At 67.9% G+C, this 56,169-nt stretch carries 55 protein-coding genes, 2 tRNA genes and 1 riboswitch (1 of these 58 only partly in view); of the genes, 30 read left to right on the top strand and 27 right to left on the bottom strand.

What is annotated here, in order from left to right; all coding sequences use genetic code 11:
• On the bottom strand, positions 1-337 hold the 5' end (the start) of the coding sequence (locus EJ105_RS16010) for a glutamine synthetase family protein (RefSeq protein WP_029555330.1). Its footprint begins 1,067 nt before the window's first position; only the first 337 of its 1,404 coding nucleotides appear in the window; its start codon is at positions 335-337; its stop codon lies beyond the left edge, outside the window.
• 264 nt (positions 338-601) lie between these two features.
• Complete coding sequence (locus EJ105_RS16005; RefSeq protein WP_250167140.1) at positions 602-1,468, bottom strand: DUF3108 domain-containing protein; 867 nt, start codon at positions 1,466-1,468, stop codon at positions 602-604.
• Positions 1,469-1,789: 321 nt separating this feature from the next.
• Here EJ105_RS16005 and infC point away from each other — a divergent pair, with 321 nt between their 5' ends.
• The gene (gene infC, locus EJ105_RS16000) at positions 1,790-2,314 is read left to right on the top strand and encodes a translation initiation factor IF-3 (protein ID WP_024280411.1); all 525 of its coding nucleotides are present in this window, start codon (positions 1,790-1,792) and stop codon (positions 2,312-2,314) included.
• A 122-nt stretch (positions 2,315-2,436) separates the two neighbouring features.
• On the opposite strand, the gene EJ105_RS15995 is transcribed toward infC, so the two are convergent.
• Positions 2,437-3,102: a BA14K family protein gene (locus EJ105_RS15995; RefSeq protein ID WP_250167139.1), complete on the bottom strand. Its 666-nt coding sequence runs from the start codon at positions 3,100-3,102 to the stop codon at positions 2,437-2,439.
• A 250-nt stretch (positions 3,103-3,352) separates the two neighbouring features.
• Here EJ105_RS15995 and EJ105_RS15990 point away from each other — a divergent pair, with 250 nt between their 5' ends.
• From EJ105_RS15990 to yidC, 8 genes are all read left to right on the top strand, one after another.
• Positions 3,353-3,931: a BA14K family protein gene (locus tag EJ105_RS15990; protein ID WP_250167138.1), complete on the top strand. Its 579-nt coding sequence runs from the start codon at positions 3,353-3,355 to the stop codon at positions 3,929-3,931.
• 255 nt (positions 3,932-4,186) lie between these two features.
• The gene (gene rpmI, locus EJ105_RS15985) at positions 4,187-4,387 is read left to right on the top strand and encodes a 50S ribosomal protein L35 (RefSeq protein ID WP_024280413.1); all 201 of its coding nucleotides are present in this window, start codon (positions 4,187-4,189) and stop codon (positions 4,385-4,387) included.
• A gap of 28 nt (positions 4,388-4,415) precedes the next feature.
• Positions 4,416-4,778, top strand: coding sequence for a 50S ribosomal protein L20 (gene rplT, locus EJ105_RS15980; protein ID WP_024280414.1), 363 nt, complete (start codon positions 4,416-4,418; stop codon positions 4,776-4,778).
• A gap of 200 nt (positions 4,779-4,978) precedes the next feature.
• A complete protein-coding gene (gene pheS, locus EJ105_RS15975) occupies positions 4,979-6,091 on the top strand; it encodes a phenylalanine--tRNA ligase subunit alpha (RefSeq protein ID WP_029555333.1) in 1,113 nt (370 codons plus the stop codon).
• Positions 6,092-6,103: 12 nt separating this feature from the next.
• A complete protein-coding gene (pheT, locus tag EJ105_RS15970) occupies positions 6,104-8,533 on the top strand; it encodes a phenylalanine--tRNA ligase subunit beta (RefSeq protein ID WP_250167137.1) in 2,430 nt (809 codons plus the stop codon).
• A gap of 234 nt (positions 8,534-8,767) precedes the next feature.
• Complete coding sequence (rpmH, locus tag EJ105_RS15965) at positions 8,768-8,902, top strand: 50S ribosomal protein L34 (RefSeq protein WP_024280417.1); 135 nt, start codon at positions 8,768-8,770, stop codon at positions 8,900-8,902.
• A gap of 44 nt (positions 8,903-8,946) precedes the next feature.
• Positions 8,947-9,516, top strand: a complete 570-nt coding sequence (gene rnpA / locus EJ105_RS15960) for a ribonuclease P protein component (protein ID WP_250167136.1) — start codon at positions 8,947-8,949, stop codon at positions 9,514-9,516.
• Positions 9,509-11,350, top strand: coding sequence for a membrane protein insertase YidC (gene yidC, locus EJ105_RS15955; protein WP_250167135.1), 1,842 nt, complete (start codon positions 9,509-9,511; stop codon positions 11,348-11,350). Before rnpA ends, yidC begins: the two co-directional genes overlap by 8 nt.
• Positions 11,351-11,423: 73 nt before the next feature.
• On the opposite strand, the gene EJ105_RS15950 is transcribed toward yidC, so the two are convergent.
• A complete protein-coding gene (locus EJ105_RS15950; protein ID WP_250167134.1) occupies positions 11,424-12,425 on the bottom strand; it encodes a LysR family transcriptional regulator in 1,002 nt (333 codons plus the stop codon).
• Between the two features lie 94 nt (positions 12,426-12,519).
• Between EJ105_RS15950 and EJ105_RS15945 the strand changes: the two genes are divergently transcribed.
• The 8 genes from EJ105_RS15945 (at position 12,520) to rpe (ending at position 22,089) form a co-directional block, all read left to right on the top strand.
• Positions 12,520-13,986: a form I ribulose bisphosphate carboxylase large subunit gene (locus EJ105_RS15945; RefSeq protein WP_029555337.1), complete on the top strand. Its 1,467-nt coding sequence runs from the start codon at positions 12,520-12,522 to the stop codon at positions 13,984-13,986.
• Between the two features lie 11 nt (positions 13,987-13,997).
• On the top strand, positions 13,998-14,399 hold the full coding sequence (locus EJ105_RS15940; protein WP_024280422.1) for a ribulose bisphosphate carboxylase small subunit: 402 nt from the start codon (positions 13,998-14,000) through the stop codon (positions 14,397-14,399).
• A 71-nt stretch (positions 14,400-14,470) separates the two neighbouring features.
• Complete coding sequence (gene cbbX / locus EJ105_RS15935; RefSeq protein ID WP_024280423.1) at positions 14,471-15,424, top strand: CbbX protein; 954 nt, start codon at positions 14,471-14,473, stop codon at positions 15,422-15,424.
• A gap of 90 nt (positions 15,425-15,514) precedes the next feature.
• Positions 15,515-16,609, top strand: a complete 1,095-nt coding sequence (locus EJ105_RS15930) for a class 1 fructose-bisphosphatase (protein WP_250167133.1) — start codon at positions 15,515-15,517, stop codon at positions 16,607-16,609.
• Between the two features lie 35 nt (positions 16,610-16,644).
• The gene (locus EJ105_RS15925) at positions 16,645-17,520 is read left to right on the top strand and encodes a phosphoribulokinase (protein ID WP_024280424.1); all 876 of its coding nucleotides are present in this window, start codon (positions 16,645-16,647) and stop codon (positions 17,518-17,520) included.
• A 255-nt stretch (positions 17,521-17,775) separates the two neighbouring features.
• The gene (gene tkt / locus EJ105_RS15920; protein ID WP_284145487.1) at positions 17,776-19,839 is read left to right on the top strand and encodes a transketolase; all 2,064 of its coding nucleotides are present in this window, start codon (positions 17,776-17,778) and stop codon (positions 19,837-19,839) included.
• Positions 19,840-20,057: 218 nt separating this feature from the next.
• Entirely contained in the window at positions 20,058-21,122 is a 1,065-nt protein-coding gene (fba, locus tag EJ105_RS15915) for a class II fructose-bisphosphate aldolase (protein WP_250167132.1), read from the top strand.
• A 274-nt stretch (positions 21,123-21,396) separates the two neighbouring features.
• A complete protein-coding gene (gene rpe / locus EJ105_RS15910; protein ID WP_250167131.1) occupies positions 21,397-22,089 on the top strand; it encodes a ribulose-phosphate 3-epimerase in 693 nt (230 codons plus the stop codon).
• 69 nt (positions 22,090-22,158) lie between these two features.
• Here rpe and cysW read toward each other — a convergent pair whose 3' ends face one another.
• The 3 genes from cysW to EJ105_RS15895 all read right to left on the bottom strand — a co-directional run bounded on the left by cysW (position 22,159) and on the right by EJ105_RS15895 (position 24,439).
• Positions 22,159-23,031 carry a sulfate ABC transporter permease subunit CysW gene (cysW, locus tag EJ105_RS15905; RefSeq protein WP_250167130.1) on the bottom strand — a complete coding sequence of 291 codons (873 nt, stop codon included), beginning with the start codon at positions 23,029-23,031 and terminating at the stop codon, positions 22,159-22,161.
• Entirely contained in the window at positions 23,031-23,897 is an 867-nt protein-coding gene (cysT, locus tag EJ105_RS15900; protein ID WP_081837430.1) for a sulfate ABC transporter permease subunit CysT, read from the bottom strand. Before cysT ends, cysW begins: the two co-directional genes overlap by 1 nt.
• Before the next feature lie 188 nt (positions 23,898-24,085).
• Positions 24,086-24,439, bottom strand: coding sequence for a hypothetical protein (locus tag EJ105_RS15895; protein ID WP_024280430.1), 354 nt, complete (start codon positions 24,437-24,439; stop codon positions 24,086-24,088).
• 244 nt (positions 24,440-24,683) lie between these two features.
• Between EJ105_RS15895 and EJ105_RS15890 the strand changes: the two genes are divergently transcribed.
• On the top strand, positions 24,684-25,718 hold the full coding sequence (locus EJ105_RS15890; protein ID WP_029555345.1) for an aspartate-semialdehyde dehydrogenase: 1,035 nt from the start codon (positions 24,684-24,686) through the stop codon (positions 25,716-25,718).
• Between the two features lie 63 nt (positions 25,719-25,781).
• Here EJ105_RS15890 and EJ105_RS15885 read toward each other — a convergent pair whose 3' ends face one another.
• Positions 25,782-26,669, bottom strand: a complete 888-nt coding sequence (locus tag EJ105_RS15885) for a DMT family transporter (RefSeq protein ID WP_029555346.1) — start codon at positions 26,667-26,669, stop codon at positions 25,782-25,784.
• Between the two features lie 195 nt (positions 26,670-26,864).
• Between EJ105_RS15885 and EJ105_RS15880 the strand changes: the two genes are divergently transcribed.
• The 6 genes from EJ105_RS15880 (at position 26,865) to EJ105_RS15855 (ending at position 30,983) form a co-directional block, all read left to right on the top strand.
• A complete protein-coding gene (locus EJ105_RS15880) occupies positions 26,865-27,077 on the top strand; it encodes a Trm112 family protein (RefSeq protein ID WP_024280433.1) in 213 nt (70 codons plus the stop codon).
• A 61-nt stretch (positions 27,078-27,138) separates the two neighbouring features.
• Positions 27,139-27,238, top strand: a riboswitch (TPP riboswitch).
• 69 nt (positions 27,239-27,307) lie between these two features.
• Positions 27,308-28,447, top strand: coding sequence for a glycine oxidase ThiO (gene thiO, locus EJ105_RS15875; RefSeq protein WP_250167129.1), 1,140 nt, complete (start codon positions 27,308-27,310; stop codon positions 28,445-28,447).
• 5 nt (positions 28,448-28,452) lie between these two features.
• Positions 28,453-28,659 (top strand): sulfur carrier protein ThiS, encoded by a 207-nt coding sequence (gene thiS, locus EJ105_RS15870; RefSeq protein WP_250167128.1) that lies wholly within the window; start codon positions 28,453-28,455, stop codon positions 28,657-28,659.
• A gap of 53 nt (positions 28,660-28,712) precedes the next feature.
• Complete coding sequence (thiG, locus tag EJ105_RS15865; protein ID WP_250167127.1) at positions 28,713-29,504, top strand: thiazole synthase; 792 nt, start codon at positions 28,713-28,715, stop codon at positions 29,502-29,504.
• On the top strand, positions 29,501-30,139 hold the full coding sequence (locus tag EJ105_RS15860; protein ID WP_347881325.1) for a thiamine phosphate synthase: 639 nt from the start codon (positions 29,501-29,503) through the stop codon (positions 30,137-30,139). The genes thiG and EJ105_RS15860 overlap by 4 nt, the downstream gene beginning before the upstream one ends.
• 91 nt (positions 30,140-30,230) lie before the next feature.
• Complete coding sequence (locus tag EJ105_RS15855) at positions 30,231-30,983, top strand: carbonic anhydrase (RefSeq protein WP_250167125.1); 753 nt, start codon at positions 30,231-30,233, stop codon at positions 30,981-30,983.
• Positions 30,984-31,093: 110 nt separating this feature from the next.
• Here EJ105_RS15855 and EJ105_RS15850 read toward each other — a convergent pair whose 3' ends face one another.
• The 5 genes from EJ105_RS15850 to EJ105_RS15830 all read right to left on the bottom strand — a co-directional run bounded on the left by EJ105_RS15850 (position 31,094) and on the right by EJ105_RS15830 (position 36,926).
• The gene (locus tag EJ105_RS15850; RefSeq protein WP_024280438.1) at positions 31,094-31,498 is read right to left on the bottom strand and encodes an EF-hand domain-containing protein; all 405 of its coding nucleotides are present in this window, start codon (positions 31,496-31,498) and stop codon (positions 31,094-31,096) included.
• Between the two features lie 155 nt (positions 31,499-31,653).
• Entirely contained in the window at positions 31,654-33,381 is a 1,728-nt protein-coding gene (gene rpsA, locus EJ105_RS15845; protein WP_024280439.1) for a 30S ribosomal protein S1, read from the bottom strand.
• 345 nt (positions 33,382-33,726) lie between these two features.
• Entirely contained in the window at positions 33,727-34,251 is a 525-nt protein-coding gene (locus EJ105_RS15840) for a universal stress protein (RefSeq protein WP_250167124.1), read from the bottom strand.
• A gap of 102 nt (positions 34,252-34,353) precedes the next feature.
• Complete coding sequence (locus tag EJ105_RS15835; RefSeq protein ID WP_029555352.1) at positions 34,354-35,904, bottom strand: M48 family metalloprotease; 1,551 nt, start codon at positions 35,902-35,904, stop codon at positions 34,354-34,356.
• Positions 35,905-35,924: 20 nt separating this feature from the next.
• The gene (locus EJ105_RS15830; protein ID WP_250167123.1) at positions 35,925-36,926 is read right to left on the bottom strand and encodes a hypothetical protein; all 1,002 of its coding nucleotides are present in this window, start codon (positions 36,924-36,926) and stop codon (positions 35,925-35,927) included.
• A 106-nt stretch (positions 36,927-37,032) separates the two neighbouring features.
• Between EJ105_RS15830 and EJ105_RS15825 the strand changes: the two genes are divergently transcribed.
• Positions 37,033-37,109, top strand: a tRNA-Arg gene (locus EJ105_RS15825).
• 371 nt (positions 37,110-37,480) lie between these two features.
• Here EJ105_RS15825 and EJ105_RS15820 read toward each other — a convergent pair.
• The 8 genes from EJ105_RS15820 to hisB all read right to left on the bottom strand — a co-directional run bounded on the left by EJ105_RS15820 (position 37,481) and on the right by hisB (position 43,845).
• Positions 37,481-38,827: a carbohydrate porin gene (locus EJ105_RS15820; protein WP_250167122.1), complete on the bottom strand. Its 1,347-nt coding sequence runs from the start codon at positions 38,825-38,827 to the stop codon at positions 37,481-37,483.
• 276 nt (positions 38,828-39,103) lie between these two features.
• On the bottom strand, positions 39,104-40,075 hold the full coding sequence (gene coaA / locus EJ105_RS15815; RefSeq protein WP_024280444.1) for a type I pantothenate kinase: 972 nt from the start codon (positions 40,073-40,075) through the stop codon (positions 39,104-39,106).
• A 16-nt stretch (positions 40,076-40,091) separates the two neighbouring features.
• Positions 40,092-40,418, bottom strand: a complete 327-nt coding sequence (locus tag EJ105_RS15810) for a phosphoribosyl-ATP diphosphatase (RefSeq protein WP_029555356.1) — start codon at positions 40,416-40,418, stop codon at positions 40,092-40,094.
• Between the two features lie 135 nt (positions 40,419-40,553).
• Complete coding sequence (gene hisF / locus EJ105_RS15805; RefSeq protein ID WP_024280446.1) at positions 40,554-41,327, bottom strand: imidazole glycerol phosphate synthase subunit HisF; 774 nt, start codon at positions 41,325-41,327, stop codon at positions 40,554-40,556.
• A gap of 7 nt (positions 41,328-41,334) precedes the next feature.
• The gene (gene hisA / locus EJ105_RS15800; RefSeq protein ID WP_081762729.1) at positions 41,335-42,072 is read right to left on the bottom strand and encodes a 1-(5-phosphoribosyl)-5-[(5-phosphoribosylamino)methylideneamino]imidazole-4-carboxamide isomerase; all 738 of its coding nucleotides are present in this window, start codon (positions 42,070-42,072) and stop codon (positions 41,335-41,337) included.
• The gene (hisH, locus tag EJ105_RS15795) at positions 42,060-42,659 is read right to left on the bottom strand and encodes an imidazole glycerol phosphate synthase subunit HisH (protein ID WP_250167210.1); all 600 of its coding nucleotides are present in this window, start codon (positions 42,657-42,659) and stop codon (positions 42,060-42,062) included. The genes hisA and hisH overlap by 13 nt, the downstream gene beginning before the upstream one ends.
• Positions 42,660-42,719: 60 nt before the next feature.
• Positions 42,720-43,205 carry a DUF2628 domain-containing protein gene (locus EJ105_RS15790; RefSeq protein WP_051678757.1) on the bottom strand — a complete coding sequence of 162 codons (486 nt, stop codon included), beginning with the start codon at positions 43,203-43,205 and terminating at the stop codon, positions 42,720-42,722.
• A 46-nt stretch (positions 43,206-43,251) separates the two neighbouring features.
• Positions 43,252-43,845, bottom strand: a complete 594-nt coding sequence (hisB, locus tag EJ105_RS15785; protein ID WP_024280450.1) for an imidazoleglycerol-phosphate dehydratase HisB — start codon at positions 43,843-43,845, stop codon at positions 43,252-43,254.
• A gap of 168 nt (positions 43,846-44,013) precedes the next feature.
• Between hisB and EJ105_RS15780 the strand changes: the two genes are divergently transcribed.
• From EJ105_RS15780 to hslU, 3 genes are read left to right on the top strand one after another with little or no spacing between them, the layout of a single operon-like run.
• On the top strand, positions 44,014-44,805 hold the full coding sequence (locus tag EJ105_RS15780) for an alpha/beta fold hydrolase (protein WP_250167121.1): 792 nt from the start codon (positions 44,014-44,016) through the stop codon (positions 44,803-44,805).
• 60 nt (positions 44,806-44,865) lie between these two features.
• Positions 44,866-45,411, top strand: a complete 546-nt coding sequence (hslV, locus tag EJ105_RS15775; protein WP_024280452.1) for an ATP-dependent protease subunit HslV — start codon at positions 44,866-44,868, stop codon at positions 45,409-45,411.
• Between the two features lie 36 nt (positions 45,412-45,447).
• Positions 45,448-46,755, top strand: coding sequence for an ATP-dependent protease ATPase subunit HslU (gene hslU, locus EJ105_RS15770; RefSeq protein ID WP_029555361.1), 1,308 nt, complete (start codon positions 45,448-45,450; stop codon positions 46,753-46,755).
• Positions 46,756-46,762: 7 nt separating this feature from the next.
• Here hslU and EJ105_RS15765 read toward each other — a convergent pair whose 3' ends face one another.
• Together EJ105_RS15765 and EJ105_RS15760 are read right to left on the bottom strand one after the other, a co-directional pair.
• Positions 46,763-48,148 carry a sigma-54-dependent transcriptional regulator gene (locus EJ105_RS15765; RefSeq protein ID WP_250167120.1) on the bottom strand — a complete coding sequence of 462 codons (1,386 nt, stop codon included), beginning with the start codon at positions 48,146-48,148 and terminating at the stop codon, positions 46,763-46,765.
• 128 nt (positions 48,149-48,276) lie between these two features.
• Positions 48,277-50,154: a hypothetical protein gene (locus EJ105_RS15760; protein WP_156026232.1), complete on the bottom strand. Its 1,878-nt coding sequence runs from the start codon at positions 50,152-50,154 to the stop codon at positions 48,277-48,279.
• Between the two features lie 261 nt (positions 50,155-50,415).
• Here EJ105_RS15760 and aptA point away from each other — a divergent pair, with 261 nt between their 5' ends.
• Positions 50,416-51,771, top strand: a complete 1,356-nt coding sequence (gene aptA / locus EJ105_RS15755) for an omega-aminotransferase AptA (protein ID WP_250167119.1) — start codon at positions 50,416-50,418, stop codon at positions 51,769-51,771.
• Between the two features lie 250 nt (positions 51,772-52,021).
• Here the strand turns inward: aptA and EJ105_RS15750 are convergent, their stop codons facing one another.
• Together EJ105_RS15750 and EJ105_RS15745 are read right to left on the bottom strand one after the other, a co-directional pair.
• Positions 52,022-52,177: a DUF3309 family protein gene (locus EJ105_RS15750; RefSeq protein WP_197023048.1), complete on the bottom strand. Its 156-nt coding sequence runs from the start codon at positions 52,175-52,177 to the stop codon at positions 52,022-52,024.
• Between the two features lie 238 nt (positions 52,178-52,415).
• Positions 52,416-54,317: an aminopeptidase P family protein gene (locus EJ105_RS15745; protein ID WP_250167118.1), complete on the bottom strand. Its 1,902-nt coding sequence runs from the start codon at positions 54,315-54,317 to the stop codon at positions 52,416-52,418.
• Between the two features lie 130 nt (positions 54,318-54,447).
• Here EJ105_RS15745 and EJ105_RS15740 point away from each other — a divergent pair.
• Positions 54,448-54,522, top strand: a tRNA-Gly gene (locus EJ105_RS15740).
• 84 nt (positions 54,523-54,606) lie between these two features.
• Here EJ105_RS15740 and EJ105_RS15735 read toward each other — a convergent pair.
• Entirely contained in the window at positions 54,607-55,815 is a 1,209-nt protein-coding gene (locus EJ105_RS15735) for a site-specific integrase (protein WP_250167117.1), read from the bottom strand.
• 203 nt (positions 55,816-56,018) lie between these two features.
• Positions 56,019-56,162, bottom strand: coding sequence for an integrase core domain-containing protein (locus EJ105_RS15730; RefSeq protein ID WP_431192970.1), 144 nt, complete (start codon positions 56,160-56,162; stop codon positions 56,019-56,021).
• Positions 56,163-56,169 lie beyond the last annotated feature (7 nt).

Genomic DNA, 56,169 nt, shown 5'->3' with positions numbered 1-56,169 from the left:
GGTCCTGCGCCCACGGCACCGAGCACAAGGTGGCGAGGTCCGGCTCCAGCACGAGGTCGCTGTCGGCGATCACCGAATCGACCAGCCCTTCGTAGTCGGGATACTCGCCGGAAATGGTCTGGAAGAAGACCGATAGCGGCAGGTTCATCACGGGCGAGGAGAAGAACTTGGAGGCAGGCATGATCTTGCCGCGGGCGACGCCGGCCAGATCGGGAACGGTGCATTCGATCTCGGTGATGCCCCGGCTGGCCATCCAGGCCTTGGCTTCCGTCAGCGATGTCACACCCCGCGGGGCCGTTGCCTGAGCCTTCTGCGCACCCTTGCTGCGTTTCGACATGATGTCCTCGGGCGTGAACCGCTCACGCCCGATCAGGGAACACCTGCGCCGCCGTCAGTGTCAACGCGACGCGGTAGCGGCAAGGCTCACGTTCGGGAAAGATGCAGGAGCGGCGGCGATGTTCCGGTCCGGGACAGGCGCGTGGGCCGCCTCGGAACAGCCATCGAACGAATCACGATCGAATCGCAGCGCCGGCCATGTTCCCGCTTCTCCCCCTACGAGATGTTGGGCCTCGGCCTCAGCGGTAGCGGATTCGGGGGCCGCTCAGCGCGGCGCGTTCACCGGCACCGTGCCGGCCTTCGCCTCGGTCTCCAGCGAGGTGGCTTCCAGCAGGGCAGTGCCGATCATGGTCGCGACGGACACCCTGAACGGCGCCATCAGGCGCGTGCCGGCGATGGGCACCAGCCAGACGTAGATATCCTTGTTCTCTGCCATGTACTTGACCGTGTAGCGGGTGGGCCGGTGGCCGGCGACCGGCTGGTAGCGCACGGAACACACCACGGCCGAGCCAGCGTATCCCGCCACCTTCACCGTCTCGGTGCGCTGATAGGTCAGGACGAGGTCGTAACGCTGGCGGCCATCGAACACGGGGACCGATCGGGCGCAGGCCGCGGCGGACACCATGTCGCCGGTTCCAGGCACATAGACGAAGGCGCCGCTCATGGGGTCGAGAATGTTCTGCAGCACCGCCTGCTCGATGGGGACGCGGTCGGCGGCCGGCTTGAACGGCGGCTCCACCTCCATCTCCTTCACCGCCCCGGAGGCCATGGCGAGGCGCGCGGTCTCTGCCTTGCCATCGGCCTCGGCGTTGAGCGCATAGACCTTCGGCACCAGCTTGCCGCCGGAGATGGTACCGCGCGAGGCGGCGACGCCCTTGCCGGACGACACGGCACGCAGCACGCCCGTGACGCGGGCGGAGCCGGAAATCTCGTAGGTCTGGTCCCCGGCCTCGACCTTGATGGACCCGCGGCCAAGCTCGACCCCGCCCACGGAGAGCACATATTTGGCATTGAACTGTCCGTCCGCACGGGCGGGACCGGCAAGGCCAGCGGCAAGGAAAAGGCCGGCCATGGCGACACCGGCGCGGCGCCGGAAACGGGGCAAAGGAGCGGTCATCGGGGGCGTCGTCATTGCAGAATCCGGAAGGAGACGTCCGGGGGGCCGGCGGACCCGTGTCCCAGAGGCATGCACAGGGAAGGCGGCTGAACTGTGGCCCATCGCCGGACCGGCTGGCAGCCCCGCCGGACCGCCCGCGGGCGGAACCCGCCGGCAGCCGCCTCGGCAATGCCGCGCGAATCCGCATGGGTCATTGACTTTACGGCGGTTTGTCACGATCTTTCCAGCCTACCCTGAGAGGCGGGTTGCGCAGACGACGGCAAGGACCGGCGCCGCGGCCTGTCTACCTCGGGGGATCGTGTTGATTGCCAAGGAGCTGAAGCCATTCGCCGCCCTATGAGACCCGTCGCGCCGGAGAAGGATGGACCGCGCGTCAATGAGGAAATCCGCATCCGCGAAGTCCAGCTGATCGACCAGGACGGTCAGAACCGCGGCGTGGTAGCAATCCGCGATGCGCTGACATTGGCGCAGGAAGCCGGGCTTGATCTCGTGGAGATCTCCCCCAATTCCGCGCCCCCCGTCTGCAAGATCCTCGATTACGGCCGCTTCAAGTACCAGAACCAGAAGAAGGCCAGCGAGGCGCGCAAGAAGCAGAAGGTGGTCGAGGTCAAGGAGATCAAGCTCCGTCCCGGCATCGACGATCACGACTACGACGTGAAGATGCGGGCGATGCAGCGCTTCTTCGAGGAAGGCGACAAGGTGAAGGTCACCCTGCGCTTCCGCGGTCGCGAGATGGCGCACCAGGACATCGGCTACAAGCTGCTGCAGAAGCTCAAGGAAGAAGTTTCGACCGTCGCCAAGGTCGAGGCCGAGCCCATGCTCGAAGGCCGGCAGATGATTATGATTCTCGCCCCGCGTTGATGCGGGATCGGGGGCATTAAAGAAAAAGCCCGGCGCAGCGCGCCGGGCTTTTCTCGTTTAGGCACCGGGTTTGCGGCCCTTGGGCCGTCGGGATCGCGGCCGACAGTGCGGCCGCGCTTCCCTCACGGACAGGGGTGCTGGTACCCGTCGTAGCCGGTGTAGGTACCGGTCGCCGGGTTGTACGAGCGGAACCGCGACATGCAGTAGGCCACCGCATCGTTGGTGTAGACCGGCTCCGCATTGGCCGCCGCCACCGCGCCCAGCGCCAGACCGCTGGCGACGCCGAGTGCGATCCACGCGCCGGTATTGTTGTAGTAGCCCCAACCCCAGCCGGGACGATACCAGCCCCAGCCCGGACGCCACGGCCCCGGACCCCACGCGCCCGGCGGCGGGCGCCAGCCCGGATGACCCCAGCCCGGACCACCGGGACCCCAACCGGGACGGCCGGGACCCCAGCCGGGACGGCCCGGTCCCCAACCGCCGGCGTAAGCGGGACGACCGACATAGCCGGGACGGCCCACGTAACCCGGGCGCCCCACGAAGCCGGGACGGCCGACGTAACCGGGACGACCCACGTAACCGGGGCGGCCCACGAAGCCGGGGCGGCCGACATAACCCCGACCACCATAGCCGACGCGAGGCCCGCCCATGCGCACGGCGCCCACGCGCGGGCCACCGCCGCCGCGCCAGGCCACCTGTTCCACGGTGCCCACATTGGCCATCGCGGGATTGGCAAGGCCAAGGCGCAGCGCTTGTGCATTCGCGACGGGAACCGAAAGCGAAAGCATGCCTCCCGCGACAGCCGCCGCGGCAAACAATGCCACCCTTCTTGTGCCGAACATGATCTTCACTCCCTCAACACTTTCTATCTTCAGCGGCCTTTGTGTCGAATGTTTCGCGGACGTAGCGGAACTTGCGGCTGGAAAGCGGCGAACTGGTGCATTTCCACGCACATCTGCCGTCGACGATCACGCATGCGTGACGGAAGGCATCCCTCCGTCCTCTGGGGCGTTGACCTGACATCACAAGGAGTTCGGTATGCCCCATCTGTTACGCAAGACCTTCCGGCGGATCACCGTCGGCCTCACCTCCGCGGCCCTCGTCGCTTCCAGCGTCGGTGTGGCCGCCGTGGCGACGGCACCGGCCGCTTCTGCCCAGGCGTTGCGGGCCGGTGCCGCATCGATGAACGTTCAGGCCGCCGCACCGGACGAAGTCCAGGCGCGACGCGGTGGACCCCACCGGGGCCCGGTTGTGCGTGGCCCCGGGCGCGGTCCGGGACACGCCGTGCGCGGCCCGGTTCGGGGGCCTGGTTATGGTCGGCCTGGCTATGGTCGGCCCGGTTACGGCCGGCCCGGCTGGCATGGCCCCCAGCCCGGCTATCACGCCCGCTGGGGACGGCCCTATTGGCGCAACGGCGGCTGGTACTATCGCAACAACAACGGCGCGTGGATCGCGGCCGGCATCGCGGGCCTCGCGATCGGTGCGGCGGCCGGCGCGGCAGCGGCGAATTCCGGCGGCAATGACGCGGTGTCCTACTGCGCCCAGCGATTCCGCTCCTACAACCCCGCCACCGGCACCTACACCGGCTATGACGGGCTTCAGCACCCCTGCCCCTGAGGCGATAGGCATGTGATAGAGAAGGTCGCCGCCCAGCGCGGCGGCCTTTTTCATGCGCGGCCGGCCTTTCAGGGCTCCCCTCCCCCCGCTTGGGCGGCCTGGCCCTTGCCTTTATGCTCCCGCTCCTGTAACGACTGCCGCCTTCGAACTCGCCGGCGATTAAGGGCTGCCGCGCGGGTTCATACCGCTCAACAGCAACAAGAGGCTGAGCGTCCACCGCCCTCGCGGGCGAGGACCCATGCCACGGAGAGCCAAATGCCCAAGATGAAGACCAAGTCGGGAGCGAAGAAACGCTTCCGTCTGACGGGTACGGGAAAAGTGATCGCGGGTCAGGCCGGCAAGCGCCATGGCATGATCAAGCGGACCAACAACCAGATCCGCAACCAGCGCGGCACGACCATCCTCGCCGAGTGCGACGGCAAGGTCATCCGCAAGTCGTTCCTGCCGAACGGCTGACGCCACTGCGATCTGAAGGAGCTTTTCCATGGCCCGCGTGAAACGTGGCGTTACCTCACACGCCAAGCACAAGAAGGTCTACAAAGCCGCAAAGGGCTTTTACGGCCGCCGCAAGAATACCATCCGCGCTGCGAAGTCGGCCGTCGAACGGTCGATGCAGTATGCCTACCGCGATCGCAAGGTGAAGAAGCGCAACTTCCGCGCGCTCTGGATCCAGCGCATCAACGCCGGTGTGCGCGCGCTCGATCTCGACCTGACCTATTCGCGATTTATCGATGGTCTCGGCAAGGCCGGGATCGAGGTCGATCGCAAGGTGCTCTCGGATATCGCCATCCACGAGCCCGACGCGTTCAAGGCCCTGGTGGAGAAGGCCAAGGCCGCTCTCGTCTGAGAGGCGGCCCTCGCCTGAAACGCGGCCCTTGCCGGATCGGCGACAGCGCAGCGCTTTCTCCTCCCGTCTTTTCCGAGACCTTCAAAAGCCCCGTGCGGATCATCCGTCCGGGGCTTTTGCCATTGGGCGCGGCCCGTCTATAAGCGGCGCGACCCGACGCCGGCCCCTCCGCCGGCCTTTTCGTTTTCCGGGATAGGCCCATGTCCGCGACACCATCCGCCACCGATCCGAGCGCCCTCGAAGACCTTCAGGAGAGCCTCTCCGCCGCCATCCTGCGCGCGCAGGACGAGGCCGGCCTTGAGGAGGTGCGCATCGCCGCCCTCGGCAAGAAGGGATCGGTCTCCGAACTGCTGAAGTCGCTGGGCGGCATGAGCCCGGACGAGCGCAAGGTGATGGGCCCCGCCATCAATGGCCTGCGCGACGCGGTGCAGGGCCTCCTCTCCCACCGCCGCGCGGCGCTGAAGAGTGCTGCTCTGGAGGCGCGCCTCGCCACCGAGCGGGTGGACGTGACCCTGCCCGTGCGCGAGGCCGCCGCCGAGACCGGCCGCGTCCACCCCATCGCGCAGGTGACCGAGGAACTGGTCGCCATCTTCGCCGACATGGGCTTCTCGGTGGCCGAAGGGCCGGACATCGAGGACGACTTCCACAACTTCACCGCGCTGAACTTCCCCGCCGGCCATCCGGCCCGCGAGATGCACGACACCTTCTTCCTGCCCCCCGGCGCGGACGGCGAGCGCAAGGTGCTGCGCACCCACACCTCGCCCGTGCAGGTGCGGACCATGCAGGCGAAGAAGCCGCCCATCCGCGTCATCTGCCCCGGCCGCACCTATCGCTGCGATTCGGATCAGACCCACACGCCCATGTTCCATCAGGTGGAAGGGCTGGTGATCGACAAGGGCGCGCACCTCGGCCACCTCAAGTGGGTGCTGGAGGAGTTCTGCAAGTCCTTCTTCGAGGTGGAGGGCGTGAAGATGCGCTTCCGCCCCTCCTTCTTCCCCTTCACCGAGCCCAGCATGGAAGTGGACATCCAGTGCGACCGCTCCCGCCCTGGCGAGATTCGTTTCGGCGAGGGCTCGGACTGGCTGGAAATCCTCGGCTGCGGGATGGTGCATCCCAACGTGCTGAGGAATTGCGGCATCGACCCGGACGAGTACCAGGGCTTCGCCTGGGGCATGGGCATCGATCGCATCGCCATGCTCAAGTACGGCATGAGCGACCTTCGCGCCTTCTTCGAGGCCGACGTGCGCTGGCTCTCCCACTACGGCTTCCGCCCGCTGGACTTCCCCACCCTCGCCGGCGGCCTGAGCGCGTAAGGAGCAGGACCCATGAAATTCACCTACTCCTGGCTCAAGGATCACCTCGAGCCCACCGCCAGCTTCGACCAGATCGTGGAGCGCCTCTCCCTCATCGGCCTTGAGGTCGAGGGCGTGGAGGACAAGGCCAAGCAGCTCGCGCCCTTCGTGGTGGGCGAGGTGCTCACCGCCGAGAAGCACCCGAACGCCGACAAGCTGCGCGTCTGCACCGTCTCCATCGGCGATGGAAAGGGGGGACCGGGCGACCCCATCCAGGTGGTGTGCGGCGCGCCGAATGCGCGGGCGGGGCTGAAGACCGTCTTCGCCGCGCCGGGCACGGTCATCCCCACGTCGGGGCTGGAACTGAAGATCGGCAAGATCCGCGACGTGGAAAGCCGCGGCATGCTCTGCTCGGCCCGCGAGATGGGGCTTTCCGAGGAGCATGACGGCATCCTGGAGCTGCCGGAGGACGCCCCCGTGGGTGCGCCCTTCGCGGAGGTGCTGGGGCTGAACGACCCGGTGATCGAGATCGCCGTGACGCCCAACCGCGCCGACTGCCTGGGTGTCTCCGGCGTTGCCCGCGACCTCGCCGCCGCCGATCTCGGCGAGCTGATGGCGCCGCGGGTGAAGCCTGTCGAGGGCACGTTCCCCGCCCCGCTGAAGGTGACGCTGGAGTTCGGCGAGACCTCGCCGCTCTGCCCGGCCTTTGCCCTTCGGGTGGTGAAGGGCGTGAAGAACGGCCCCTCCCCCCAGTGGCTACAGGACCGCCTGCGCGCCATCGGCCTGCGCCCCATCAACGCGCTGGTGGACGTCACCAATTTCATGACGTTCGACCGCAACCGCCCGCTCCACGTGTTCGACCTGAAGAACGTGACGGGCAACCTCGTGGTGCGCCGGGCCAAGGGCAGCGAGACGCTGCTGGCGCTCGACGGCAAGAGCTACACGCTCGACGAGAGCATGTGCGTCATCGCCGACGACAGGGGCGTGGAGAGCCTCGCCGGCATCATGGGCGGCGAAGACTCGGGCTGCGACGAGAACACCACCGACGTGGTGGTCGAATCGGCGCTCTGGGATGCCATCAACATCGCCCAGACCGGCCGCAAGCTCGGCATCAATTCCGATGCCCGCTTCCGCTTCGAGCGTGGTATCGACCCCGCTTTCACCCTGCCGGGCCTCGACCTCGCCACCCACCTCATCCTTGAGCTTTGCGGCGGCGAGCCGTCCGAGATGGTGCTGGCCGGCGCCATCCCCGATACCGCCCGTACCGTCGCCTTCCCCCTCACCGAGGTGAAGCGGCTGACCGGGCTGGAAGCCTCCGAGGACGAGATTCGCGGCGTGCTGGAGAAGCTCGGCTTCGCCGTCTCCGGCGCGGCGCCGGTGCTTGAGGTGGTGCCGCCGTCCTGGCGCGGCGACATCGAGGGCAAGGCGGACCTCGTGGAAGAAGTGGTGCGCATCCTCGGCCTCGAGCGCGTGCCCTCCACCGAGCTGCCGCGCGGGGCGGATGCCCGCAAGGCGGTGCTGACCACCCTCCAGCTGCGCAGCCGCAAGGCCCGCCGCTCGCTGGCGGCGCGCGGCATGGTGGAAGCGGTCACCTGGTCCTTCGTGTCCAAGGAGGCCGCGAGGCTGTTCGGCGGCGGCGCGGACGCCCTTGCTCTGTCCAATCCCATCGCCTCCGACCTCTCGGACATGCGCCCGAGCCTCCTGCCCGGCCTCATCCGGTCAGCCGGTGCCAATGCGGCGCGCGGCGCGGGCGACGTGGCCCTGTTCGAGGTGGGACAGGTCTTCCTCGGCGACGGCCCCGGCGACCAGCGCCAGGCCGCCTCCGGCGTCCGCCGTGGCACGGCCAAGCCCTCGGGCGGCGGCCGCCACTGGGCGGGCAATGCGGCGGCGGTGGATGCCTTCGACGCCAAGGCGGATGCGCTCGCCGCGCTTGCCGCCTGTGGCGCTCCGGTGGCGAATCTGCAGGTCACCACCGATGCCCCCGGCTGGTACCACCCCGGCCGCTCCGGCACGCTGCGCCTCGGCTCCAACGCCATGGCCCATTTCGGCGAGATCCATCCCGCCGTGCTGGAGGCCCTCGACGTGACGGGGCCGCTGGTCGCCTTCGAGATCGTGCTCGACAAGATCCCGGAGCCCAAGGCCAAGGCGACGCGGGTGAAGCCGAATCTCGACCTCTCGCCCTTCCAGGCGGTGAAGCGCGACTTCGCCTTCCTCGTGGGCCGGGACGTCGCGGCGGCGGACATCCTCAAGGCGGCGCAGGGGGCGGACAAGAAGCTCGTCACCGGCGTCGGCGTGTTCGACCTCTACGAGGGCAAGGGCATAGATCCCGACAAGAAGTCGGTGGCCGTGGAAGTCACGCTCCAGCCGCGCGAGCGCACGCTCACCGACAAGGAGATCGACGAGGTCGCCGGCCGGATCGTCGCGGAAGTGGCGAAGAAGACGGGCGCCACGCTGCGCGCCTGACGAGAAGCGCCGGCGGCGCGTGTTGTCCCCATGCTTTGGATTGACGCGCGCCGCCGCTGCCCCTATAAGCCGAGCCCGAACTCAGGCGGCTGCGGCGGCCGGAGCCCAGCCTTCATTGCCGCGTGATCCTTAGGGATCGGGCCGCAAGCCGGGCAGCAGCGAACCATCGCCGTCGCAGCGCCGCTGCTGGGGTCCGATCCGCAAGACGGCCTCAAGACATCTGGAGATTTGACCGTGAAGCGCACCTATCAACCCAGCAAGCTCGTGCGCAAGCGCCGCCACGGCTTCCGTGCGCGCATGGAGACCCGCAACGGCCGCAAGATCATTGCCGCCCGCCGCGCCCACGGCCGCAAGCGCCTGTCCGCCTGAGGGTGGACCCTCGCGGAGCTGCCCGACTTCGGGAGCCGTCCAACGTGGAACGCCCCTCGGACTTCAATCCGGATCGTCTCCGCCGGCTGGACCGTCTCAAGAAACGCCGTGATTTCCTCGCTGCGGCCAAGGCCGAGCGTGCCGGCGTCGCCTCCTTCCTCATGCAGGGCCGCGATCGCGGCGATGGGGCAGGTGTGCGCGTCGGCTTCACCGTGACCAAGAAGACCGGCAATTCCGTCGTGCGAAATCGCATCCGCCGCCGCCTCCGCGAGGCCGTGCGGCAGGTGCTGCCGGATGCCGGGCGACCCGGCTTCGATTATGTGCTGGTGGCCCGCGAGGCCTCGCTGCGCACCCCCTTCGACAGCCTCGTGTCCGAGATGGAGCGCGCCGTGCGCAAGCTGCACGCGCCCAAGGCCCCCAAAGAGAGGGCTCCCAAGGACCGGGCTTTCAAGGATACCCTCCCGAAAGACAAGGCGCGGTCCCGACCGGGCGCGCCGCGGGTCTTAAAAGAGTCGCTGCCGGCGTCTAAGGACGCGGCACGCTCCGCTGGCGATGCCGGCTTCAACACTCCCGATTTGACGATGCCGCCGACGGAGACCCTCCGGCATGAGTGAAAACCGCAACATGTTCATCGCCATCGGCCTGTCGATGGCGATCCTCATCGGCTGGCAGTTCTTCTTCGGCATTCCGCAGGCGGAAAAGCAGCGGCAGGCCGCCGAGCAGCAGCGAATCGTCCAGCAGGCGCAGCAGCAGGCCCAGTCCGACGCCACGCCGGCACCGGGTGCCGCTCCGGGAACGACCCCAGCGGGCCTGCCCCAGACGGGCGCGCCGGGCGCCGGCCGGGCGCTGACCCGGGCCGAGGCCATCGCTGCCTCTCCCCGCGCGCCCATCGCCACCCAGCGCCTCAGCGGCTCGATCTCGCTGCGCGGCGCTCGCGCGGACGACCTGCTCCTGACCGAGTATCACGAGACGGTGGACCCCAAGAGCCCGAACATCGTGCTCCTGTCGCCGTCCGGCGGTCCCAATCCCTTCTATGCGGAATTCGGCTGGACCTCGGCCGCCGGCGCCGGCGTCGCCGTGCCCGGCCCGGACACGCTCTGGACCGCCCAGCCCGGCGCCACCCTGACCGAAAAGACCCCCCTCGTCCTCACCTGGGACAACGGGCAGGGCCTGACCTTCCGCAGGACCTTCACCATCGACGACCACTACATGTTCGCGGTGAAGGATGAGGTCGAGAACAAGGGTTCCACCTCGGCCACCCTCTATCCCTACGCCCTCGTCTCGCGGCACGGCGTGCCGCACGTGGCCGGCTTCTACATCCTGCACGAAGGCCTGATCGGCGTCCTCGGCGACAACGGCCTGCAGGAAGTCACCTACGCCAAGATGGACAAGGAGAAGCCGCTCGCCTTCTCCGCCACCGGCGGCTGGCTCGGCATCACCGACAAGTACTGGGCGGCGACCGTCATTCCCGACCAGAGCGTGAAGGTGGACGCCAAGTTCTCCTCCGCCATGATCAACGGCGTTCAGACCTTCCAGACCGACTATCTCGCCCAGCCCCTCACGGTGGAGCCGGGCAGCAAGATCGCCTCCTCCGGCCAGCTCTTCGCTGGCGCCAAGGTGGTTCAGGTGGTGGACGGCTACGCCGAGTCCTACAAGATCGACCGCTTCGACCGGCTGATCGACTGGGGCTGGTTCTATTTCATCACCAAGCCGCTGTTCCTCGTCATCGACTGGATCTATCGCGTCGTCGGCAATTTCGGCGTCGCCATCCTGGTGGTGACGGTGCTGCTGAAGGGCATCTTCTTCCCGCTGGCCAACAAGTCCTACGCCTCCATGGCGAAGATGAAGGCGGTGCAGCCGGAACTCACCTCCATCCGCGAGCGCTACGCCGACGACAAGGTGAAGCAGCAGCAGGCGATGATGGAGCTGTACAAGAAGGAGAAGATCAATCCGGTGGCGGGGTGCCTGCCCATCCTGATCCAGATCCCGGTGTTCTTCGCCCTCTACAAGGTGCTGTTCGTCACCATCGAGATGCGGCATGCGCCGTTCTTCGGCTGGATCCGCGATCTCTCGGCGCCCGACCCGACCACGGTGTTCAACCTTTTCGGGCTCATTCCCTGGGATCCGGGCTCCGTGCCGGTCATCGGCAGCTATCTCCTGCTCGGCGCCTGGCCGCTCATCATGGGCGTGACCATGTGGGTGCAGATGAAGCTGAACCCGGCCCCGCCGGACCCGACCCAGCAGATGATCTTCAACTGGATGCCCATCATCTTCACCTTCATGCTGGCGCACTTCGCCGCCGGCCTGGTGATCTACTGGGCCTGGAACAACACGCTCTCCGTCACCCAGCAGGCCGTCATCATGCGGCGCAATGGGGTGAAGATCGAGCTGTGGGACAACATCAAGGGCGCCCTCGGCTTCGGCAAGAAGTCGGCGGCCAAGGGATAGCCTCCCGTCACCGCCCGAACATCAGGACGCCGCGCCCCGCAAGGAGCGCGGCGTCTTTCGTTTCGGGGCGCGCTCAAACCGGATCGCGGGCTACAGCCTTCGCGGGGGTGCTGCCGGAGACGTGGTCCGGCAGATAGCAGCGGCCCCCCTCCCCGCCCGGCATCTGCGGCAGGAAGCTCGCGCCTTCGCGCTCGAGGAAATCCATCAGCGCCTGTCCGGCCGGCAGCAGACGCTTGTCGCGGGCGCGCACCGCCAGCCATTGGCGCACCACCGGCAGCCCCTCCACCTCCAGCACCCGAAGCCGACCGTCCGCCACCTCCGCCGCCACCGTGTGGGCGGAGATGAATGCGAGGCCGAGGCCGGCCATCACGGACTGCTTGATGGTCTCGTTGGAGCCAATCTCCATGGCGATGGGCGGGTTGGGCGCCCCCGCCTCCTCGAACACCCGCTCCATGAGGATGCGCGTGCCCGATCCCGGCTCGCGCACCAGAAGCGATTCGCGGGTGAGATCGGCCGGGGTGATTCGCTTGCGCCGCTTGAACAGGGGATGGTCCACGGGCGCCACGACGATGTGCGGATGGTCGCCGATCAGCCGCGTCTCCGCCTCCAGCGACGGCGGCGGACGGCCCATGATGGCCACGTCGAAGTCAAGGCTCACAATGCCCCGGATGATGTCTTCGCGGTTGCCGATGATAAGCCGGAGCTCGATCTCCGGCCGGCGACGGCGGAAGGCGGCGAGGGCCATGGGGGCGAAGTATTTGGCCGTGGAGACCACCCCCACCACCACCGAACCGCGCTCGGGGCTCTTCAGCGCCGCTATGGCCCGCTCCGCCTCCGACAAGGCCCGCGCGATGCGCTCCTGAGCGGAAAGAAGCTCCTGTCCAGCGGCGGTCGGTCGCAGACGGCCGTCCACCCGCTCGAACACCGGGACGCCGATGTCCTCCTCCAGCGCCTTCATCTGAGCGGTGACGGCGGGCGGGCTCAAACCCATGTCCTGCGCGGCTTTGGCATAGGAGCCGGAGGCCGCGGCGAGAGCCACGAGGCGGAGCTGTCGAAGGGTCCAGTGGGGCGCCACTTCAGTTTTCCTGAATGCCTACTTCATATCATTTAAATTTACCTGAAATCGGCGCGGGGGCAAGGTCACCTCAACAAACAGGAGGGCCGCCATCATGGGTGCCGACGCCGCCATCGGGCAGATCAAGGACGCCAAGAAGAGGTACGCCGCAGGCGTGCTGAAATATGCCCAGATGGGCTATTGGGATGGCGACTACCAGCCCAAGGACACCGACATCCTCGCGCTGTTCCGCGTCACCCCCCAGGACGGCGTGGACCCGGTCGAGGCCGCCGCGGCCGTTGCCGGCGAAAGCTCCACCGCCACCTGGACCGTGGTGTGGACCGACCGCCTGACCGCCGCCGACATGTACCGCGCCAAGGCCTACAAGGTGGAGCCGGTGCCGGGCCAGCCGGGGCAGTATTTCTGCTGGGTCGCCTATGAGCTCGACCTGTTCGAGGAAGGCTCCATCGCCAACCTCACCGCCTCGATCATCGGCAACGTCTTCTCCTTCAAGCCGCTGAAGGCCTGCCGCCTGGAGGACATGCGTCTCCCCGTCGCCTATGTGAAGACCTTCCGCGGCCCGCCCACCGGTATCGTCGTGGAGCGCGAGCGCCTCGACAAGTTCGGCCGCCCCCTTCTGGGCGCCACCACCAAGCCGAAGCTGGGCCTGTCCGGCAAGAACTACGGCCGCGTGGTTTACGAAGGCCTCAAGGGCGGCCTCGATTTCGTGAAGGACGACGAGAACATCAATTCTCAGCCCTTCATGCACTGGCGTGATCGCTTCCTCTACTGCATGGAGGCCGTCAACAAGGCGCAGGCCGAGACCGGCGAGGTGAAGGGGCACTACCTCAACATTACCGCCGGCACCATGGAAGAGATGTACCGCCGCGCCGACTTCGCCAAGGAGCTGGGCTCCGTGGTGGTGATGGTGGACCTCATCGTCGGCTGGACCGCCATCCAGTCCATCTCCAACTGGTGCCGCGAAAACGACATGCTGCTGCACATGCACCGTGCGGGCCATGGCACCTATACGCGCCAGAAGGGCCACGGCATCTCCTTCCGCGTCATCGCCAAGTGGCTGCGCCTCGCCGGCGTCGACCACCTCCACACCGGCACCGCGGTGGGCAAGCTGGAAGGCGACCCCATGACCGTGCAGGGCTACTACAACGTCTGCCGCGAGGACGTGACCAAGACCGACTACACCCGCGGCATCTTCTTCGATCAGGACTGGGCGGGCCTGCGCAAGGTCATGCCGGTCGCCTCGGGCGGCATCCATGCCGGCCAGATGCACCAGCTCATCGACCTGTTCGGCGAGGACGTGGTGCTCCAGTTCGGCGGCGGCACCATCGGCCATCCCGACGGCATCCAGGCCGGCGCCATCGCCAACCGCGTCGCGCTGGAAACCATGATCCTTGCCCGCAACGAGGGCCGGGACATCAAGAACGAAGGCCCGGAAATCCTGGTCGAGGCCGCCAAGTGGTGCCAGCCGCTGCGCGCCGCCCTCGATACCTGGGGCGAGGTGACCTTCAACTACGCCTCCACCGACACGTCCGACTTCGTGCCCACCGCGTCCGTCGCCTGAGGAGAAGAGACATGCGCATCACCCAAGGCACCTTCTCCTTCCTGCCCGACCTCACGGCGGCCCAGGTCAAGGCCCAGATCCAGTATGCGCTGGACCAGAACTGGGCGGTTTCGGTCGAGTACACGGACGATCCCCATCCCCGGAACACCTATTGGGAGATGTGGGGCCTGCCCATGTTCGACCTGCGCGATGCCGCCGGCGTCTATGGCGAGGTCGAGGCCTGCCGCACCGCCCATCCCGGTAAGTATGTGCGGGTGAACGCCTTCGACTCCAATCGCGGGTGGGAGACGGTGCGCCTCTCCTTCATCGTCCAGCGCCCGGAGAAGGAAGACGGCTTCCGCCTCGACCGCACCGAAGGGCCGGGCCGCACCCAGCGCTATGCACTCCAGCACCGGTCCTACGCGGCCGGCTGATCTGACCACCCATTTCGAGCTTCACCAGCGCGGCCGTTCCCACCGCGCCACTTAACGCCGAGGTTCGAGTCATGCTCGATGTTGCCACATCCGCACCGTCCGCCGCGTTGCCGGCTGAGGCTGCCGAGGGCAGGCTCGACCTCGGCGCTCTCTTCACCGAGAGCGAAGTCCCCGAATTTCTCGCCGAGCTGGACGAGGGCCTGATCGGGCTCAAGCCCGTCAAGCGGCGCATCCGCGAGATCGCCGCCCACCTCGTCATCGGCCGGGCCCGCGAAAAGCTGGGCCTCACCTCCGGCGCGCCGACGCTGCACATGGCGTTCACCGGCAATCCCGGCACCGGCAAGACCACGGTCGCGCTGAAAATGGCGCAGATTCTCCATCGCCTTGGATATGTGCGGCGGGGTCATCTTGTCTCGGTGACGCGGGACGATCTCGTGGGCCAATATATCGGCCACACGGCACCGAAGACCAAAGAGATTCTTAAGAAGGCCATGGGCGGCGTCCTGTTCATAGACGAGGCTTATTATCTTTACCGGCCCGAGAACGAGCGGGATTACGGTCAGGAAGCCATCGAGATTCTGCTCCAGGTGATGGAAAACCAGCGGGACGATCTCGTGGTGATCCTCGCGGGCTACAAGGACCGCATGGATCGCTTCTTCGAGAGCAATCCTGGCTTCCGCTCCCGCATCGCCCACCACATCGACTTCCCGGACTATGAGGACGCAGAGCTGGTGGAGATCGCCAAGACCATGGCGGCCGATGCCGACTACACCTTCAGCCCGGAGGCCGAGGTCGCGATCGAGGAATATGTGGCCAAGCGCCGGCTCCAGCCGAACTTCGCCAACGCGCGCTCGATCCGCAACGCTTTGGACCGCATGCGGCTGCGCCAGTCTCTGCGGCTGTTCGAGAGCGGCGGGCTCGCCGACCGCGCTGCCCTGTCGACCATTTCCGAGGGGGATGTCCGCGCCAGCCGGGTGTTTGCCGGCGGCATCGACGCCCCGGACTACAAACCCCAGACGGAGTGATCCGCTTCGGGGACCGGTAGACGACCAAAAATAAAACCTGTGACGGCCCGCTGAACGGGCCGCGCGGAGGAGCCCTCAGGGAGATCTGCCATGTTGGAGCCGAACGCAGACCATCGGGCCGCAGTTGCCCAGGCTGCAGGTGTCGCAGCCTCGCGTATCACGCTCACCGTCATGCTCGACGAGTGGGCGGGTGCGGATGCCCGCCGCCGTGCCGTCGCTGATACCGTCTGCGCCCTCGCCACCGGTTGCGCGTCGCTGGCCGCAGCCATCGCCGAGGGGCCGCTCGCCGGCGATCTCGCCCGCCCCCTCTCCTCCGGCGAGGCCGGTGAAGGCCAGAAGGCGCTGGACGTCATCTCCAACGACATCGTCATCGGCGCGCTGAAGGCGGCGCCGGTCGCAGCGGTCGCGTCCGAGGAGAACGACGCCCCGGTCCTGCTCGATGCCACCGCGCCGCTGCTCGTCGCCATCGATCCGCTGGACGGCTCGTCCAACATCGACACCGACATCTCGGTCGGCACCATCTTCGCCGTCTTCCCGCGTCCCGAAGGCGCCGACGCGTCCGAACCCTCTGCCTTCCTGCAGAACGGGCGGGACATGCTGGCCGCCGGCTATGTGATCTACGGCCCCCACACCGCGATGATGCTGACGCTCGGCGCCGGCACCTGGCACTTCGCCCTCGACCGCGCCGGCCTCTTCCGCCTAGTCAATGCAGAGGTGAAGGTGAAGGAGGGCGCGGCCGAGTTCGCCATCAACATGTCCAACTACCACCACTGGGACGTGCCGGTGCGTGACTATGTGGATGACTGCCTCGCCGGCAAGAAGGGGCCGCGGGAGCGCGACTTCAACATGCGCTGGGTGGCCTCAATGGTGGCGGACGCGCATCGCATCTTCCAGCGCGGCGGTATCTATCTTTATCCGGGCGATGGCCGGAAGGGCTACACCCACGGCCGCCTGCGCCTGCTCTACGAGGCCTTCCCGGTCGCCTTCCTGATGGAGCAGGCGAGCGGTTCGGCCACCGACGGCCGGGGCGCCATCCTCGACCTTTCCGCCACCGGCCTGCACCAGCGCGTGCCGTTCATCTTCGGCTCCCGCGACGAGGTGGCCCGGGTCTCCCGCTATCACCTGGAGCCGAACGGCCATGGCGAGCGCTCGCCGCTGTTCGCGCGGCGCGGGCTGTTCATCTGAACCGCGCCCCCTGATCTCCGAGATTCGAGCACACCATGTCCATCAAGCACCCCATCATTGTCGTCACCGGTTCGTCGGGCGCGGGAACGACCTCCGTGAAGCGGACCTTCGAGCAGATCTTCTATCGCGAGAAGGTCAAGGCGGCCTTCGTGGAAGGCGACAGCTTCCACCGCTACGACCGCTATGAAATGCGCGAGCTAATGGCCGCCGAGGCGGCCAAGGGCAACAAGCACTTCAGCCACTTCTCGCCCGAGACCAACCGGCTCGACGATCTGGCCCAGCTGTTCAAGGACTATGGGGCGACCGGCTCCGGCCGCTTCCGGCACTATGTCCACGATGCCGGCGAAGCCAAGCTGTACAATACCGAGCCCGGCCGCTTCACCGACTGGGAAGATCTGGAGCAGGGCACCGACATCCTCTTCTACGAGGGTCTGCACGGGGCGGTCGTCACCGACGAACTGAACCTTGCCCAGCATGCCGACCTGAAGATCGGCGTGGTGCCCGTGATCAACCTGGAGTGGATCCAGAAGATCCACCGCGACAAGGCCACCCGCGGCTACACCACCGAGGACGTGACCGACACCATCATGCGGCGCATGCCCGATTACGTGCGCTACATCTGCCCGCAGTTCACCGAGACCGACATCAACTTCCAGCGCGTGCCGACGGTGGACACCTCCAACCCGTTCGTCGCCCGCTGGATCCCGACGCCGGACGAATCCATGGTCGTGATCCGCTTCCGCGACCCGCACGGCATCGATTTCCCCTATCTGCTGTCGATGATCCACAACAGCTTCATGTCGCGGGCGAATTCCATCGTCATCCCAGGCAACAAGCAGGATCTCGCCATGCAGCTCCTGCTGACCCCGCTCATCATGAAGCTGATGGACAGGAAGCGCCGCGCCGGCTGAGCCGGGCGCGAAGCTCCCCTCCCCCGCGCCGGGGGGAGGGTGAGGGGGGAGGGCGGCACGTTCTTGAGCCCCGAAGCCCGGGCGACCTTGGACGCGTGGCTGCTGCCCTCCCCCCACCCTTTCCGGACCGGAGCCGAGCGCTTCTTCCGGCACGAGATGGCGCGCGTTTTGCGTAACTGACAATTGGCAGGCCCTTCCGACCACCCGGCGTCGCCCGGGGTGTTGCGCGGGGTCACGAGCCGGAGGGAGAAAACAATGACCGCCCACGCCGCTGCACTCGCCGCTGCCGACGCTCCGGCGCCCGTTGACCGTTCTCCCGGCGCGCTCGGCTGGCCGGTGACGGCGGCCCTGCGCGCCCTCGCCATGGACGGCGTGGAGCAGGCGAAATCGGGCCATCCCGGCGCGCCCATGGGCATGGCCGAGATCGCCGCCGTGCTCTGGCGCGAGCATCTGCGGCATAATCCGGCAGACCCCTCCTGGCCCGACCGCGACCGCTTCGTGCTCTCCAATGGGCACGGCTCCATGCTGATCTATGCCCTGCTTCACCTCACCGGCTACGATCTGCCCATCGCCGAGCTGAAGCGCTTCCGCCAGCTGCATTCGCGCACCCCCGGCCATCCCGAGCTCGGCATGACGCCGGGCGTGGAGACCACAACCGGCCCGCTCGGCCAGGGCCTTGCCAATGCGGTGGGCATGGCCATCGCCGAGAAGACACTGGCCGCCCAGTTCAACCGGCCGGGCCTCTCCATCGTCGATCACCGCACCTTCGTCTTCCTCGGCGACGGCTGCCTGATGGAGGGCGTGAGCCACGAGGCGTGCTCGCTGGCCGGGCGCCTCGGCCTCGGCAAGCTCGTCGCCTTCTATGACGACAACGGCATCTCCATCGACGGCAAGGTGGAAGAGTGGTTCCCGGACGACACCCCGGCCCGCTTCGCCGCCTATGGCTGGCAGGTGATCCGCAACGTGGACGGCCACGACCCCGCCATGCTGCGCGATGCGGTTGAGGCGGCGCTCTCCGAGACCGGCAAGCCGACGCTGATCTGCTGCAAGACCACCATCGGCCGCGGCGCGCCCACCAAGGAAGGCCACCAGGACACCCACGGCGCCCCGCTCGGCGCCGAGGAGATCGCCCGCACCCGCGCCGCCATGGGCTGGGACCACGCGCCCTTCGAGGTGCCCGAGGACATCTACGCCCTGTGGGATGCCCGCCGCTCCGGCGCGGCCCGCCAGTCGGCCTGGGACGCGCGCATGGAAGCCTATGAGCGCGCCTATCCGGCGGAAGCGGCCGAATTCCGCCGCCGGCTCAAAGGCGACCTCTCCCCCGCCTTCGCCGCGACCTACGCGGCGGCCCTGAAGGCCACCGTGGAGAAGGCCGAGACGGTGGCCACCCGCAAGGCGAGCCAGCTGGCCCTTGCCGCCCTCGCTCCGGCGGTGCCGGAATTCCTGGGCGGCTCGGCGGACCTCGCCCATTCCAACCTGACCACCTTCCCCGGCGCCGTGCCGATCACCCGCGATCCCGCCGGCAACCAGATCTTCTACGGCGTGCGCGAGTTCGGCATGTCGGCGATCGCCAACGGCATCGCGCTGCACGGCGGGTTCATCCCCTTCGTCGCCACCTTCCTCGTGTTCTCGGATTACGCCCGCAACGCCATGCGCATGAGCGCGCTCATGGGCCAGCGGGTCATCTACATCCTCACCCACGATTCCATCGGCCTCGGCGAGGACGGCCCCACCCACCAGCCGGTGGAGCATGTGGAGAGCCTGCGCCTCATCCCCAACCTCGACGTGTGGCGCCCGGCCGACACAGTGGAGACGCTGGCCGCCTGGCACGCAGCCCTGACGCGCACGAATGGCCCGAGCGCCTTCATCCTGTCGCGGCAGAACCTGCCGTGCTGGCCGCGTGACGCGGCGCAGATCGAAGGTATCGAGGCCGGTGCCTACGTGCTGCGCGAGAGCGAGGGCCTCGCCCGCGCCGTGCTCGTCGCCACCGGCTCGGAAGTGAAGCTGGCAGCGGCGGCGGCGGACCTGCTCGACACCGCGGGCATTCCCACCCGCATCGTCTCCATGCCCTGCCGCGAGCGCTTCGAGGCGCTGACCGAGACCGAGCGCGCGGCCCTCTTCCCCAAGGGCGTGCCGGTGGTGGCGGTGGAAGCGGGCGTCACCCGCGGCTGGCGCGGCCTCTCCGGCACCCGCGCCGACGGCATCATCGCCATCGGCATCGACCGCTTCGGCGAATCGGCACCGGAAAAGGACCTGTGGCCGCTGTTCGGCTTTACACCGGAAGCTGTGGCCGACGCGGTGCGCCGCGCAGTAGGGTGAGCGCCAATGAAGGCCTCTCCCCTGCGGGGGACGGCTGGGCGGGGGCGCCACCGGACGAAATGATCGACCCGGCCCGCGCCGGGTCCGCCGGACCGGTGAAGGCGACGGACAGCAGCCAAGCAGCACCGTGAACCCGGTACAGGCCGGGGATGACGGTGCGGACGGAACCATGGCGCGCGCATCGCGGCGCCGACCTGAACTTTGAAGAGGAGAGGACTATGGCCCTCGTTTCCATGCGCCAGCTGCTCGACCATGCGGCGGAGCATTCCTACGGACTGCCGGCCTTCAACGTGAACAACATGGAGCAGGTGAAGGCGATCATGGACGCCGCCCGCGCCACCTCGTCGCCCGTCATCCTTCAGGGCTCGGCCGGCGCCCGCAAATATGCCGGCGAGGCCTTCCTGCGCCATCTCATCGCCGCCGCCGTGGAGGCCTATCCCGAGATTCCGGTGGTGATGCACCAGGACCATGGCGCCTCCCCGGCCGTCTGCATGGGCGCCATCAAGTCCGGCTTCTCCTCGGTGATGATGGACGGCTCCCTGAAGGAAGACGGCAAGACCCCGGCGGACTACGACTACAACGTCTCCGTCACCGCCAAGGTGGTGGAGCTGGCCCATGCGGTGGGCGTGTCGGTGGAAGGCGAACTCGGCTGCCTCGGCTCGCTGGAGACCGGCAAGGGCGAGGCCGAGGACGGCCATGGCGCCGAGGAGGCCCTCGACCATTCCAAGCTGCTCACCGATCCGGACGAGGCGGCCCAGTTCGTGAAGGCGACCCAGTGCGATGCGCTGGCCATCGCCATCGGTACCTCCCACGGTGCCTACAAGTTCACCCGCAAGCCCACCGGCGACATCCTCGCCATCGACCGCATCAAGGCGATACACCAGCGCATCCCCACCACCCATCTGGTGATGCACGGCTCGTCCTCGGTGCCGCAGGAGCTGCTTGAGGAAATCCGCACCTATGGCGGCGACATCAAGGAGACCTACGGCGTGCCGGTGGAGGAGATCCAGGAAGGCATCCGCTACGGCGTGCGCAAGGTGAACATCGACACCGACATCCGCCTCGCCATGACCGCCGCCATCCGCCGCGTCGGCGCCAAGAGCAAGAGCGAGTTCGACCCGCGCAAGTTCATGGCCGCCGCCATGGAAGAGGCGAAGAAGGTCTGCATCGCCCGCTTCGAGGCCTTCGGCTCCGCCGGCAAGGCGGAGAAGATCCGGGCCATCGAGCTGGACGAGATGGCCAAGCGCTATGCGTCCGGCGAGCTGGCGCAGGTGGTGCACTGAGGGGACGGCTGGCGCCTACCCGGCGCCGTGCCTATAGAAGTGCCTGAGGCAGCCATGGCTGCCTCATTCCCCGGACAAGCGACAGCGCAGCTGGAGCGCTGATCCGGGGTCCAGGGAAAGGTCCTGCGCAGCAGGCTCATGTCTGCGAAGGTCATGAAGGGAGCCGCCTTCGGCGCAATATTGCGCTGGGCCCCGGCTCTCCTTCCACTGACGCTCCAGTCGGCCGGGGCACGAGACCGCGCCCCGCCTATCCAGTCGTTAAGGAGAGATCCCCATGGCCCGCGCCTATCCCATCATCGCCCCCTCCATCCTCTCGGCGGACTTCACCCGCCTCGGCGCCGAGGTGGATGCGGTGCTCGAGGGCGGCGCCGAGTGGATCCATTTCGACGTGATGGACAACCATTACGTCCCCAACCTCACCATCGGCCCGCTGATCCTCCAGTCGCTGCGCAAGGCGACCAAGGCGTTCGTGGACGTGCACCTGATGGTGAAGCCGGTGGACGGCATGATCGAGGCGTTCGCAGGCGCCGGCGCCGACCTCATCTCCTTCCACCCCGAAGCGTCCGAGCATGTGGACCGCTCGCTCCAGCTCATCCGCTCCAAGGGCGTGAAGGCCGGCCTGGTGCTGAACCCGGCCACCCCCCTCTCGGTGCTGGACTACACGCTGGATGCGCTGGACCTCGTGCTCGTCATGTCGGTGAACCCCGGCTTCGGCGGGCAAGCCTTCATTCCCTCGGCGCTGGACAAGCTGAAGGCCATTCGCGAGCGCATCGACGCCTCGGGTAAGGACATCCGGCTCGAGATCGACGGCGGGGTGAAGGTGGACAATATCGGCGCCATCGCCGCGGCCGGAGCGGACACCTTCGTCGCCGGCAGCGCCATCTACGGCGCCAAGGACTATGCCGCGACCATCGCCGCCATGAAGCGCGAAATCGCCGCCGCCACCGGAACCGCCGTTGCGGCCTGAGGCTGGCTCAAGCCCGCGCGGCGCCTGAGCGAAGCAATCGGCGCCGGTCGAAGACCGGAGCCGAACCGATCAGTGCCCCGGCCGGCGCGGCGCGACGATCTCGCCCCGCGCCCGCTCCGCCCGCTCGATCAGATACTTCGCCACCAGCGTGAACAGGGCGACGCCCGCCAGCACCGTCGCGGCGGCGAAGGCGGCGACCGCGTGGCTGTCCTGATAGAGCAGCTCGATCTGCAACGGCAGGGTCGAGGTCTGGCCGCGGATGTTGCCGGAGACGATGGAGACGGCGCCGAACTCGCCCATCACCCGCGCATTGCACAGGGCCGCGCCGTAGAGCAGCGCGAACTTCACGTTGGGCAAAGTGACGAGCCGCAGCACGTCGAAGCCCGAGGCGCCGAGACTGACCGCCGCCTCCTCCTCGTCCCGCCCCTGCGCCATCATCAGCGGCACCAGTTCGCGCAGCACGAACGGCGCGGTGACGAACAGGCTGGCGAGGATGATGGCCGGCACGGCGAACATGATCTTGATGTCGTGTGCCTGCAGAAACGGCCCGAACAGCCCCTGCGCCCCATAGACGAAGAGATAGGCGACGCCCGCCACGATGGGCGAGATGGAGAAGGGCAGCTCCGCCACCGCCAGCAGCAGGTTGCGCCCGCGGAAGGAGAATTTCGTCACCGCCCAGGCGGCGGCGATGCCGAAAGCGGTGTTGAGCGGCACGCAGATGAGGGCCGTCAGCAGCGTCAGCCCCACCGCGTGCAGCGTATCCGGCCGGGCGAGCGCTTCGAGATAGGTGGGCACGCCGCGCGCGAACGCCTCGGCGAAGATGACGGCCAGCGGCGCGATGAGCGCCAGCCCGGTGGTCGCCAGCACCAGCGTGAGAATCACCGAGCGCGTCACCGCGCCGTCGCCGACGCGCAGGCGGTGGCGGTTCACGGGACGGGCCATCAGGCATCCCCCATCGCAAACTTCTGATGCCACGCCTGCACGGCGTTCACGATCAGAAGCATGATGAAAGCCAAGCCCAGCATGGTGACGGCGATCGCCGCGGCGGCCGCGTAGTCATATTCCTCCAGCCGGATGAAGGTGAGCAGCGCCACGATCTCGGTGCGGAACGGCTGGTTGCCGGCGATGAACACCACCGCGCCGAATTCCCCCAGCGAGCGGGCGAAGGCCAGCGACGTGCCGGCGAGGAAGGCCGGGAAGATGGTGGGGAAGATGATGCGGCGGAAGATGGTGAGGTCGCTCGCGCCCAGCGTCGCGCCCGCCTCCTCCAGTTCCGGCTCCATGTCCTCCAGCACCGGCTGCACCGTGCGCACCACGAAGGGGATGGAGGTGAAGGCCATGGCGCAGACGATGCCGGCCGGGGCGTAGGCCACCTGTATCCCCCACTGCGCCAGCGGCGCGCCGAACCAGCCGTTCTTGGCGAACAGCGCCGTCAGCGCGAGGCCCGCCACCGCCGTGGGCAGGGCGAACGGCACGTCCACCATGGCATCCAGCAGGCGCTTGCCGGGGAATTCGTAGCGCACCAGCACCCAGGCGAGGGCGAGGCCGTAGATGGCGTTGAACAGCGCCGCCAGCGCCGCCGTGGTCAGCGTCACCTGGAAGGAGGCGAGCGTGCGCGGCGAGGTGATGATGGCGATGTAGCGCTCGAAGCCCACGTCCGCCGCCTTCAGCAGCAGCGCGCCGATGGGCAGGAGCACGATGAGGCCGAGATAGAGCAGTGCGAGGCCGAGCGAGAGCCGAAAGCCCGGAATGACGCTGCGGCGGGGCTGGCGGCTCAGCATCGGCAGCGCGAAGCGGGGGCGGGGCATGGGCTCTTAAGGGGCATCTTGCGCTGGAAGGTCGGGCCGACGGCGCGGCATAGGGCCGTTATGGCGCGCACAAGCGGAAATGTCATGCTTGGCCGGGATAAAAATTAAACACCGATAAATCGCTGTGATTTCACCACACAAAAAAGGGCCGCGAGGCGGCCCCTTCCGTGTTCTTCGGCACCCTTGGCTCAGAAGCCCGGCAGATCGAAGGCGCCCGGCAGCGGCCAGCGCAGGCCGGTGATGGGGCCGGGGCCGGCGGCGGTGGGCCCATAGGTCGGGTAGAAATAGCCGGGCGGCAGCGCGTAATCGAGGTACGACTTGGAGCCGGGCTTCACCACCGTGCCGGCATCGAGATAGGAGCGGCGCTCCACCACGATACGGTTGCGCTTCTTCACCGTCTGCGCCTCGGCGCTGTCGGCGGACGCGATGGAAAAGGCACCGGTGGTCGCCGCAATGGCTGCCGCCGCCAGCGACACCGAGAGCGCCGTCTTCAGGCCCGAACGGGCGAAAGCAGCGAAGGTGGTGAACGACGCGAAACCCATGGCATCCTCCCAGATCGGCGCAGGGCCGACCTTGACTGGATTAATAGACGTTTGTCCCCTGCGCAAGGAAACCCGCCTCCTTGGTGCCATGTTCCCGCCTTCTCGACGCCGGCGCGTTGCGTTGACGCAACAGTTGAATGCGCGGATGCCGGGCCTGATCGCGAATCTTCGATTTGCAAGGCCAGGGGGTTCGGCCTAAAAGCACGGTCTTCGGCCGCATGGGCCGAGACATCCGAGGAACATCATGGGTTACAAGGTCGCCGTCGTCGGCGCCACGGGCAACGTGGGCCGGGAGATTCTCTCGATCCTCGACGAGCGGGGTTTCCCCGCGGACGAGGTCGTCGCGCTCGCCTCGCGAAAGTCGCAGGGCGTGGAAGTCTCCTACGGCGATAAAACCCTGAAGGTGAAGGCGCTCGAGACCTACGACTTCTCCGACACCGACATCTGCCTGATGTCGGCCGGTGGAGCCGTGTCCAAGGAGTGGTCGCCGAAGATCGGCGCGCAGGGCTGCGTCGTCATCGACAATTCCTCCCAGTGGCGCATGGACCCGGACGTGCCGCTGATCGTTCCCGAGGTGAATGCGGACGCCATCGTCGGCTTCACCAAGAAGAACATCATCGCCAACCCGAATTGCTCCACGGCGCAGCTCGTGGTCGCGCTGAAGCCGCTGCATGACGCCGCGACCATCAAGCGCGTGGTGGTTTCCACCTACCAGTCCGTCTCCGGCGCCGGCAAGGACGCCATGGACGAGCTGTTCTCGCAGACGCGCGCCGTCTTCGTCTCCGATCCGGTGGAGCCGAAGAAGTTCCCGAAGCGCATCGCCTTCAATCTCATCCCGCAGATCGACGTCTTCATGGACGACGGTTTCACCAAGGAAGAGTGGAAGATGGTGGCCGAGACCAAGAAGATTCTCGACCCCAAGATCAAGCTCACGGCCACCTGCGTCCGCGTGCCGGTCTTCATCTCCCACTCAGAGGCGGTGAACGTGGAGTTCGAGAAGGAGCTTTCCGCGGACGACGCGCGCAAGATCCTGCGCGAGGCGCCCGGCATCCTCGTCATCGACACCCGTGAGCCGGGCGGCTACGCCACCCCCCACGAGGCGGCCGGCGAGGACGCGACCTACATCTCGCGCCTGCGCGACGACCCGACCGTGGACAACGGCATCGCCTTCTGGTGCGTGTCGGACAATCTGCGCAAGGGCGCCGCGCTGAACGCGGTGCAGATCGCCGAGGTGCTGGTGAACCGCAAGCTCATCACCGCCCGTTCCAAGGCGGCCTGAGCCTTCCGGCATTCCGAGACGTAAAGAACGGCCCGCTTCGGCGGGCCGTTTTCGTTTGCGGGATCAGCGCGGCCGGGAGCGGGTCCGCTGCGCCACCGCGACCACCAGCGCCACGCCCGCGGCGAAGGCCACGGTCTCCGCGTCCGGCACCTCGCCATTGATGGGCCAGGCGAGTCCCACCGTCACGAAGGTCTGAAGGAGCTGCATCTGGCCGACGCGGGCGATGCCGCCCATGGCGAGCCCGGCATTCCAGAAGAAGAAGCCGATGAGCTGGCTGAAGAGGCCGAGATAGACCAGTGCCGCCCAGGAGGCGCCTGCCACAGTGCCCGCCCCACCCCACGGAAAGGTGAGGAGCGCGAGCGGCAGCGTCACCGGCAGGCAGAGGATCAGCATGAACGCGATCACCTCCCAGCCCGACATGGTGCGCGCGAGGCCGCCGGAGACGGCGTAGCCGATGGCGCAGGCGATGACGCCGAGGAACAAGAGGCTGTCGCCCATTCCCAGCGCGCCGCCCGCGCCGTTGCGCAAGGCGAAGGCCACCACCAGCCCGGCCCCCACCGCGCTCGCGGCGAACAGGCCGAGGCCCGGCCGCTCGCCGGCCAGCAGCATGGCGGCGATGGCCGTGCACAGGGGCAGAAGGCCGAGCACGATGCCGCCATGGGCCGCCGGCACCGTCTGGGTGGCGACGCCGATGGCCAGCGGGAACACGAAGATCAGGCAGGCGGAGGACACGGCGAGGCGCCACAGCACCTTGGGCTGGCCGAATGGCCACGGCCGGCGCAGCGCCAGCACCAGCCCGAGCGCCGCAAAGCCAGCCAAGGCGGCGCGGCCGAAGCTGATGAACCAGGGGCTGAAATCGTGCAGCGCGAAGCGGGTGAGCGGCAGCGTCGCGCCGAACATCACGACCGCGACGAAGCCGAGAAGAAGCCCGAGGGCCAAGCGTCGATCCATTGGGCTCCCGAGGGCGCGATTCCAAGGCCGCTTCATTAGGGGCTGCGGGGGCGGAAAGACAGCGAAACCGCGTGATATGCCCATCAGCGGCCGTGATGTCGCGAAAATCACTGGTGAAAGGCCACCCCGCCGCCGCTATGGTGGCGCGCCGCGGACCCTTTGCCCTCGAAACGCGCGGCACCAAAGAGCGAGAACATGATCCAGTCCCAGCGTCCCGGCCACGACGTCGACCCCAAGCTGCTCGAAATCCTGGTCTGCCCCCTCACCAAGGGGCCGCTGGAATATGATCGCGAGCGCCAGGAGCTGATCTCCCGTGCCGCCCGCCTCGCCTATCCCATCCGCGACGGCATCCCGATCATGCTCGCCGACGAGGCGCGCCAGCTGGACGAAAGCGAACTCAACCGCTGAGGTCCGCCTCGTCCCGGGCGCCCCGCCTCTTGCAGTTCTGCGGCCGGCATGAGTAAATAACAGACACGGCCTGGGGTGCCGCGCATCATGCGCGGCTGAGATCACACCCATCGAACCTGTCTGGATCATGCCAGCGTAGGGAGATGCCGATGAGCGAGAGCTTGTCGCAGTTTACATTCGCACCTTCATCGCAAGCCGGCTCTGCACCGGCGGGAAAGGCGAAACCGCGTGTGGCCCGTCCCCATGTGGCCATCGTGGGCGGCGGCGTCATCGGCCTCGCCCTCGCCTGGCGCCTCGCCGAGGCGGGTTGCCCGGTGGACCTGTTCGATGCCGGCGAGACCGGACAGGGCGCGAGCCGCGCCGCCGCCGGCATGCTGGCCGCCTGCGCCGAGGCCGAGCCCGGCGAGGAGGGCCTCCTCGCCCTCAATCGCGCCAGCCAGACCCTCTGGCCCGCCTTCGCCGCAGAGCTGGAGCGCGTCTCCGGTGAGGTGGTGGACCTGCGCACCGAGGGCACCATCACCATCGCCCTCACGGCGGACGATCTCGCCAAGCTGCGCCACCTGTTCGCCTTCCAGCAAGGGCTAGGCCTGCCCGTCCAGTGGCTCACCGCCGCCGAGGTGCGCCGACGCGAGCCCTATCTCGCCCCCCGCCTCGCCGGCGGCGTGCTGAGCCCGGAGGATCATCAGGTCGACAACCGCAAGGTTGCCGCCGCGCTGAAGATCGCCGCGCTGAAGGCCGGCGCAAGGCTCCACGAACACACCCCGGTGAGCCGGGTGGAGACGGCTGGCGGCCGCGCCACCGGCGTCGTCACCGGCGAGACGCACCATGCTGCCGATGTGGTGGTGCTCGCCGCCGGCGCCTGGAGCCGGGGCGTGGACATCACCCCGGCGACGCCGCTGCCGGTGCGCCCCATCAAGGGGCAGATGCTGTCGCTGCGCATGGACCCGGCGGCGCCCATCCTCTCCCACGTGCTGTGGGCGCCGGGCTCCTATCTCGTGCCGCGGCGCGATGGGCGGCTGATCCTCGGTGCCACCACCGAGGAGAAGGGGTTCGACACCGACCTCACGGCCGGCGGCCAGCTCGCTTTGCTCACCCATGCGTGGCGTGCGCTGCCGACGCTCGAAGAGCTGAGCATCGTCGAGCAATGGGTCGGCTTCCGCCCCGGCAGCCGGGACGATGCGCCCATCCTCGGCCCGAGCCCGGAGGTGGATGGCCTCGTCTACGCAACCGGCCATCACCGCAACGGCATCCTGCTGCTGCCGGTGACGACGCAGGTGATCGCCGACCATATCCTCAGCGGCACCATTGCAGACGTGGCCCGGCCCTTCGGCGCGGAGCGCTTCGGTCCGCCACGCGCGGCGGCGGAGTGAGCGCCATGCTGGCCCTGAAGGTGAACGGCGCCGAGGAGGCGCATCCCGTCGCCACCGTTGCCGACCTGCTCGTCGCCAAGGGCCTCGAGCCGGAGCGCAAGGGCATCGCGGTGGCGGTGAACGGCGCGGTGGTACCTCGCCGCACCTGGACCGACGCGCGCCTTTCCGCAGGCGACGCCGTGGAAATCATCGAGGCCAAGCAGGGCGGCTGAGCCCCGGCCGAACAGAACAGAGCGCTCGTGCGCGGGCGCCGGGAAGAAGCACCATGAGCGCATTCCAGAATCCCAACGCCGATCCCCTCGTCATCGCCGGCCGCACCTTCTCGTCGCGGCTGTTCCTGGGCACGGCGGGCTATCCCAACCAGAAGGTCTTCCTCGATGCCCTCGCCGCCTCGGGCAGCGAGATGGCCACGGCCTCCATCCGCCGCATCAGCCTCGCCGGCTACGAGGAGAGCCTGACGGACCTCCTCACCGGCCGCGTGCACATCCTGCCCAACACCGCCGGCTGCCAGACCGCCAAGGACGCCGTGCTCACTGCGGAGCTTGCGCGCGAGGCGCTGGAGACGGACTGGGTGAAGCTGGAGGTCATCGGCGACCGCGAGCTGCTCTATCCCAATGTGGAGGAGCTGCTGAAGGCCACCGAGGAGCTAGTCTCGCGCGGCTTCGTCGTCCTGCCCTATTGCAACGACGATCCCGTCACCTGCCAGAAGCTCGCGGACCTCGGCGCCGCGACTGTCATGCCGCTCGGCTCCATGATCGGCACCGGCCTCGGCATCGCCAATCCGCACATGATCGAGCTGATCTGCTCCCGCTCCCCCGTGCCGGTGGTGCTGGACGCCGGCATCGGCACGGCGTCCGACGCGGCGCTCGCCATGGAGCTGGGCTGCTCGGCGGTGCTGCTCAACACCGCGGTCTCCAAGGCGCTCGACCCGGTGCGTATGGCCACCGCCTTCCGCCACGCGGTGGACGCCGGCCGCCTCGCGCGCCTCGCGGGCCGCATCCCGCGCAAGCTGCACGCGGAGGCTTCCAGCCCCGAGTTCGGTCTGGTCGGGAGCTGACCCCCCTGCCCCCTCTGCCGACGCCGCCGCTGCTCCTCATCACCGACCGCACGCTGGCGCGGGGCGATCTGGCGGACGTGGTGGCCGCAGCCTGCGCCGGCGGATGCAGATGGGTGAGCCTGCGGGAGAAGGACCTGCCGGCCGCAGCGCAGATCGCCCTCTTCGCCCGCCTGCGCGTCGTGACAGCCCCCTTCCATGCCCGCCTGACGCTGCATGGCCCCCCCGAGCTGGCGCAGGCCGCCGCTGCGGACGGCGTGCACCTCTCCGGCGGCGGGGATGCGAAGGTCGCACGGGCGCTCCTTGGGCCGGGGGCCTTGATCGGCCTGTCCACCCACACCCTAGCGGAGGCCACCGCCGCTGATCCGGCCGCGCTCGACTACATCACGGCGAGCCCGGTCTTTCTCACAAGATCCAAGCCGGGACACGGGCCGGCACTGGGGCTTGAAGGGCTTTCGGCCTTCGCCCGCACGAGCGCCGTGCCGGTGGTCGCGCTCGCCGGCATCGACGCAGAGACGGCGCCGGCCTGCCTCGCCGCGGGGGCCAAGGGCGTCGCGATCATGGGAGGAATCATGCGCGCGGACGATCCGCGAGCCGCCTTCGCCGCCCTGGCTGCAGCCGCGTCAGCCGCAATCTGATCCATCCCGGAACAGTATCGGCTTTTGCGAGTATCCCCAGCGCTGGTAAGCTTGGCCGCAGCGGAGGAACCGCCATACAAGGGGCAATTCAATGATCATCAATCGTCGCACGCTGCTTGCGGGCCTTGTCGCCTGCCCGGTCTGCGCCAACGCCGCCCGCGCTTCCGAGGGAGCGCACTGGACCTATGAAGGCCACGGCGGACCGCAGGAATGGGGTTCGCTGGAGAAGGGCTTCTCGGCCTGCTCGGTGGGCAGCCAGCAATCGCCGATCAATCTCGAAGGCGCCGTCAAGGCGGAGAGCGCCGGCCCAGTGCTTGCCTGGAAGCCGTTCGCCTACAAGGTGGTGAACAACGGCCATACCATCCAGGCCGACGTGACCGGCGACGGGGGCACCGCCACCATGGGCGGCAAGACCTACGCGCTCAAGCAGTTCCACTTCCACGCACCGAGCGAGCACGCGATCGACGGCAAGCGCACCGCCATGGAAGCCCATTTCGTCCATGCGGCGCCCGAGGGCGGGCTGCTGGTGGCCGGTGTGTTCATGGTGCCCGGCGCGGCCAATGCCGGCTTCTCCTCGATCATGGACGCCGCGCCGCGCAAGACCGGGGACAAGACGCTGGCTGCGCCGCTTGATCCGGCCGGCTTCCTGCCGTCCGCACGTGGCACCTATCGCTACGAGGGGTCGCTGACCACGCCGCCCTGCTCGGAAATCGTGGACTGGAACGTGTTCGGGGCGCCCATCGAAGTGGCGCAGGCGGACATCGACGCCTTCCGCGCCATCTTCCCCATGAACGCCCGCCCGCTGCAGGCGGTGAACCGGCGCTTCCTGCTGCGTCTCAACTGAAGCAGGGGCTGGGACAAGGGGCGCCGCCACAGCGGCGCGCCTACGCGCTTTTCACTGGGGAAGGACGCCACGCCCTCCCCAGCCGCATCAGGCGCGGCGTGCCGTCAGCTTCACTTGGCGATGAGCAGGAGAAGCTGCTGGCCGGCGGGGGAATCCAGCTCGGCCTCGGTCAGCTTGCCGTCCTTGTTGGCATCGGCATCGTTGAAGCGCTTGCGCACGATGATGAGCCACTCGTCCAGCTCCAGGGTCTTGTCGCCGTCCTTGTTCACGGCGGCCCAATCCTCGTCGGTCAGCCGGCCCTTGGTCTCGGCGGCCTCGAGGGTCTTGTCCTTGTCCGGATTGATGGCCTTGAACACCTTGGTCCCGAGGTCGATGGCCTCGACGATCTCGACGGTGCTGTCCTTGTCCTTGTTGTATTTGCGAAGGAACTCCTTGCCGGTGAGGGCGAAGGCCGAACCCGTGGCGGCGAGCGAGACCGCGGCGACGACGCCGAGGGAAATCATCCTGCGCTTCATGGCAAACCTCCCATTGACAACCAGACTTGGATACTTCCGCGCTGATCTCAGCACAAGGATGCCAGTCGGCGTCTGAATGGCGCATGGGTTGAAAAAAAGGCCGGTGCAATGCACCGGCCCTTCGTTCTTCAGAGAAATCCGATCGCGTGGAGCGATCAGTCTTCCTTGTCCGCCTCCTCGGCGGTGTCAGCCGTGTCAGCGGCGCGCTGCTTCAGCGCGGCACCCAGGATATCGCCGAGCGAAGCGCCCGAATCCTGCGAGCCGAACTGAGCCACGGCCTCACGCTCTTCCGCGATCTCCATCGCCTTGATGGAGACCTGCACCTTGCGCGCCTTGCGGTCGAACAGGGTGACGCGGGCGTCGAGCTTGTCGCCGACCGAGAAGCGCTCGGGGCGCTGGTCGTTGCGGTCGCGAGCGAGCTCGGAGCGCTTGATGAAGGCGGAGAGGTCGGTGCCGGTGAGCTTCACCTCGATGCCGCCGTCCTTCACGTCGGTGACTTCGCAGGTCACGACAGCGCCCTTCTTCACCTCGCCCGCGTCGGCGAAGGGATCGCCGGCCAGCTGCTTGATGCCGAGGGAGATGCGCTCCTTCTCGACGTCCACGTCGAGCACCACGGCCTTCACCATGTCGCCCTTGCGGTATTCGTCGATCACCTGCTCGCCCGGACGGTTCCAGTCGAGGTCGGAGAGGTGGACCATGCCGTCCACATCGCCATCGAGGCCGAGGAACAGGCCGAACTCGGTCTTGTTCTTGACCTCGCCTTCCACCACGGCGCCGGGCGCATACTTCTCGGCGAAGGCCTCCCAGGGGTTCTGGAGGGTCTGCTTGAGGCCGAGGGAGATGCGGCGCTTGGCCGAATCCACTTCCAGCACCTGAACCTCGACCTCCTGGGAGGTGGAGACGATCTTGCCGGGGTGGACGTTCTTCTTGGTCCACGACATCTCGGAGACGTGGATGAGGCCCTCGATGCCGGGCTCCAGCTCCACGAACGCGCCGTAGTCGGTGATGTTGGTGACGCGACCCTTGAAGCGGGCCTCCACCGGATACTTGGCCTCGATGCCCTCCCAGGGATCGCCCAGAAGCTGCTTCATGCCGAGCGAGATGCGGTGGGTCTCGTGGTTGATCTTGATGATCTTGACCTTGACCGTCTGGCCGATGTTGAGCACCTCGGTCGGGTGGTTCACGCGGCGCCAGGCGATGTCGGTGACGTGCAGCAGGCCGTCGATGCCGCCGAGGTCAACGAACGCACCGTAATCGGTGATGTTCTTGACCACGCCGTCGATGGCCTGACCCTCTTCGAGGTTCTGCACCAGCTCGTGGCGCTGCTCGGCGCGGGTCTCTTCCAGCACGGTACGGCGGGAGACGACGATGTTGCCGCGACGGCGATCCATCTTGAGGATCTGGAAGGGCTGCTGGTTGTGCATCAGCGGGCCGACGTCGCGGATCGGGCGGATGTCCACCTGGGAGCGCGGCAGGAAGGCCACGGCGCCATCGAGGTCGACGGTGAAGCCGCCCTTCACCTGGTTGAAGATCACGCCGAAGACCTTCTCGTTGGCCGTGAAGGCCTTCTCGAGCTTGACCCAGCTCTCCTCGCGGCGCGCCTTGTCGCGCGAGAGGACGGCTTCGCCCATGGCGTTCTCGACGCGCTCGAGATAGACCTCGACCTCGTCACCCACCTTGATGGCGTTCTCGCGGCCGGGGCCGGCGAACTCGCGCAGGGCGACACGCCCTTCCGTCTTCAGGCCGATATCGATGATCGCCAGATCCTTCTCGATGGCGACCACGATGCCCTTGACCACCGAACCTTCATTGGTGTCGGCGCGGCCGAAGCTCTCGTCGAGCAGGGCGGCAAAATCCTCACGGGTGGTTTCTACGGCGGACATTCACGCTCCAGACTTGCTGCGCCGGCATCTCGTGTTGCGAGGCCCGAACCGCTCGGATGCCCGCCATTCCGAGGGAATGACGAACGGCCGCCGCAAAAGCGGCGGGCCGGCGCGAAGGCCGGGCGGCACAGGCGATGAATTGAGTGTCGATGCGCGCTCACAGAAAGCCAGGGCGGGCTGCCTCCGACGATCAGGACCGCGTATACCGCCGGTCCCTGCCCGCCCGGGCGGCTCCCCGCTTGAGGGAGCGCGGCCACGAACCGGGCTCACATAGGGCAAAAACCCCGCTGGCGCAAGGGCTCGCGCAATCCTGCTCGCGCAAGGCTGGCCGTCCGGAAGGCGCGCTCAGCGTCCAGGGGCGAGGAAGGCCGGGCTGGGCTCGGGCCACTCTACGCTGCCCGCGGGCTTGGCCTGGACGGCGGGGGCCACCTCCTCCCGCACCACCAGCACGGGGAGGCCCGAGTGGGTGAGCACCTTGGTGGTCTCGCTGCCCAGCACGACGGCCGACAGGCCCCGGCGGCCGTGGGAAGCCATCACGATCAGGTCGCAGCCCTCGGCCTCGGCGGTGGTGATGATGCCGTGGAAGGGCTGGTCGTCCTCCACATGCACCTGCTTCGCCTCGACGCCCGCTGCGGCGGCGGTGGCGGCGGCCCGGGAGAGCACCGCCTCGGCCTTGCGCCCGGTCTGGCGCCGATATTCGGCTTCCGTGTCGGCGATCTGGTCGGCTTCGGTGCTGAAAAGATGAAAGCGCTCGCTGGCGGTGACGATCACAAGCGCCGCGTGGAGCGCCGCGGCGAGCGCGACGGCGTGGGAGACCGCAAGGTCCGACAGCGCCGAGCCGTCGGTGGCGACGAGAATCTTCTTGTACATGGCTCCCTCCCGCAACGAGAGCCTCGATCATAGCAGCGGGGGGCGGCATAGCGGCTTGCGCGCCATCAAATCGCCGGGAGCGGCGAATGGGGCACCCGCCCCTCAGTCGGCGATGATCTTGACCTTCTCGCCATACTTCAGCCGGGCATTGGCATCGAGCCCGTTGAGGATGAGGAAGCGCTCCACCGGGCGGTCGGGCACCTGCATCTTGCCGGCGATCTTCTCCACATTGTCGCCGAGCCCCACCTGGACGATGCGCACGCGCAGCGGCTTCACCGTGTCCGCCTCGCCAGAGGAGACGCGGCGGAAGGTGTCGGCGGCGGCGCGGAACTGCTTGTCCAGCTCCGGCGTCAGCTCGCGGGCGGCGAAGATGAGGCGGTAGACGTCCGAGCCGAAGCGGATGGCGAACATGCGGAACGACCACTGGTCGCCGCGCGCCACCGCCGTCGCCGCGCTGAAGCCGTTCACGGTGAGCGATTCGACCGTGTTGATCTCCACCCCGTCGATCCAGCCGGAGGAGAGATATTGCCCCAGGGACTGGTCGGCGGGGATGCGCACCGCATCGAGCCGCAGCGCCTCGCGGCCGGTCTGAGTGGCGCCGAGCACCGCCTGGGAGGTGTTCTCCAGCGAGAAGCCCTCCGGTGCCATGAAAGTGAAGCCGAGCTTGGGGTGCAGGAACTTGCGGCCGCGAACGAAGCCTTCCTTCGGATCGTCGCCGTAGACCATGCCGTTGATGACGCTGAAATAGGCGCTGCGGTCCCGCTCGCCGTCCGACGGCCCCGCCGCGGGGGCATATTGGCGGGCATTGGCGATGGCGATGGAGATACGCTCCGGCGTCGCCGGGTGGGACGACAGGAAGTCCATGTCCGGCGTGGTGGAGGACGAGCCGGAGAAGGCCGTGCTCTTCATCTCCGAGAAGCGACCCATGTCGGTCAGGAAGCGCGAGGCGCCATAGGGATCAAAGCCCGCGCGCGCAGCGATGCCGACGCCGATGGCGTCCGCCTCCAGCTCCTGCCCGCGATTGAACGAGGCGAGCGTGCGCCGGCTCTTCTGCATGGCGAGCGCGCCGAGATCGGGATCGTTCACCACGTCGGAGATGACGCGGCTCACCAGCACCGCCTGCTTCACCTGGTCCTCGCGGATGGTGGCGTGGCGGGCGATGACGTGGGCCATCTCGTGGGCGAGCACCGAAGACAGCTCGGACGTGTCGTTGGCCAGCGCCAGCAGGCCGCGCGTCACGTAGAGCGAGCCGTCCGGCAGGGCAAAGGCGTTGATGGCCGGCGAGTTCAGCACGGTAACGCGGTATTTCAGGTCCGGCCGCTCGGAGGCCGCGACGAGGCGCTCCACCACCTTCTGGATCAGCGCCTTGAGCTCGGGATCGTCATAGGCCCCGCCATAGCTCGCCACGAGCTTTTCATGCTCGCGCCGCTGGCTGGGCGACATATCGGCGAATTCGGATGCCGCGCCGGTAGAGGCGAGCGGCACGCTCACCTGATCGAGGTCGATGCCGGCGCACCCGGTGAGCCACAGGGGGAGCGCGACGGCGGCACAGGCGAACAGCGCGCGCAGGCCGGAGCGCCGGGCAAGCGCGCGCGCAGGCGCTTCCGCCCGAACCCGCCTCGCCGCACCCTGCCCTCTCAGCGCCTCACGCACCCAGCACCTCATGCTTCCGTTCACCGCTCCCGGCGCCTCGACGGCAGCGCCTGTGCATCGGGCAGGTTTTCGACCTTGCCCTCGATGCGCAGCACCTCGCCCCGCCGCCGCGGCGCCATGGCCGGCCCACCTTCTTCGCGGACGACGCCCCTTACCTGGATAAGGGCTCCGCGCAAGATGGCAGGATCGAGCCTATCGCCCAAGATTGTGGCGAAATCCTCCCTCGTCAGCATGACAGTGAAATCTTGCTTCCAGCTTGCCCCGAAATTCAGAAAAATCCGGTCGCGTCCGCCGACCGCGAGCACCCTTCCTTCTGTAACGGAAAAAAGGCCGCGCCGTTCCGCCATGGCCTTTTCATCGCCGGCCGGGGCGACCGCCGAGGCCAGGCTCCAGATGCCCCGGCGGGCGATGCGCGCCTCCGCTTCGGCAGAAAGGCGCTGGGTGGCACAGACGGTATCTCCTTCCGCGGTGGCATAGCCTACCCCGGCCCGAACCAGCGCCGTGGCAAGATCCTCCTGCCGGGCGTCTGCCGCCGCCGGACAGACGAGCCGCGCCGTCCCGGCAAGCCGGCCGTGACGATCGAGCGTGGTCGTGACTGGCGCAACCGCGCAGCCGTCGAGCACCGAAGCCGCCGCATCCGCGGCGACCGCGAGCAACTGCGGGTCTGGCGAGAGCCGGGTCGGCAAGGCGATGCCTTCCGGGGCGAGGCCCCGGCCGTCGGCAAGTGCGAGCGCCCCCGCATCGCTCCAGCGCGCGGCGCTCCCGGCCGCCTCCGTCCCGCGGCCTGCGCAATCGGTGGCCGCCGGGACGGCAGCCCTCTGCGCCGGGCGGGCGGCGGCAGGAGAGATGGTTTCGAGGATCAGCCCACCGGAAAGGGCCAGACCGCCCACCGCCAGAAGACGCGCCAGCGCCCGCAATGAATGCGTGTGGTCGCGCCTCCCTGCGCGCACTGATGAATGGCCTAGCGTCATGCAGCAACGATAGCGGCAACCGCCCTCCGGATTGAAGGCCGACCCGATCAACTGTCCTTACGCCGCCTTACGCCGGCGTCCGGCTCCCGCCTTGGACGGGGGAAGCCGCCATCCGGCCCCTTCCCTCCCGGCGTGCCGCGATTTAGAAGGAGGGCGTGTCCCGGTAGCTCAGCAGGATAGAGCAGCGGTTTCCTAAACCGCAGGTCAGGGGTTCGAATCCCTTCCGGGACACCATAGTTTTCAATGGCTTAACCACGTTCCGCGCATCAGCGAACAGGCCCGCCTCGGCATGGCCTATGTCGGCCAGTTCGCAGACAGCGTGACGGTCAATGCCTTCCGCCCCAACCTGGCGCGGCGCATCCAGCTGACGATCTGCGTCCTTGCGTCATGCTACTTGGTCGCATAGTTCGCAACGTGCATAACGCTATGGCTGCAGAGGCAAGGTTGGGGGCGAGAATGGGCAGGATCGGGCGCGTGGTGATCATGGCCGTGGTGCTGGCGGCGGTCGGCGGGTGTCAGCTCTCGAACCCGAGAATGATCGTGACTCCGCATGACCGGCCGTCGGGGCCGTTCCCCCAGCCGTGAACTGACGACCGGGAGCGCCCTCAGAAGGCGACCGTTGTGCGCAGGCCCACCACCCAGGCGTTTTCATTGACGGGCGAGGTGTAGCCGCCGGGATCGATGACGTATTGCAGCGAGGCCTTCAGGTTCAGCCAGCCCGTTGCCTGAAACCCGTAATAGGCTTCCAGCACGTATTCGTTGTGCTGCACATAGCCCGGGCCGAGCCCCAGCCAGTTGGCCTCGGCCTGCGCGGTTGCGAGCCGCGGATTGATGCCGGTCGTTCCGATGGCGAAGCCGATGTCGTCATCGGGGCGGCTTGCGAACGTGCCGTGCTGCTGAAGGCCCCACGCCACCTGATAGAGTTGTGTGGACGTCCGCGGGTCGGCATAGGTGAAGTTGAAGAAGCTCCACAATCCCTGCTTCGGGTTCGGCCCCTGGGCATTGCCGGTCAGCTGCTGGATGAAGGAAACATAGAAGCCGTAGCGCCCATAATCCTGGGCATAGGGAAGTCCCGAGATGAGCTGGGGCTGTCCGTTGATGCTCGTGACGGCGTTATCCGCGGTCGCGGTATCGAACCATCCGCCGATCTTGTAGGTGCCCGACAGATTCCAGAGCGTCGGCGTCCATTTCAGCTCCAGGGGCACCAGCGCACCCTCGGAACCGGACGGCCAGCTGGGCAGCAGCGCCCACTTCGCCTGAACCGACAAATAGGTCTGGTTTTCGTCGTAGACGGCGGCTGAAAAGGTCAGGTCATCGGTGAGATGGACCTTCAGGACGCCGCCCCACTGGCTGACCGGCCAGTTGAAGATGTAGTTCCCGGCTATATTTCCGGGAACCGAGCCGCAGAAGGTCAGATTGATGAAATCGCAGCGCTCGAAGCCGAAATCGGCACCGACGGCGAGACGGCCGACCTTGATGTCTACGGCGCCGTCGAACAAGGCCTGATTGTAGTGGAAGTCCACGAGGCGGACGATGTTGCCGCGGCCATAGACCTCGTTCATCAGCATTAGCGCCGGAATGTTGGCGACTTCCGCGAGGTTGTCGCCCCAGCGGCCCACGAGCGTGATGCCGAAGGTGCCGCCGGTGATGTTGGCCAGCTTCTCCATATCGAAGAGGGCCTGGATGGAGGCCTGGCCCGCATTGGCGCCCGTCTGCTGCGTGCCGCCCGACAGGTTTCCGACCGTCTCGTTGACCAGCCCGCCGGAGATGTCGATCCCCTGCTCCTTCAGCCGGCTCCGTCCCAGGTCCCCGAAGAGATAGGGCCGGGTCAGGAAATCGTCCGACGCGACAGAGGAGGGTGCCGCCGTGCCGGCCGCCGCAAGATCGCCCGCAAGCCCCGGAGTTGCGGCGGATACCAAAAGCGCGGGAATGAGTGCGAGCCGCGCCTGCACAGTCCGGCCGCAGGCACGGCGGCGTCGATCGTCAGATCGCCTCGGTCGCCTCATCCGCCCTATTCCCATCCAGAGAGCCTACAGAAAACGCAGAATCGCCTGCGTAGAATGCACGTTTCCGCGCCTGTCGGACCTGTCTGAACGAAAAGAAGAGCTAAATACCAACGAAGTCGCCGCTCCGTTACCACTCCGGCCAAGCTTCGATGGTCGACCGCGGGTTCATGCCGCCAAAATCACGGCGAACGGTCCGTCACGCGCCCGTCCGGGGGCATCGTTTCACAGCCGCCTGAGGCTCACCTCGGCCACTTCGTGGCGGCCGGCCTTGCGCAGGATGAGGTCGGCGCGCTGGCGGGTGGGCAGAATGTTGTCCTGCAGGTTGACGAGGTTGATCCGCCGCCAAATGGAGAGTGCGGTCGCCTGCGCTTCGTCGTCGGAGAGCTGCGAATAGCGGTGGAAGTAGGAGAGCGGGTCGGTGAAGGCGGTCTCGCGCAGGCGCATGAAGCGCTCCACGTACCAGCGCTCGATCACATCCTCGTCGCCGTCGATATAGACCGAGAAGTCAAAGAAGTCGGAGACGAAGGGGATCGCCTTGCCATCCTTCGGCGGCCGCGTGGTCTGGAGCACGTTCAGCCCCTCCACGATGAGGATGTCCGGCCGGTCGATCTCCACATACTGGTCCGGCATCACGTCGTAGAAGAAGTGCGAGTAGAGCGGCGCGCGCACCGGCCGGCGACCGGCCTTGATGTCGGTGAGGAAGCGCAGCAGCAGCGCGACGTCGTAGCTCTCGGGAAAGCCCTTCTTCTCCATCAGCCCTTCCCGCTCGAGGATGGCGTTGGGCAGGAGGAAGCCGTCGGTGGTCACGAGGTCCACCTTGGGCGTGTTGGGCCAGCGGGCGAGCAGCGCCTGCAGCACGCGCGCGGTGGTGGACTTGCCCACCGCCACCGAGCCGGCGACGCCGATGATGTAAGGCATCTTCTGCTCGCCCGCCGCCTCGCCCTCACGGTGGTCGAGGAAGTGGCTCATGGCGCGGTAGAGCTTCTGCGTCGCCGCCACATAGAGCGACAGCAGGCGCGACAGCGGGAGGTAGATCTCCTCCACCTCCTTCATGGAGAGGCGGACGCCGAGGCCTTCCAGCCGTGCGATCTCGTCCGGCCGCAACGTCATGGGCGTGTCGCGGCGCAGCTTCGCCCACTCCTCGCGGGAGAAGGAGCGATACGGGGAGAGGCCGGGGTCGATGGGCCGGTCCATGATCGCGATGTCTCTGTCAGGCGGTGGGACGGGCGGCTTTTTCGGCGAGACCGGACTGGGCGGTCCTCCGCGCAAGCTCGGCATGAATATCGGCGAGGCTCACGCCACGGGCCTTGAGCACCACCATCAGGTGGTAAAGCAGGTCGCTCGCCTCGCCCACCAGATCCTTCTCGCTGCCGGAGACGGCGGCGATCACGGTCTCCACCGCCTCCTCGCCCAGCTTCTGGGCGCATTTGGCGACGCCCTTGTCGAGCAGGGAGCGGGTGTAGGAGGAGCCGGCGTCCGCCGAGGCCCGCGCCGCGACGATGGCTTCGAGATCGGCGAGGGAGAAGCTGTCGCTCATCGGGTCGGCCCCACAAAAAGGGTCAGGAACGAAGGCACTGAAGCATTTTCAGCGACTTGGGGAGCGGTTCGCATCAAGAAAATGCGAAAAACGGGTTAACCGGAAGCGCTGCGGCACCGCCGTTCCCGGCGCGGCTCAATCGAGCCGTACCGGAAGACCAGCCTCGGCCAGCCGGTCCTTGGCCTCGCGCACCGTGAAGGTGCCGAAGTGGAAGATCGAGGCGGCGAGCACCGCCGAGGCGCCGCCATCCCGGATGCCCTCCACCAGATGATCGAGGATGCCGACGCCGCCGGACGCGATGACCGGCACATGCACCGCATCCGCCACCGCCCGGGTCAGCGCGCAGTCGAAGCCCTGTCCGGTGCCGTCGCGATCCATGGAGGTGAGCAGGATCTCGCCGGCACCGAGGTCCACCACCTCGCGGGCATACTGGATGGCGTCGATGCCGGTGGGGTTGCGGCCGCCATGGGTGAAGATCTCCCAGCGGTCCGTCTCGCCCGGCTGCGACACCTTCTTGGCATCGATGGCCACGACGATGCACTGCTCGCCGAACTTCTCCGCCGCCTCGCCCACGAAGGCGCGGCGGTTCACGGCAGCGGTGTTGATGGAGACCTTGTCCGCCCCGGCATGGAGCAGGGTGCGCACATCGTCCACCGTGCGCACGCCGCCACCCACGGTGAGGGGCATGAAGCACTGCTCGGCGGTGCGGCGCACCACGTCGAGGATGGTGCCTCGGTTCTCGTGGCTGGCGGTGATGTCGAGGAAGGTGAGTTCGTCGGCCCCGGCGGCGTCATAGGCGCGCGCGGCCTCCACCGGATCACCGGCGTCGCGCAGGTCCACGAACTGGACGCCCTTGACCACGCGGCCGTCCTTCACGTCGAGACAGGGGATGACGCGGACCTTCAGCATGGCGCACCTATCGTCCCGCCACCAGCGCGAGGGCCTCGCGCGGGTCCAGTCGCCCGTCATAGAGGGCCCGGCCGGTGATGGCGCCTTCGAGCTTCTTCGCGCCCGGCGCGAGCAGTCCCTCGATATCCGCCAGGGAGGCGAGGCCGCCGGAGGCGATCACCGGCAGCGAGATGGCCTCGGCCAGCGCGATGGTGGCTTCGAGGTTCAGGCCCTTCAGCAGGCCGTCACGGGCGATGTCGGTGTAGATGATGGCGGCAACGCCCGCATCCTCGAAGCGCCGGGCGATGTCCACGGCGGCAAGCTCGGACGTCTCCGCCCAGCCTTCCACCGCGACGTGCCCATCGCGGGCGTCGAGGCCCACCACGATGCGGCCGGGATGGGCTTTCGCAGCCGCCTTCACGAAGTCCGGGTCGCGCACCGCGGCAGTGCCGAGGATGACGCGGGTGACGCCCTTCTCCAGCCAGCCTTCCACCGTGCGCATGTCGCGGATGCCGCCGCCGAGCTGCACCGGGATGGAGACCGTCTCGAGGATGCGGTCCACCGCCGCCGCGTTCACCGGCTTGCCGGCGAAGGCGCCGTCGAGGTCGACGAGATGCAGGTAGCGGAAGCCGAGGCTCTCGAACTCCTCCGCCTGGGCGGCAGGGTCGCGGTTGAACACGGTGGCCCGCGCCATGTCGCCCTGTTCGAGGCGCACGGCGAGGCCGTCCTTGAGGTCGATGGCCGGAAAGAGGATCACGGATGCCACTTCAGGAAATTGGCGAGGAGCGCGAGGCCGAGGGTCTGGCTCTTCTCGGGATGGAACTGGGTGCCGGCGACATTTTCCCGCGCCACCGCGGCGGTGATGGTGCCGCCATAGTCGGTGGTGGCGAGGAGGTCGATGCCGTCCGCCGGCTTGAGGTGATAGGAGTGGACGAAATAGGCATGGAGACCGGACGCGCCGGTGGGAATGCCGGCGAGCAGCGGGTGCTCGCGCGCGATTTCCAGCGTGTTCCAGCCCATGTGCGGGATCTTGAGGGTCGGATCGTTGGGGGTGATGCGGTCCACCTCGCCGCGGATCCAGCCGAGGCCCTCGGTGACGCCGTGCTCCAGCCCGCGCTCGGCGAGAAGCTGGAGGCCCACGCAGATGCCGAGGAAGGGACGACCCCTGCCCTTCACCGCCTCGGTCATGGCCTCCACCATGCCCGGCACGGCATCGAGCCCGGCGCGGCAGTCGGCGAAGGCGCCGACACCCGGCAGCACCACGCGATCGGCGGTGCGCACCACCTCCGGGTCGCTGGTGACGACGACGCTCTGGCCGGCATCATGGGCGAGGCTCTGCGCCGCGCGCTCCATGGCCTTGGCGGCGGAATGCAGGTTGCCGGAATTGTAGTCGATGATGGCGACGGTCACGCCTCAGGCTCCCGGAAAGGCGCCGATGACGCCGGATGAGCCGCCCGGAACCGGGAAGGACGGGCGAATGGCCGGAAGGGCGGAGGCGGCGCGGGCCGCGGGAAACAGGCCGTCCCATTCGGCAAAGAAGCGATGTTCCGCCTCGTCCCGGTCGGCGGCGACCACCACGGCGGTCTCCTCATAGCCGAGGCGCTCCAGCTTGCGCTGGCGCAGGCGCGGCAGTTCCAGGGCGAGGAGCACATGGAAGCCGATCATCACCGCGTTGCCGACCCCATCGGCGACGCCGACCCAAACTTCCGCGAGGCCCATGAGGACCATCACCGCCACATAGGCGGCGAACACCAGCCACAGGCGGAAGCGCAGCAGCACGATGGGGGCGAAGAACAGCGTCACCCAGGAGAATTTCTCGCGCACGAACACGGTGCGCCCCGCCGCCTGCTCGGCGGTGTCGCCGGGGACGGTGCGGGTCAGAACGGTCCAGCTGGCCATGGCTGCCTCGTCTCCTGCCTCGGTTCCTGCCTCGTCTCGGCCCGCCTCAGGTGCCCAGCGCGCCCTTGGTGGAGGGGATTTCCCCCGCCGCCGCCGGGTCCACCGCCACAGCCGCACGCAGCACCCGGGCGAGGCCCTTGAAGCAGCTTTCCGCGATGTGGTGCGCGTTCACCCCGTACAGCGTCTCCACATGCAGGGTGACGCCGGCATTGGAGGCGAAGGCCTGGAAGAATTCCCGCACCAGCTCGGTGTCGAACTCGCCGATCTTCGGCACCGCGAACTCAGTGCGGAAGACAAGGAACGGCCGGCCGGAAATGTCGATGGCGACGCGGGTCAGCGTCTCGTCCATGGGCAGGAGCACGTCGGCATAGCGCGTGATGCCGCGCATGTCGCCGAGCGCCTTCTTGACCGCCTGGCCGAGCACGATGCCCACATCCTCGGTGGTGTGGTGGAAATCGATATGGAGGTCGCCCACTGCCTTGATATCGAGATCGAAACGGGCGTGGCGGCCGAGCAGGTCCAGCATGTGGTCGAGGAAACCGACACCGGTGGCGACAGACGTCCGCCCCGTCCCGTCGAGGTCGACGGCGAGCGTGACGCTGGTCTCCTTGGTCTCGCGGACGATTTCGGCCTTGCGCATGGAACTCCTCCAAGGCTGCGGCTTCTATCAGCAACCTCGCTGCAACGCCATATGGCGATGAGATGACGGCGCGCGCGACGGAATGCTACGCCTTTCCCAGCGTCACCCGCCTCGCGCCGACGCGCCATCTATGGCATAGCGCACCCGTCAACCCGACGGGGATCGCCGATGCCGACGACGCACAATGACGGGCTGGAGCTTGCGTATCAGGTCAGCGGCGAAGGCCCGCCCCTGCTCATCATCTCCGGCCTTTCGGCCGAGCGTTCCTTCTGGGCCCTCTCGCGCCCGCTGCTGAAGGGCTTCACCCTCATCGAGTTCGACAACCGGGACATCGGCAAGAGCCAGCGGGCCAAGGCGGCCTACACCGCAGCCGACATGGCCCGCGACGCCCTCGCCGTGCTCGATGCCTCGGGCTTCCAGAAGGCCCATGTCATCGGCCATTCCATGGGCGGCATGATCGCGCAGGAACTCGCCATCGCCGCGCCGCAGCGGGTGAACCGGCTGGTGCTCTCCAACACCATCGCCCGCAACGATCTCTACACCACCGAAATCATGCGCCTGTTCAAGGAGCTGCGGCTCCAGATCGACAACGAGCTGACGTTCGGCGCCGCGCTCACGACCTTCGTGCTCGGCATGCGCACGCTGAACAAGATCCCGCTTTTTGCGGCGGTCCAGCAGTCGTTGGACGCGGGCCTCTACCAGGAGAAGGACGCCTTCATCCGCCAGGTGGGGGTCTGCGTCGGCTTCGACAGCCTCGCCCGCATCGGCACAATCACCGCGCCCACCCTCGCCATCTATTGCGACGACGACCGCCTGTTCTCCCCGGCCATGGTGCGCGAGGTGGCGAACGGCATTCCCGGCGCGAAGCTCGACGAGATCATAGACAGCGGCCACTGCCCCATGGTGGAGGCGCCGGAGAACTTCTGCACCACCGTGCGCGCCTTCCTCAACGGAAACTGAGCGGGAAGCGAGTTGCGTCAGCCGCGGAAGCGCATAAGTAAGCTCCAAGCGGAGCACTTCATGCATTCCCCTGATACCATTTACGGCACCACCATCGTCACCGTCCGCAAGGGCAACCGCGTCGCCATCGCCGGCGACGGGCAGGTCACGCTCGGCCAGACCGTCCTCAAGGCCAATGCGCGCAAGGTGCGCCGGCTGGGCCGGGGCGACGTGATCGGCGGGTTCGCCGGCGCCACCGCGGACGCCTTCACGCTGTTCGAGCGGCTGGAAGCGAAGCTGGAGCAGTATCCCGGCCAGCTTCAGCGCGCCGCCGTGGAACTCGCCAAGGACTGGCGGACTGACCGCTATCTGCGCCGGCTGGAGGCCATGATGATCGTGGCCGACGCCTCGGTGTCCCTCGTCCTCACCGGCACCGGCGACGTGCTGGAGCCGGACGCGGGCGTGGCCGGCATCGGTTCAGGCGGCATGTATGCCCTCGCCGCCGCCCGCGCCCTCCTCGACCGCGAGGAAGACCCGGAGGCGATCGTGCGCCGCTCGCTGGAGATCGCGGCGGACATCTGTGTCTACACCAACCGGAACATCGTCGTGGAAACCATCGGGTCCTGAGCGCCCCCGGCCCCCGCGATAAGGACTGCTGATTCCATGAGCGACTTTTCCCCCCGCGAGATCGTTTCCGAGCTGGACCGCCACATCGTCGGCCAGGCCAAGGCCAAGCGCGCGGTGGCCATCGCCCTGCGCAACCGCTGGCGCCGGCAGCAGCTGGACGAGAAGCTGCGCGAGGAGGTTCTGCCCAAGAACATCCTGATGATCGGCCCCACCGGCGTCGGCAAGACCGAGATCTCCCGCCGCCTCGCCCGCCTTGCCGGTGCGCCCTTCCTGAAGGTGGAGGCCACCAAGTTCACCGAGGTCGGCTATGTCGGCCGCGACGTGGAGCAGATCGTGCGCGATCTCGTGGAGGTCGGCATCGGCCTGACCCGTGAGGCCAAGCGCAAGGACGTGCAGGCGAAAGCCCACCTCAATGCCGAGAACCGCGTGCTGGACGCCCTCGTCGGCGCCACCGCCTCGCAGGCGACCCGCGACGCCTTCCGCAAGAAGCTCCGTGCCGGCGAGCTGGACGACAAGGAAGTCGAGATCGAGGTGCAGCAGGGCGCGCAGGGCATGCCCATGTTCGAGATTCCCGGCATGCCCGGTGCGCAGATGGGTGCCATCTCGCTGGGCGACATGCTGGGCAAGGCCTTCGGCGGCCGCGCCAAGCCGCGCCGCGTCACGGTGAAGGAGGCTCACCCCCTCCTCCTCACCGAGGAGGCGGACAAGCTGCTCGACCAGGACGCCATCACGCAGGAAGCCATCCACGCGGTGGAGAACAACGGCATCGTCTTCCTCGACGAGATCGACAAGATCGCCGGGCGCGAGGGCCGGTCCGGGGCTGATGTCTCCCGCGAGGGCGTTCAGCGCGACCTGCTGCCGCTCATCGAGGGCACCACGGTCTCCACCAAGCACGGATCGGTGAAGACCGACCACATCCTGTTCATCGCCTCCGGCGCCTTCCACGTCTCCAAGCCGTCCGACCTGCTGCCCGAGCTTCAGGGCCGCTTGCCCATCCGCGTGGAGCTGGAGGCACTGACCCGCGCCGATTTCGTGCGCATCCTCACCGAGACCGAGGCAAGCCTCGTCAAGCAGTCGGTGGCGCTCATGGGGACGGAAGGGGTCACGCTCGACGTCACGGCGGACGCGGTGGAGGCCATCGCCGATGCCGCGGTGGAGGTGAACTCCAACGTCGAGAACATCGGCGCCCGTCGCCTGCAGACGGTGATCGAGCGCGTGCTCGACGACCTCTCCTTCTCCGCGCCCGACCGCTCCGGCGAGACGGTGGTGGTGGATGCGGAGTATGTGCGCTCGCGCGTCGCCGACCTCGCGAAGAACGCCGATCTCAGCCGCTTCATCCTCTAAAGGCGGCTCACGACAGGCGGGTGCGCTCGCCCCAGGCCAGTTTCTTGCGGTAGAGGGTCGAGGGGCTGAGGTCGAGGGCGGCGGCGGCAAGGGAGATGTTGCCGTCGAAGGCGGCGATGGCGGCCTCGATGGCGCGCCGCTCGATCACCGCCAGCGGCTCCACCCGGCCGTGCCACGCAAGGCTATCGGACCAGCCCTGGATGAACACCTCGGGGCTCCGGCCGGGGGTGTCCGCCTCGGGCGCGGCAGGCTCGGCGAGGAACCCGGGCGGAATGGTGCCGCCTTCGCTCAGGATCACCACCTGCCGCATCAGGTTCTGCAATTCGCGCACATTGCCGGGGAAACGGCGGGCACGCAGCGCCTCCACTACCTCGGGGGTGAAGCGCGGCATGGGCCGGCCCTCCTCTCCGGCGAAGCGGGCCAGGAACGTCTCGGCCAGAAGCAGAACGTCGTCGCCGCGCGCCCTGAGCGGGGGCAGCGCCAGCGGCAGCACCGCCAGCCGGTAATAGAGATCTTCCCGCAGGCGGCCGGCGCGCACCTCCTCCAGCGGATCGCGGCTGGTGGCGCAGACGAGGCGCACGTCCGCCTCCCGCTCCGCCACCTCGCCCACGGGGCTGAACCGGCCCGTCTCGACGAAGTGCATCAGCCGGGCTTGGCAGGCCGGGTCCATCTGGGTGATCTCGTCCAGGTGGAGCGTGCCGCTCTGGGCGCGGTCCATGGCGCCGGCGTCCTCGCGGCCGAACAGGGCGATTTCCATCAGTTCGGGGGGAATGACGGCGCAGTTGAGAGCGACGAACGGCGCATCGCGCCGCGAGGACGCGGCATGGACCGCCGCCGCCACCAGATCCTTGCCGGTTCCGCTCTCGCCGGTCACGAACACCGCCGCGCGCGAGGCGGCAAGGCGCTCGATCTGGGCGTAGACCGCCTGCATGGCCGGCGAACGCCCGGAGAGACCGCAGAAATCGCCCCCGCGCGGCAGGGGGCGGGCCGCCCGGCGGCGGCGCTCGGGGCGGCGCGCCGGTGTCGCGGCGAGCAGGCGGTCCATCACCTCCTCGATCACGAGCGGCTTCTGCACCACATCGTCGGCCCCCGCCCGCATGGCGGCGACAGCGTCTGTCACCGAGCCTTCGCTCAGCGCCACCACGAGCGTGCCGGCATATCCGCTGGCGCGCACCCGCCGCACCACATCTTCCGGGTCTTCCGTCCCGAGGAGGACGGAGGTGCAGCGGGGCAGCAGGGTCAGCGCCGAGGCGATGTCGGTCGCCTCGATCAGATCGAGGGAATCACGTCGGGCAAGCGCCGCACGCACGGCCGCACGTGCGGTCGGGTCAGGATCGCAGATCAGAAGGCGGGCCGGCCCGCCGGTACGCCGGGCGATGGAAAACTGGGACATGGACTGCGGATCGCGGGAAAAGAACATCCCTGGAAGTAGACGCCCGGCAGCGTAAAGGAAGCCTTGCCGCCCGCACAACCCATTCTCACGGTGTCACTTCCGCCCACCCGATCAGGCAGGCTCGCCGGTCAGCCCCGCGGCGGTTTGCCCGCACCAGCATCGGCGGAGAGGCCCGCGCTTTCCAGCGCCGCGAGTGCACGCGAGGCGTGATCCTTGGACGGCAGCAGGCGCGTCACCAGCCGGCGCACGCCATCGGCACCGTCGGAGGCCTGATGAACCATGAGGTTGACCACCTCCCGCTCCTCGCTGTGGCGCCCGAGGGCGTGAAGGCTGAGGGCGAGCGCAATGCGGTTTTCCACCGTCGGATGCAACGTCAGCTGGGGCAGCATGGCCTGCGCCGCGATCAGGTCGCCGCGCAGGAAGGCGGCGAGCGCCAGATAGGAATCCCGGAACGGGGTCGCCACCGCCCCCTCGCGGCGGGCGTTGGCGAGCAGGGCCTCGCCCTCCGCGATCCGCCCGGCGCCGATGAACACCACGCCCACCGTGGCCGCCACGTCGAAATCGAGCGGATTGAGGCGCAAGGCGCGTTCCGCGGTCGTCACCGCCTCGTCCGGCTCCCCGGCGAAAAGCTGCACCAAAGCGAGCGCGCGGGCGGCATAGGCGCTGGCGGGGGCCAGTTCCACGGCGCGCTCGGCCTCGTCCAGCATCACCTCAAGCTCGGCCTCGGACGGGGCCGGCGTGTCGTCGTGCAGCGTGCGCTGGAGCTGGGTCTCGGCGCGCACCGCGTGGCCGAGAGCGAAGGCGGGGTCGCGGCGGGTCAGTTCGGCGAGGCACTCGTCCACATTGATGCCGCGCGTCTCCTGCCGGGTCTCCGCCTTCATTTCCGGCCGCGTCTCCTGGCTGTCGCTGCGTCGCTGGGCGGCAGCGGCGGCGACGCAGCCGTAGCCGGAGGCCGGAGCACGGGCAAGGGCCTGCGCCCGGGCGCGGACCTGAACCACGCCATAACCCTCCATCACCGCGACGGCCACGTCGTGGATCACCCGCTGCTCGCTCTCCGCGAGCTTCCCGGCGCCGGACAGGCCGTCCATCATGGTGGACCAGACGATGGAGCCGTCGCAGCGGTCGGTGAGGCGAACGGCGAGGGAGAAGGTGCCATCCGGCCGGCCTTCGGCGAGGCCGGCGAGGGAGAAGACCGAGCGTGGCACCTTGGCCGCGCACGCTTCGGCGACGGCACTCTCATGGATATCGGCGCCGGCGGCGCGCACCTGGGTGAAATCAAAGCGGGCGAAGGCGTCGCGCATCCGCTCCTCGATGGCGCGCAGCTCGGTCATCGGCGGCGCACCGTCGCCGGACGCCTCGAAGGTGCGGACCTCGACCAGCGGAAGCCGGATGCGGTCCGCTGTCGCGGCGGCGGTTGCCGCATCCCGCGGTGCCTTGATGTCGGCGTCCCACAGGGCGAAGCCTAGGCCGGCCGTCACCACCACCGCGAGCCCTGCCGCCAAGGCTGGCAGCAGCCGACGGGGACGGGTGATCTCGGCGGGGACCTCGGTCGATCCCGGCGGCACGGCGGATGTGTCGGGATCGGCCAGCGCCGCATCGTCCGGCCCGCGGGCGCGGAACTGAGGCACATAGCCGCCCTTCGGGACATCGATAATGACGGGATCATCGGCGCCGACGGTTGCATAATACCGATCAAGCGCGCGCCGAAGCCGGGTCGCCTCCACCCTTACGATGGGATCGGACTGCGGATCGAACGATGGCGGGCGGCCCAGGGCCTCAACCGCAATGGTGTAGCCCTTCAGCGCGTCTGCGCGCCCGTCCAGCGTTGATTCGACAACAAACCGCAGAAAGGCGGCGAGGCGGGGCGAGGAGGCGAAATCGGCCGAGGCAAGCACGCGATCGAGAGCGGCGCGCACGCTGGCAGAGGCATCGACCGTCTCGGCCACACCTTCCACGCCGGCTTCCACCGCGCTCTCTTCGCCTGCGTCTGCAGCGCTGCTTACCACGATACCGTCCTAACCTACGGTCACGACCTTTGTCGATCAGAACCCATGCACAAGCAAGAGGGCGGGATCAAGGTGAGCCCGCTCCCTGCGGCAAGCTTCCCGCGACGGTTCCCACCGGCAATGCGGGCTGCTAGCCTTGCCGCGACGCGACCGCACCCGAGGCCGCCGGCCGGCATGTGCCGGCGGCGCGCGACCCGCACTGTGCGCGCTGGCGCGTTGCAAATCGGCGCCAAAGACAAGGCGCGCGGGAGAGGAACCATCATGGCTCTGGACGATCTGGTGACGGACGGCGTGCGCGCGGACAGTGTTCCGAACGACCTCGAAGCCTTCTGGATGCCGTTTACCTCCAACCGGTCGTTCAAGAAGCGACCGCGGCTCGTGTCCCGCGCCAAGGACATGCACTATTACACGCCGGAGGGCCGCCCCATCCTCGACGGCTGCGCCGGCCTGTGGTGCGTCAACCCCGGCCACAACCGCGAGCCCATCGTCGAGGCCATCCGCGAGGGCGCCGCCGAGATGGATTTCGGCCCGACCTTCCAATACGGCCATCCGAGCGCGTTCCGCCTCGCCACCAAGATCGCCGACCTCGCGCCCGGCGACCTCGACCATGTCTTCTTCTGCAACTCGGGCTCCGAGGCGGTGGACACGGCGCTGAAGATCGCCCTCGCCTACCAGCAGACCATCGGCCAGGGCACTCGCACCCGCCTCATCGGCCGCGAGCGCGGCTATCACGGCGTCGGCTTCGGCGGCATTTCCGTGGGCGGCATGGTGGCGAACCGTCGCACCTTCGGCACCATGCTGGCCGGCGTCGACCACCTGCGCACCACCTACGACCGGGAGAACCAGGCCTTCTCCAAGGGCGAGCCGGAATATGGCGCGCATTTCGCCGACGAGCTGGAGCGCATCGTCGGCCTGCATGATGCCTCCACCATCGCTGCCGTCATCGTCGAGCCCATGGGCGGCTCCACCGGCGTGCTGCCGGCGCCGAAGGGCTATCTCAAGCGCCTGCGCGAGATCTGCGACAAGTACGGCATCCTGCTGATCTTCGACGAGGTCATCACAGGCTACGGCCGCCTCGGCTATGCCTTCGCCGCCGAGCGCTACGGCGTCATCCCGGACATGATCTGCTTCGCCAAGGGCATCACGGCCGGTGCCGTGCCCATGGGCGGCGTCATCGCCCGCAAGCCCATCCACGACGCCTTCATGAAGGGGCCGGAGCACATGGTGGAGCTGTTCCACGGCTACACCTACTCGGCGCATCCGCTGGCCTGCGCCGCCGGCCTCGCGACGCTCGACCTCTACGCGAAGGAGAACACCTTCACGCACGCGCTGGCGCTGGAGCCGTTCTTCGCCGATGCGGTCATGTCGCTGAAGGACAAGCCCGGCGTGCTCGACATCCGCACCGTGGGCATCACCGGTGCGGTGGACCTCGCCCCGCGCGCCGGCTCGCCCGGCCTGCGCGGCTACGAGGCGCTGGAGAAGGCCTTCCACGAGGAAGGCTTCATGATGCGCATCGCCGGCGACACGCTCGTCATCACCCCGCCCCTCATCATCTCGAAGGATCAGGTGGGCGAGCTGGTGGAGAAGCTCGGACGGGTGATCGAAAAGACCGCCTGAAGAACGCCGCGCGCGTCCGCCGCCCCGTGGTGAGCGGCGGACGCCGACGGGCAACGCACAGACCCTGGCCGCCGGTCCGCAGCGGGGTGCGGCCGACGGCCAGGCCGTGCGGGCCGCGAAGCAGGGGCGTCAAGCTCGCGGGCCGCACGTTCGCGGTCTCGATATGGAAGCGACTGGACGTGGAGATTTGCGCGCGCCTTACGCGGCCGGCACCGACCGGCCCAGTCAGCCGGCGCCAGCCGCGAGGCCGCTAGAGTCGTCCCGTGAGTGCCAGCACGATCACGATGATCAGCAGCACACCCACGATGCCGCCGGGTCCATACCCCCACCCGGAGCTGTAGCCCCATCTCGGCAGCGCGCCGATGAGCAGCAGCACGAGAATGATGATGAGGATCGTGGACATCAGCGGCCTCCCAGTCTGTCGGGCGGAGCCACGCTCCGCCTCGCGCATCTGGTAACGCCCACGAGGCCTTGCAGTTCCTTGGCTTGTGGAGGATCGCCCAACGCTCTGCGGGCGATCCGGCCGACTTCCAAAGCGCGATCCGAGCGGATTGGATCAATCCGCTCGGTGAATCGCCCTCTCACTCTTGGCAAGAGAACGCGTGACCCGATCAAACTGCGATGCAATCTGATGGGCACGTGCTCTAGAGCGGCGCCGTGGCTCCGGCGAGCCAGTCGACACAGCCCTCGTCCACCAGCGGCGCGAGGGTCGCGCGGACTTCGGCGTGATAGGCATCCACCTGCGCCCGCTCGGCACCGGTGAGGAGACGAAGATCAATCAGTCGCCGGTCGTAGGGGACCAGCGTGAGGGTCGAGAAGCCGAAGCACGGCCGCTCGCCGGCCTCCACCGGGCGGTCCTCCACCAGGATCAGGTTCTCGATGCGGATGCCGTAGGCGCCGGTGCGATAGAAACCCGGCTCGTTGGAGAGGATCATCCCCGCGGCCAGCGACAGGTGGCCGAGCTGGGAGATGCGCGCCGGCCCCTCGTGCACGGAAAGCCCCGCGCCGACACCGTGGCCGGTGCCGTGATCGAAATCGAGCCCGTTCTCCCACAGGAACTGCCGCGCCAGCGGATCGAGCTGGGCCCCCGTGATGCCCTTGGGAAACACCGCGCGGGTGAGAGCCAGATGGCCCTTCAGCACCAGCGTGTAGTGGCGGCGCATGTCTTCCGTCGGCGTGCCGACGGCGAGGGTGCGGGTGATGTCCGTGGTGCCGTCAGGATATTGCGCGCCGGAATCGAGCAGGAACAGCTCGCCCGGATGGATCGCCCGGTTGGTCTTGCGCGTGACCCGATAATGCACGATGGCGCCATTCTCCCCCGCCCCGGCGATGGTCGGGAAGGAGATGTCGGTAAGACAGCCGGTGGCACGGCGGAAGGTCTCCAGCGCCTCCACCGCGTCGATCTCGGTCAGTTTGCCGGTCGGCGCCTCCCGGTCGAACCAGGCGAGGAAGCGCACCAGCGCAGCGCCGTCGCGCACATGGGCCGCGCGCATCCCCGCGATCTCGGCCGGGTTCTTCGAGGCCTTGATGAGGGAGATGGGGTCGGCACCCTTGTCGGCGATGCCGCCTGCCGTCTCGATGAGCGTGGCGAGGCGCACGGGCGCGGTGGCTTGATCGACGCGAATGCGCCGGCCCTTCCCGTCGCCCTTGCCCTCGCCTTTGGCGAAGGCGGCGAGCACGGGGTCGAGGTCGCCCACGCCGTGCAGGCGGGCATGCCCCGCGAGGGCGGCGCGCACCTCGTGAGAGAGCTTCAGCGCCTCAAGGAAAAGGTCGGGCAGTCCCTCGCGCGGGATGATGCACCAGGCGAGCGGCAGCGGCGTGTGCGCCACGTCCCCGCCGCGCATGTTGAACAGCCAAGCCGCCCCGTGCGGATCGGAGACGAGCACGCCGTCGAGCTTCTCCTCGGCGAGCTTCTCCTGCACCCGCCGGAGCTTGGTGGCGGTGTCCTCGCCGGCCACGGAGAGGTCGAGCAGGCGCACCGGTTCACGGGGCGGTGCGGGCCGATCGGGCCAGAAGGGATCGAACGGATCGGCATCCAGCGGCGCGAGGATGCCGCCCGCCGCCGCCACCGCCTTCACCAGCCGCTCGCGACCATCGATGGTGGTGCGCCACGGATCGAAGCCGAGCCGGGCGCCACGGGGCAGATGGTCCTCGATCCACTTGTCCGGCCGCGTTTGCGACAGGGGCACCACGGTGAAGGCCGCCTCGTCCACCTGCGCCGGGGCCTGGAGGGTGTAGCGCCCGTCCACGAACAACGCGGCCTCCGTCGGCAGCACCACGCAGGTGCCGGCCGAGCCGGTGAAGCCGGTAAGGTAGGCCAGCCGCTCCTCGCAGGCCGGCACATATTCGTTCTGGTGCGCATCCGCGCGCGGGATCACATAGCCGTCGAAGCCGAGGCGGGCGAGTTCCGCCCGAAGCGCCGCCAGCCGCGCCGGCCCCTCGGCGCCGTCAGCGAGATCGTCGAAGGTCTGGAAGTGCGCCTTGAACGGGGGATGGCCGTGGGAGGCCGGATGAACCGGGGAATGGGCAGAAGAAGGGGACGTCATGGGCGGGGCGCCGGGCAATCGTTGAAATCCCTCCGACCATAGGAGCCCCGCCGGGCAACGGCAACGCAGTGGGTATTTCGCGAAACGCCCTTGATGGGCAACCCCGCATCCGATTATGGTCGGCGCCTGCGCGGGCGTAGTTCAGTGGTAGAACGACAGCTTCCCAAGCTGTATGTCGTGGGTTCGATTCCCATCGCCCGCTCCAATTTCGCGAGCTATGACAAGAGCTTGGCGGGCTACCGTTGAACTAGACGTTCCCCGCGTTCCCCATCTCGTTCCCCATGGTTGTTTACCGCTTGTTCCGGTGAGCCGTCCGCATTCGGGCGACCTTCTGACTTTTCCCGATCGTACCCCGCACATAGCGCAGTGTCGTTGAGCTTTGGGAGTGACCGGCCGCGGATCGGATCGCGTCCAGGTCAGCGCCCGCCTCGTCGGCTTCGGAGATGCCGCCCGCTCGAGCATCCATGTTCCAAATTCTGTCCGGCACCCCCGCCGCACGAGCGATGATTCGCCATTCGCGTGCGTAGGCATGTTCAGCGTAGGGCCTGCCGGCGATTTCGTCCACGATGACGGGGCCGACCCTACGGTCAGCCGGAATTTGGCACAGGAGCTTGATCACGAGCGGTGTCAGCTTGAGATCATGACCAACATCGGCTCCCGTCTTGGTGGTCTCTTTCACCATGAGTAGGTCGTCCGAGATGTGCGACCAAGTGAGCCCTCCGGTCCAGTATCGGCCACGCAGCACGATGCCACCTCCGTTGGGCGCATCCTTCCGCCACTCTCCTATGACATCGCGTTGCCGCATCGTTGTCTCGAACTGAAGCGCTGTACCCAAGGCTAGAGAGGGACGCCCGGCTGCGACTGCGGCCTTGATGAAGGCCTCGACATGGTGCAGCTCTAGCTTTGCCTTGCGCCGACCAGGCTGCTTGAACCTGGCCTCGTCGAGGATGCGGGCTAGCCGGCCGCACTCCGGGAGCTCGGCCATGACGCCATATCCGAGCAGCCGGCGCATCATCGAGACGATGCCATGCGCCTTTCGGATTCTCTCTTGTCCCCCGGCCTGCTTCGGCTTCTTCGCCTCATCGTACCATCGGCGGAGATCCCGGATGCCCAGCGCCGCGAGCGACCTCATGCCAAAGGCCTTCTCTATCGTCCGGAGGACCTGATCATAGGTGCGTCGGGTGTTCCATTTCAGATCCCTGTAGGGACTTGCTGGATCCGTCTGATAGAGTCGCACGAGGCTGGCTATCGAACCGTCGTGCGACCGCAGGTCATTTTGACTGCCGCAAGCCCAAGCTAGCATTTCAGCCTGAAGGCGCGAGCAGGCAGCCTCGATCAGACGCCGATCCCCGGGATCATCGATGCTGTAGTGCAAGCGCACCGTTTTTGGAACATAACCACGCAAGACCAGATCGGCACGGGCCACCCAAATCAGGCGAATAGTCCCGTCACGATTGCGCCGACGTTTTAGTCCTGGTGCCGTAAAGTCAGAGGGCATCTAGATTCTCTCCACCGTCCGGTTGCGACGCGAGGAGCGTAGAGAGGCCATATCGGCGGTTCCAGTAGGCTTCGACGGCCGGCCAGTAGCGGCCGCCCATGAGAGGGTCGATACGGGGAAGCCCGTCCCTTTCGAGAACGGTCGTGACGTGAGCCCCATTTCTCCTCCAGTTGAGGAGAGAGTCCGCCGGTTGATTTGTGGCCTCAGGCGGCCACGGTTTCCAGTGCGATTGTTGCGGCAAACTCGGCGGGGGATCGATGGCCCAGCGCCGAATGAGGTCGGTTGAGGTTATAGTCCTCCTTCCATGAGCTGATGGTGGCGCGGGCCTGCGCCAGGTTCGAGAACAGGGTCTCA

It is taken from the genome of Xanthobacter aminoxidans (assembly GCF_023571765.1).
In the GTDB taxonomy this organism is placed as follows: domain Bacteria; phylum Pseudomonadota; class Alphaproteobacteria; order Rhizobiales; family Xanthobacteraceae; genus Xanthobacter; species Xanthobacter aminoxidans.
The sequence above is the reverse complement of the archived record's forward strand: the minus strand, read 5'-3'. Positions and strand labels throughout refer to the sequence as shown.

Bases quoted from the DNA above. Each gene is read 5' to 3' on its own strand.
- EJ105_RS16005 (WP_250167140.1), bottom strand. From the start codon at position 1,468: ATGACGACGCCCCCGATGACCGCTCCTTTGCCCCGTTTCCGGCGCCGC.
- infC (WP_024280411.1), top strand. From the start codon at position 1,790: ATGAGACCCGTCGCGCCGGAGAAGGATGGACCGCGCGTCAATGAGGAA.
- EJ105_RS15995 (WP_250167139.1), bottom strand. From the start codon at position 3,102: ATGCTTTCGCTTTCGGTTCCCGTCGCGAATGCACAAGCGCTGCGCCTT.
- EJ105_RS15990 (WP_250167138.1), top strand. From the start codon at position 3,353: ATGCCCCATCTGTTACGCAAGACCTTCCGGCGGATCACCGTCGGCCTC.
- rpmI (WP_024280413.1), top strand. From the start codon at position 4,187: ATGCCCAAGATGAAGACCAAGTCGGGAGCGAAGAAACGCTTCCGTCTG.
- rplT (WP_024280414.1), top strand. From the start codon at position 4,416: ATGGCCCGCGTGAAACGTGGCGTTACCTCACACGCCAAGCACAAGAAG.
- pheS (WP_029555333.1), top strand. From the start codon at position 4,979: ATGTCCGCGACACCATCCGCCACCGATCCGAGCGCCCTCGAAGACCTT.
- pheT (WP_250167137.1), top strand. From the start codon at position 6,104: ATGAAATTCACCTACTCCTGGCTCAAGGATCACCTCGAGCCCACCGCC.
- yidC (WP_250167135.1), top strand. From the start codon at position 9,509: ATGAGTGAAAACCGCAACATGTTCATCGCCATCGGCCTGTCGATGGCG.
- EJ105_RS15945 (WP_029555337.1), top strand. From the start codon at position 12,520: ATGGGTGCCGACGCCGCCATCGGGCAGATCAAGGACGCCAAGAAGAGG.
- EJ105_RS15940 (WP_024280422.1), top strand. From the start codon at position 13,998: ATGCGCATCACCCAAGGCACCTTCTCCTTCCTGCCCGACCTCACGGCG.
- cbbX (WP_024280423.1), top strand. From the start codon at position 14,471: ATGCTCGATGTTGCCACATCCGCACCGTCCGCCGCGTTGCCGGCTGAG.
- EJ105_RS15930 (WP_250167133.1), top strand. From the start codon at position 15,515: ATGTTGGAGCCGAACGCAGACCATCGGGCCGCAGTTGCCCAGGCTGCA.
- EJ105_RS15925 (WP_024280424.1), top strand. From the start codon at position 16,645: ATGTCCATCAAGCACCCCATCATTGTCGTCACCGGTTCGTCGGGCGCG.
- tkt (WP_284145487.1), top strand. From the start codon at position 17,776: ATGACCGCCCACGCCGCTGCACTCGCCGCTGCCGACGCTCCGGCGCCC.
- fba (WP_250167132.1), top strand. From the start codon at position 20,058: ATGGCCCTCGTTTCCATGCGCCAGCTGCTCGACCATGCGGCGGAGCAT.
- rpe (WP_250167131.1), top strand. From the start codon at position 21,397: ATGGCCCGCGCCTATCCCATCATCGCCCCCTCCATCCTCTCGGCGGAC.
- cysW (WP_250167130.1), bottom strand. From the start codon at position 23,031: ATGGCCCGTCCCGTGAACCGCCACCGCCTGCGCGTCGGCGACGGCGCG.
- cysT (WP_081837430.1), bottom strand. From the start codon at position 23,897: ATGCCCCGCCCCCGCTTCGCGCTGCCGATGCTGAGCCGCCAGCCCCGC.
- EJ105_RS15895 (WP_024280430.1), bottom strand. From the start codon at position 24,439: ATGGGTTTCGCGTCGTTCACCACCTTCGCTGCTTTCGCCCGTTCGGGC.
- EJ105_RS15890 (WP_029555345.1), top strand. From the start codon at position 24,684: ATGGGTTACAAGGTCGCCGTCGTCGGCGCCACGGGCAACGTGGGCCGG.
- EJ105_RS15885 (WP_029555346.1), bottom strand. From the start codon at position 26,669: ATGGATCGACGCTTGGCCCTCGGGCTTCTTCTCGGCTTCGTCGCGGTC.
- EJ105_RS15880 (WP_024280433.1), top strand. From the start codon at position 26,865: ATGATCCAGTCCCAGCGTCCCGGCCACGACGTCGACCCCAAGCTGCTC.
- thiS (WP_250167128.1), top strand. From the start codon at position 28,453: ATGCTGGCCCTGAAGGTGAACGGCGCCGAGGAGGCGCATCCCGTCGCC.
- thiG (WP_250167127.1), top strand. From the start codon at position 28,713: ATGAGCGCATTCCAGAATCCCAACGCCGATCCCCTCGTCATCGCCGGC.
- EJ105_RS15855 (WP_250167125.1), top strand. From the start codon at position 30,231: ATGATCATCAATCGTCGCACGCTGCTTGCGGGCCTTGTCGCCTGCCCG.
- EJ105_RS15850 (WP_024280438.1), bottom strand. From the start codon at position 31,498: ATGAAGCGCAGGATGATTTCCCTCGGCGTCGTCGCCGCGGTCTCGCTC.
- rpsA (WP_024280439.1), bottom strand. From the start codon at position 33,381: ATGTCCGCCGTAGAAACCACCCGTGAGGATTTTGCCGCCCTGCTCGAC.
- EJ105_RS15840 (WP_250167124.1), bottom strand. From the start codon at position 34,251: ATGTACAAGAAGATTCTCGTCGCCACCGACGGCTCGGCGCTGTCGGAC.
- coaA (WP_024280444.1), bottom strand. From the start codon at position 40,075: ATGGACCGGCCCATCGACCCCGGCCTCTCCCCGTATCGCTCCTTCTCC.
- EJ105_RS15810 (WP_029555356.1), bottom strand. From the start codon at position 40,418: ATGAGCGACAGCTTCTCCCTCGCCGATCTCGAAGCCATCGTCGCGGCG.
- hisF (WP_024280446.1), bottom strand. From the start codon at position 41,327: ATGCTGAAGGTCCGCGTCATCCCCTGTCTCGACGTGAAGGACGGCCGC.
- hisH (WP_250167210.1), bottom strand. From the start codon at position 42,659: ATGGAGCGCGCGGCGCAGAGCCTCGCCCATGATGCCGGCCAGAGCGTC.
- EJ105_RS15790 (WP_051678757.1), bottom strand. From the start codon at position 43,205: ATGGCCAGCTGGACCGTTCTGACCCGCACCGTCCCCGGCGACACCGCC.
- hisB (WP_024280450.1), bottom strand. From the start codon at position 43,845: ATGCGCAAGGCCGAAATCGTCCGCGAGACCAAGGAGACCAGCGTCACG.
- EJ105_RS15780 (WP_250167121.1), top strand. From the start codon at position 44,014: ATGCCGACGACGCACAATGACGGGCTGGAGCTTGCGTATCAGGTCAGC.
- hslV (WP_024280452.1), top strand. From the start codon at position 44,866: ATGCATTCCCCTGATACCATTTACGGCACCACCATCGTCACCGTCCGC.
- hslU (WP_029555361.1), top strand. From the start codon at position 45,448: ATGAGCGACTTTTCCCCCCGCGAGATCGTTTCCGAGCTGGACCGCCAC.
- EJ105_RS15765 (WP_250167120.1), bottom strand. From the start codon at position 48,148: ATGTCCCAGTTTTCCATCGCCCGGCGTACCGGCGGGCCGGCCCGCCTT.
- aptA (WP_250167119.1), top strand. From the start codon at position 50,416: ATGGCTCTGGACGATCTGGTGACGGACGGCGTGCGCGCGGACAGTGTT.
- EJ105_RS15745 (WP_250167118.1), bottom strand. From the start codon at position 54,317: ATGACGTCCCCTTCTTCTGCCCATTCCCCGGTTCATCCGGCCTCCCAC.
- EJ105_RS15735 (WP_250167117.1), bottom strand. From the start codon at position 55,815: ATGCCCTCTGACTTTACGGCACCAGGACTAAAACGTCGGCGCAATCGT.